General features: G+C 44.5%; 58 protein-coding genes, 4 tRNA genes and 4 pseudogenes (2 of these 66 cut by a window edge). 21 read left to right on the forward strand and 45 right to left on the reverse strand.

Annotated features, from left to right (window positions below):
- The 10 genes from yycH to dnaB all read right to left on the reverse strand — a co-directional run.
- On the reverse strand, positions 1-707 hold the 5' portion of the coding sequence (gene yycH / locus ACWJJ5_RS04595) for a two-component system activity regulator YycH (protein ID WP_004393107.1). The gene continues 652 nt to the left of window position 1, outside the view; the window shows 707 of its 1,359 coding nt (coding positions 1-707); it begins with the start codon at positions 705-707; the stop codon falls past the left edge of the window.
- Positions 697-2,532 carry a cell wall metabolism sensor histidine kinase WalK gene (walK, locus tag ACWJJ5_RS04600; protein ID WP_004393106.1) on the reverse strand — a complete coding sequence of 612 codons (1,836 nt, stop codon included), beginning with the start codon at positions 2,530-2,532 and terminating at the stop codon, positions 697-699. The genes yycH and walK overlap by 11 nt, the downstream gene beginning before the upstream one ends.
- 6 nt (positions 2,533-2,538) lie before the next feature.
- The gene (gene walR, locus ACWJJ5_RS04605; protein WP_004393104.1) at positions 2,539-3,246 is read right to left on the reverse strand and encodes a cell wall metabolism DNA-binding response regulator WalR; all 708 of its coding nucleotides are present in this window, start codon (positions 3,244-3,246) and stop codon (positions 2,539-2,541) included.
- Between the two features lie 335 nt (positions 3,247-3,581).
- A tRNA-Phe gene (locus tag ACWJJ5_RS04610) sits at positions 3,582-3,654 on the reverse strand.
- Between the two features lie 36 nt (positions 3,655-3,690).
- Positions 3,691-3,767: transfer RNA gene (locus ACWJJ5_RS04615), tRNA-Asp, on the reverse strand.
- Positions 3,768-3,851: 84 nt separating this feature from the next.
- Positions 3,852-3,923: transfer RNA gene (locus tag ACWJJ5_RS04620), tRNA-Glu, on the reverse strand.
- 8 nt (positions 3,924-3,931) lie between these two features.
- Positions 3,932-4,007: transfer RNA gene (locus ACWJJ5_RS04625), tRNA-Lys, on the reverse strand.
- A 201-nt stretch (positions 4,008-4,208) separates the two neighbouring features.
- Positions 4,209-5,501 (reverse strand): adenylosuccinate synthase, encoded by a 1,293-nt coding sequence (purA, locus tag ACWJJ5_RS04630; RefSeq protein WP_004393102.1) that lies wholly within the window; start codon positions 5,499-5,501, stop codon positions 4,209-4,211.
- 238 nt (positions 5,502-5,739) lie between these two features.
- A complete protein-coding gene (locus tag ACWJJ5_RS04635; RefSeq protein ID WP_070082656.1) occupies positions 5,740-6,153 on the reverse strand; it encodes a VOC family protein in 414 nt (137 codons plus the stop codon).
- Between the two features lie 117 nt (positions 6,154-6,270).
- Complete coding sequence (gene dnaB / locus ACWJJ5_RS04640) at positions 6,271-7,635, reverse strand: replicative DNA helicase (RefSeq protein WP_004393100.1); 1,365 nt, start codon at positions 7,633-7,635, stop codon at positions 6,271-6,273.
- Between the two features lie 169 nt (positions 7,636-7,804).
- Here dnaB and ACWJJ5_RS04645 point away from each other — a divergent pair, with 169 nt between their 5' ends.
- A complete protein-coding gene (locus ACWJJ5_RS04645; RefSeq protein WP_454022238.1) occupies positions 7,805-8,002 on the forward strand; it encodes a DUF2188 domain-containing protein in 198 nt (65 codons plus the stop codon).
- A 31-nt stretch (positions 8,003-8,033) separates the two neighbouring features.
- Here the strand turns inward: ACWJJ5_RS04645 and ACWJJ5_RS04650 are convergent, their stop codons facing one another.
- Entirely contained in the window at positions 8,034-8,243 is a 210-nt protein-coding gene (locus ACWJJ5_RS04650) for a hypothetical protein (protein ID WP_015418617.1), read from the reverse strand.
- A 118-nt stretch (positions 8,244-8,361) separates the two neighbouring features.
- On the opposite strand from ACWJJ5_RS04650, the gene ACWJJ5_RS04655 reads away from it, so the two are divergent.
- Together ACWJJ5_RS04655 and ACWJJ5_RS04660 are read left to right on the forward strand one after the other, a co-directional pair.
- Positions 8,362-8,505 (forward strand): YycC family protein, encoded by a 144-nt coding sequence (locus tag ACWJJ5_RS04655; RefSeq protein WP_014306172.1) that lies wholly within the window; start codon positions 8,362-8,364, stop codon positions 8,503-8,505.
- 82 nt (positions 8,506-8,587) lie between these two features.
- Positions 8,588-8,836 (forward strand): annotated as a pseudogene (locus ACWJJ5_RS04660) (hypothetical protein); the annotation flags it as partial.
- Positions 8,837-8,891: 55 nt separating this feature from the next.
- Here ACWJJ5_RS04660 and ACWJJ5_RS04665 read toward each other — a convergent pair.
- The 10 genes from ACWJJ5_RS04665 to ACWJJ5_RS04710 form a co-directional block, all read right to left on the reverse strand.
- Complete coding sequence (locus tag ACWJJ5_RS04665; protein ID WP_156735329.1) at positions 8,892-10,184, reverse strand: glycosyltransferase family 4 protein; 1,293 nt, start codon at positions 10,182-10,184, stop codon at positions 8,892-8,894.
- A 22-nt stretch (positions 10,185-10,206) separates the two neighbouring features.
- On the reverse strand, positions 10,207-11,262 hold the full coding sequence (locus tag ACWJJ5_RS04670; protein WP_454022239.1) for a phosphotransferase: 1,056 nt from the start codon (positions 11,260-11,262) through the stop codon (positions 10,207-10,209).
- Positions 11,255-12,442 carry a carboxylate--amine ligase gene (locus tag ACWJJ5_RS04675; protein ID WP_454022240.1) on the reverse strand — a complete coding sequence of 396 codons (1,188 nt, stop codon included), beginning with the start codon at positions 12,440-12,442 and terminating at the stop codon, positions 11,255-11,257. The genes ACWJJ5_RS04670 and ACWJJ5_RS04675 overlap by 8 nt, the downstream gene beginning before the upstream one ends.
- Positions 12,432-13,766: a glycosyltransferase family 4 protein gene (locus ACWJJ5_RS04680; protein WP_102422131.1), complete on the reverse strand. Its 1,335-nt coding sequence runs from the start codon at positions 13,764-13,766 to the stop codon at positions 12,432-12,434. Before ACWJJ5_RS04680 ends, ACWJJ5_RS04675 begins: the two co-directional genes overlap by 11 nt.
- On the reverse strand, positions 13,763-14,419 hold the full coding sequence (locus tag ACWJJ5_RS04685; protein WP_174737718.1) for a PIG-L deacetylase family protein: 657 nt from the start codon (positions 14,417-14,419) through the stop codon (positions 13,763-13,765). Before ACWJJ5_RS04685 ends, ACWJJ5_RS04680 begins: the two co-directional genes overlap by 4 nt.
- A gap of 87 nt (positions 14,420-14,506) precedes the next feature.
- Positions 14,507-15,070, reverse strand: a complete 564-nt coding sequence (locus tag ACWJJ5_RS04690) for a protein kinase family protein (protein ID WP_070082746.1) — start codon at positions 15,068-15,070, stop codon at positions 14,507-14,509.
- 142 nt (positions 15,071-15,212) lie between these two features.
- Positions 15,213-15,662 (reverse strand): 50S ribosomal protein L9, encoded by a 450-nt coding sequence (gene rplI, locus ACWJJ5_RS04695; protein WP_004393063.1) that lies wholly within the window; start codon positions 15,660-15,662, stop codon positions 15,213-15,215.
- Positions 15,659-17,638 (reverse strand): DHH family phosphoesterase, encoded by a 1,980-nt coding sequence (locus ACWJJ5_RS04700; RefSeq protein ID WP_014306180.1) that lies wholly within the window; start codon positions 17,636-17,638, stop codon positions 15,659-15,661. The genes rplI and ACWJJ5_RS04700 overlap by 4 nt, the downstream gene beginning before the upstream one ends.
- A 30-nt stretch (positions 17,639-17,668) precedes the next feature.
- Positions 17,669-18,604 (reverse strand): YybS family protein, encoded by a 936-nt coding sequence (locus ACWJJ5_RS04705; protein WP_146275958.1) that lies wholly within the window; start codon positions 18,602-18,604, stop codon positions 17,669-17,671.
- 243 nt (positions 18,605-18,847) lie between these two features.
- Positions 18,848-19,000: a hypothetical protein gene (locus ACWJJ5_RS04710; protein WP_004393059.1), complete on the reverse strand. Its 153-nt coding sequence runs from the start codon at positions 18,998-19,000 to the stop codon at positions 18,848-18,850.
- Positions 19,001-19,133: 133 nt separating this feature from the next.
- Between ACWJJ5_RS04710 and ACWJJ5_RS04715 the strand changes: the two genes are divergently transcribed.
- On the forward strand, positions 19,134-19,619 hold the full coding sequence (locus tag ACWJJ5_RS04715) for a spore coat protein (protein ID WP_017418488.1): 486 nt from the start codon (positions 19,134-19,136) through the stop codon (positions 19,617-19,619).
- Between the two features lie 36 nt (positions 19,620-19,655).
- Here the strand turns inward: ACWJJ5_RS04715 and ACWJJ5_RS04720 are convergent, their stop codons facing one another.
- Positions 19,656-20,027: a winged helix-turn-helix transcriptional regulator gene (locus ACWJJ5_RS04720; RefSeq protein ID WP_004393054.1), complete on the reverse strand. Its 372-nt coding sequence runs from the start codon at positions 20,025-20,027 to the stop codon at positions 19,656-19,658.
- A gap of 206 nt (positions 20,028-20,233) precedes the next feature.
- On the opposite strand from ACWJJ5_RS04720, the gene ACWJJ5_RS04725 reads away from it, so the two are divergent.
- The 7 genes from ACWJJ5_RS04725 to ACWJJ5_RS04755 all read left to right on the forward strand — a co-directional run bounded on the left by ACWJJ5_RS04725 (position 20,234) and on the right by ACWJJ5_RS04755 (position 28,924).
- Positions 20,234-21,163 (forward strand): manganese-dependent inorganic pyrophosphatase, encoded by a 930-nt coding sequence (locus tag ACWJJ5_RS04725; RefSeq protein ID WP_004393053.1) that lies wholly within the window; start codon positions 20,234-20,236, stop codon positions 21,161-21,163.
- Between the two features lie 692 nt (positions 21,164-21,855).
- Complete coding sequence (locus ACWJJ5_RS04730) at positions 21,856-22,287, forward strand: hypothetical protein (protein ID WP_025854049.1); 432 nt, start codon at positions 21,856-21,858, stop codon at positions 22,285-22,287.
- 107 nt (positions 22,288-22,394) lie between these two features.
- A complete protein-coding gene (locus ACWJJ5_RS04735; RefSeq protein ID WP_128574537.1) occupies positions 22,395-23,642 on the forward strand; it encodes a DUF5068 domain-containing protein in 1,248 nt (415 codons plus the stop codon).
- Positions 23,643-23,877: 235 nt separating this feature from the next.
- The gene (locus ACWJJ5_RS04740; RefSeq protein WP_281063059.1) at positions 23,878-24,795 is read left to right on the forward strand and encodes an EamA family transporter; all 918 of its coding nucleotides are present in this window, start codon (positions 23,878-23,880) and stop codon (positions 24,793-24,795) included.
- A gap of 347 nt (positions 24,796-25,142) precedes the next feature.
- Positions 25,143-26,564 carry a glycoside hydrolase family 68 protein gene (locus ACWJJ5_RS04745; RefSeq protein WP_014306184.1) on the forward strand — a complete coding sequence of 474 codons (1,422 nt, stop codon included), beginning with the start codon at positions 25,143-25,145 and terminating at the stop codon, positions 26,562-26,564.
- A gap of 61 nt (positions 26,565-26,625) precedes the next feature.
- The gene (locus ACWJJ5_RS04750) at positions 26,626-28,182 is read left to right on the forward strand and encodes a glycoside hydrolase family 32 protein (protein WP_204530134.1); all 1,557 of its coding nucleotides are present in this window, start codon (positions 26,626-26,628) and stop codon (positions 28,180-28,182) included.
- Between the two features lie 79 nt (positions 28,183-28,261).
- Positions 28,262-28,924, forward strand: coding sequence for a GntR family transcriptional regulator (locus ACWJJ5_RS04755; RefSeq protein ID WP_044052745.1), 663 nt, complete (start codon positions 28,262-28,264; stop codon positions 28,922-28,924).
- Positions 28,925-29,001: 77 nt separating this feature from the next.
- Here ACWJJ5_RS04755 and ACWJJ5_RS04760 read toward each other — a convergent pair whose 3' ends face one another.
- From ACWJJ5_RS04760 to ACWJJ5_RS04790, 7 genes are all read right to left on the reverse strand, one after another.
- Positions 29,002-29,511 carry a DinB family protein gene (locus ACWJJ5_RS04760; RefSeq protein ID WP_070082663.1) on the reverse strand — a complete coding sequence of 170 codons (510 nt, stop codon included), beginning with the start codon at positions 29,509-29,511 and terminating at the stop codon, positions 29,002-29,004.
- Between the two features lie 50 nt (positions 29,512-29,561).
- Entirely contained in the window at positions 29,562-30,779 is a 1,218-nt protein-coding gene (locus ACWJJ5_RS04765) for an MFS transporter (RefSeq protein ID WP_454022241.1), read from the reverse strand.
- Between the two features lie 347 nt (positions 30,780-31,126).
- Positions 31,127-31,495, reverse strand: a complete 369-nt coding sequence (locus tag ACWJJ5_RS04770) for a DUF1304 domain-containing protein (RefSeq protein WP_004393040.1) — start codon at positions 31,493-31,495, stop codon at positions 31,127-31,129.
- 30 nt (positions 31,496-31,525) lie between these two features.
- Positions 31,526-32,164 (reverse strand): nitroreductase family protein, encoded by a 639-nt coding sequence (locus tag ACWJJ5_RS04775; protein ID WP_004393039.1) that lies wholly within the window; start codon positions 32,162-32,164, stop codon positions 31,526-31,528.
- Positions 32,165-32,177: 13 nt separating this feature from the next.
- Positions 32,178-32,612 carry a MarR family winged helix-turn-helix transcriptional regulator gene (locus ACWJJ5_RS04780; RefSeq protein WP_004393037.1) on the reverse strand — a complete coding sequence of 145 codons (435 nt, stop codon included), beginning with the start codon at positions 32,610-32,612 and terminating at the stop codon, positions 32,178-32,180.
- Between the two features lie 138 nt (positions 32,613-32,750).
- Positions 32,751-33,629 carry a YitT family protein gene (locus ACWJJ5_RS04785; RefSeq protein ID WP_014306188.1) on the reverse strand — a complete coding sequence of 293 codons (879 nt, stop codon included), beginning with the start codon at positions 33,627-33,629 and terminating at the stop codon, positions 32,751-32,753.
- 182 nt (positions 33,630-33,811) lie between these two features.
- Positions 33,812-34,264 (reverse strand): MarR family winged helix-turn-helix transcriptional regulator, encoded by a 453-nt coding sequence (locus ACWJJ5_RS04790; RefSeq protein ID WP_014306189.1) that lies wholly within the window; start codon positions 34,262-34,264, stop codon positions 33,812-33,814.
- A gap of 120 nt (positions 34,265-34,384) precedes the next feature.
- Between ACWJJ5_RS04790 and ACWJJ5_RS04795 the strand changes: the two genes are divergently transcribed.
- Positions 34,385-34,819 carry a GNAT family N-acetyltransferase gene (locus tag ACWJJ5_RS04795; RefSeq protein ID WP_070082665.1) on the forward strand — a complete coding sequence of 145 codons (435 nt, stop codon included), beginning with the start codon at positions 34,385-34,387 and terminating at the stop codon, positions 34,817-34,819.
- Between the two features lie 199 nt (positions 34,820-35,018).
- On the opposite strand, the gene pdxR is transcribed toward ACWJJ5_RS04795, so the two are convergent.
- A complete protein-coding gene (pdxR, locus tag ACWJJ5_RS04800) occupies positions 35,019-36,473 on the reverse strand; it encodes a MocR-like pyridoxine biosynthesis transcription factor PdxR (protein ID WP_454022242.1) in 1,455 nt (484 codons plus the stop codon).
- A 135-nt stretch (positions 36,474-36,608) separates the two neighbouring features.
- On the opposite strand from pdxR, the pseudogene ACWJJ5_RS04805 reads away from it, so the two are divergent.
- The 6 genes and pseudogenes from ACWJJ5_RS04805 (at position 36,609) to ACWJJ5_RS04830 (ending at position 41,796) form a co-directional block, all read left to right on the forward strand.
- Positions 36,609-37,521: pseudogene (locus ACWJJ5_RS04805) on the forward strand (DMT family transporter).
- Positions 37,522-37,669: 148 nt separating this feature from the next.
- Positions 37,670-37,837, forward strand: a pseudogene (locus tag ACWJJ5_RS04810) (DUF255 domain-containing protein); the annotation flags it as partial.
- Positions 37,838-37,998: 161 nt separating this feature from the next.
- Positions 37,999-38,811, forward strand: a complete 813-nt coding sequence (locus ACWJJ5_RS04815; RefSeq protein ID WP_048367898.1) for a MerR family transcriptional regulator — start codon at positions 37,999-38,001, stop codon at positions 38,809-38,811.
- Between the two features lie 68 nt (positions 38,812-38,879).
- Positions 38,880-39,569: a DUF554 domain-containing protein gene (locus tag ACWJJ5_RS04820; RefSeq protein ID WP_049627734.1), complete on the forward strand. Its 690-nt coding sequence runs from the start codon at positions 38,880-38,882 to the stop codon at positions 39,567-39,569.
- A 146-nt stretch (positions 39,570-39,715) separates the two neighbouring features.
- Positions 39,716-39,871 (forward strand): annotated as a pseudogene (locus ACWJJ5_RS04825) (DUF255 domain-containing protein); the annotation flags it as partial.
- A gap of 35 nt (positions 39,872-39,906) precedes the next feature.
- Positions 39,907-41,796, forward strand: coding sequence for a thioredoxin domain-containing protein (locus tag ACWJJ5_RS04830; protein ID WP_070082668.1), 1,890 nt, complete (start codon positions 39,907-39,909; stop codon positions 41,794-41,796).
- On the opposite strand, the gene ACWJJ5_RS04835 is transcribed toward ACWJJ5_RS04830, so the two are convergent.
- Complete coding sequence (locus tag ACWJJ5_RS04835) at positions 41,793-42,689, reverse strand: CPBP family intramembrane glutamic endopeptidase (RefSeq protein ID WP_102422139.1); 897 nt, start codon at positions 42,687-42,689, stop codon at positions 41,793-41,795. The genes ACWJJ5_RS04830 and ACWJJ5_RS04835 overlap by 4 nt on opposite strands.
- Positions 42,690-42,903: 214 nt before the next feature.
- Between ACWJJ5_RS04835 and ACWJJ5_RS04840 the strand changes: the two genes are divergently transcribed.
- Positions 42,904-44,235, forward strand: a complete 1,332-nt coding sequence (locus ACWJJ5_RS04840; protein ID WP_004393001.1) for an MFS transporter — start codon at positions 42,904-42,906, stop codon at positions 44,233-44,235.
- A 31-nt stretch (positions 44,236-44,266) separates the two neighbouring features.
- On the opposite strand, the gene ACWJJ5_RS04845 is transcribed toward ACWJJ5_RS04840, so the two are convergent.
- From ACWJJ5_RS04845 to ACWJJ5_RS04900, 12 genes are all read right to left on the reverse strand, one after another.
- Positions 44,267-44,647, reverse strand: a complete 381-nt coding sequence (locus ACWJJ5_RS04845) for a VOC family protein (protein WP_004392999.1) — start codon at positions 44,645-44,647, stop codon at positions 44,267-44,269.
- A gap of 55 nt (positions 44,648-44,702) precedes the next feature.
- Positions 44,703-45,641, reverse strand: a complete 939-nt coding sequence (locus tag ACWJJ5_RS04850; RefSeq protein ID WP_077723119.1) for a LacI family DNA-binding transcriptional regulator — start codon at positions 45,639-45,641, stop codon at positions 44,703-44,705.
- 62 nt (positions 45,642-45,703) lie between these two features.
- Positions 45,704-46,462, reverse strand: a complete 759-nt coding sequence (gene xth / locus ACWJJ5_RS04855) for an exodeoxyribonuclease III (protein WP_048367905.1) — start codon at positions 46,460-46,462, stop codon at positions 45,704-45,706.
- 26 nt (positions 46,463-46,488) lie between these two features.
- Entirely contained in the window at positions 46,489-47,016 is a 528-nt protein-coding gene (locus tag ACWJJ5_RS04860) for a methylated-DNA--[protein]-cysteine S-methyltransferase (RefSeq protein WP_173612868.1), read from the reverse strand.
- Positions 47,013-47,594 carry a bifunctional transcriptional activator/DNA repair enzyme AdaA gene (locus ACWJJ5_RS04865; protein ID WP_173612867.1) on the reverse strand — a complete coding sequence of 194 codons (582 nt, stop codon included), beginning with the start codon at positions 47,592-47,594 and terminating at the stop codon, positions 47,013-47,015. Before ACWJJ5_RS04865 ends, ACWJJ5_RS04860 begins: the two co-directional genes overlap by 4 nt.
- Positions 47,595-47,781: 187 nt before the next feature.
- Positions 47,782-48,021, reverse strand: coding sequence for a 30S ribosomal protein S18 (rpsR, locus tag ACWJJ5_RS04870; RefSeq protein ID WP_004392983.1), 240 nt, complete (start codon positions 48,019-48,021; stop codon positions 47,782-47,784).
- 43 nt (positions 48,022-48,064) lie between these two features.
- Positions 48,065-48,583 carry a single-stranded DNA-binding protein SsbA gene (ssbA, locus tag ACWJJ5_RS04875; RefSeq protein WP_173612866.1) on the reverse strand — a complete coding sequence of 173 codons (519 nt, stop codon included), beginning with the start codon at positions 48,581-48,583 and terminating at the stop codon, positions 48,065-48,067.
- A 39-nt stretch (positions 48,584-48,622) separates the two neighbouring features.
- A complete protein-coding gene (rpsF, locus tag ACWJJ5_RS04880) occupies positions 48,623-48,910 on the reverse strand; it encodes a 30S ribosomal protein S6 (RefSeq protein ID WP_004392977.1) in 288 nt (95 codons plus the stop codon).
- Positions 48,911-49,021: 111 nt separating this feature from the next.
- On the reverse strand, positions 49,022-50,122 hold the full coding sequence (ychF, locus tag ACWJJ5_RS04885) for a redox-regulated ATPase YchF (RefSeq protein ID WP_173612865.1): 1,101 nt from the start codon (positions 50,120-50,122) through the stop codon (positions 49,022-49,024).
- 126 nt (positions 50,123-50,248) lie between these two features.
- Positions 50,249-52,252, reverse strand: a complete 2,004-nt coding sequence (locus ACWJJ5_RS04890; RefSeq protein WP_454022243.1) for a molybdopterin-dependent oxidoreductase — start codon at positions 52,250-52,252, stop codon at positions 50,249-50,251.
- 46 nt (positions 52,253-52,298) lie between these two features.
- Entirely contained in the window at positions 52,299-52,505 is a 207-nt protein-coding gene (locus tag ACWJJ5_RS04895) for a DUF951 domain-containing protein (RefSeq protein ID WP_004392973.1), read from the reverse strand.
- Between the two features lie 85 nt (positions 52,506-52,590).
- Positions 52,591-53,616: a YkvI family membrane protein gene (locus ACWJJ5_RS04900; protein ID WP_088005468.1), complete on the reverse strand. Its 1,026-nt coding sequence runs from the start codon at positions 53,614-53,616 to the stop codon at positions 52,591-52,593.
- Positions 53,617-53,783: 167 nt separating this feature from the next.
- On the opposite strand from ACWJJ5_RS04900, the gene ACWJJ5_RS04905 reads away from it, so the two are divergent.
- Together ACWJJ5_RS04905 and yyaC are read left to right on the forward strand one after the other, a co-directional pair.
- Positions 53,784-54,221 carry an N-acetyltransferase family protein gene (locus tag ACWJJ5_RS04905; protein ID WP_454022244.1) on the forward strand — a complete coding sequence of 146 codons (438 nt, stop codon included), beginning with the start codon at positions 53,784-53,786 and terminating at the stop codon, positions 54,219-54,221.
- Between the two features lie 205 nt (positions 54,222-54,426).
- Positions 54,427-55,041 (forward strand): spore protease YyaC, encoded by a 615-nt coding sequence (gene yyaC, locus ACWJJ5_RS04910; RefSeq protein ID WP_326360707.1) that lies wholly within the window; start codon positions 54,427-54,429, stop codon positions 55,039-55,041.
- Positions 55,042-55,069: 28 nt separating this feature from the next.
- On the opposite strand, the gene ACWJJ5_RS04915 is transcribed toward yyaC, so the two are convergent.
- Positions 55,070-55,921, reverse strand: coding sequence for a ParB/RepB/Spo0J family partition protein (locus ACWJJ5_RS04915; protein ID WP_070082675.1), 852 nt, complete (start codon positions 55,919-55,921; stop codon positions 55,070-55,072).
- Positions 55,914-56,640 carry the 3' portion of a sporulation initiation inhibitor protein Soj gene (gene soj, locus ACWJJ5_RS04920; protein ID WP_007409899.1) on the reverse strand. 35 nt of this gene lie beyond the right edge of the window, so only the last 727 of its 762 coding nucleotides appear in the window; the start codon falls outside the window, past its right edge — the gene reads right to left on this strand; the stop codon is at positions 55,914-55,916. Before soj ends, ACWJJ5_RS04915 begins: the two co-directional genes overlap by 8 nt.

Raw genomic sequence — 56,640 nt, forward strand, 5'->3', positions numbered from 1 at the left:
TTAATGGTTTCAGTGATAAATTCTTTTTCCTTCATATTAAACCGCGCATTCGGCATGAGAAATTCTTTGCTTTTTCCGACCGAATAGAGGTGGTATAACGGCATACTCGACTTTTTGCTGTACAGCTCATTCATCAGATTGCGGTAATTCGCCGATTCCACAGTCACTTCCAAAATCAGCTGCTTGCTGTATGAGACCATGTAAATCTTCTTATTCGTCTTATTCTCATTAAACGGAATGACAATATGGTCAAATGAGCTGTATTCCATTGACGGATTCGACCATTTAAACATCGATTGGAAGAAATCAATCGGAATGGTGTCATTGAATTGCAGATCGAGCTTTGCCGAATTGCCGTTTCTGCCGTAAAGCCAATTTTTAAAACCGAGCTTGTCGTATTGATCGGAAATATCCTTCATCCCTTTTACTTCCCATTGCGGCAAATCCGCCCACAGGTCATTAAAGAGCGTCTCATCATCCACTTTATAATGAGAGCCGTTTGTATGAATAAACATATCCCGGGGTTTTACCGTTTGCGACACTTTTTGGCTCGTTTTATCAATTTTATGCTTTTCCCGGACAGTCGATTTGGTTGAGGCCGTGCCTTCTGAAAAATTGGGCTGGAATGTCCAAATTCCCCATGTTAAAACAAGACTAATGACGACCAGCACTGACAGTATGACTGTTTTTATATTTTCACGCCTCATCCCAATCATCCTCTTGCTCTTCTTTATATGGAAGAGTAAATGTAATCTTCGTTCCTTTGCCTTCTACACTGTCGGCCCAAATGTCTCCGCCGTGCGCCTGAACCATCTCTTTTGCAATCGCAAGGCCGAGCCCGGTGCCGCCGAGTTTTCTCGTGCGCGCTTTATCCACTCTGTAGAAACGGTCAAAGACTTTTTCCACATCTTTTTTCGGAATGCCGATACCTTCATCTTTTACGCTGATATAAAGCAGCTCTTCTTTCTCGTTCACATCGACTGAGAAAGTGACATGCCCGCCTTCCGGTGAGTATTTCAGTGCGTTAGAAATGATATTATCGAGAACCTGCGTCACTTTATCCTGATCAATCTCCACGTACAGATTTCTGTCCGGAAGCTCGCGGATAAATTCAACATGCTGTTCTTTCGTCATTTCGAAACGATCGATAATCAGTGACATAAAGCGGATCATATGAATCCACTCCCGATTAAACTGATAATCTTTGCTGTCGAATTTAGAAAGCTGAAGCAGGTCGTTCACCAATCTGATCATGCGCTCAGTCTCATTTTGGGTCACCATTAAGAAACGCGGAGCGATATCTTTGTTTTCCCACGCGCCTTCCGCAAGCGCCTCTAAATAGCTTCGCATGGTCGTCAGCGGTGTCCGCAGCTCATGAGACACGTTGGCAACGAACTCTCTGCGTTCCCGATCGAGTTTTTCCTGTTCGGTGACATCATAAAGAACCGCGATTAAACCGTCGATTTTTCCGTGCTCTCTCTGAATAACGGAAAAATTCACCCGCAGTACAGTCGTTTCATCGTCACGTTCGATCTCCAGCAGCATTGAATCCTGCTGTTCTACTAAATCCTCAAATGTAAAGTTCTCTTTTATGCCCAATAAAGACGTAATCGGCATCTCTAAAGCCGTTTCACGTGAAACATTAAGCAGCTCAAGCGCAGGGCTGTTTAAAAGAATAATAGCCCCGTTGCGATTCGTAGCGATGACACCGTCCGTCATATACGCGATAACGGAAGAAAGCTTTCTTCTCTCCCCTTCTGTCATGGCTTGGGCATCTTCAAGCTCTCTCGTCAGATGGTTGAACGTCGTTGCGAGCTGACCGATTTCATCATGCCCGTATTTCCGCACCTTTCTGGAGAAATTCCCTTTTGCCAGTTCCATCGCCTGCTTACGCATATCCGACAGCGGATGGGTGATGGTGCGGGCGAGAAAAATACCGAGAAGGGCCGTCAGAACAAGGGCTAAGCCTGTTCCTGAAGCAAGAATCGAGTTGACGGTTTTCATCTGGTTAAAGGTATCTTCCATACTGGCCACGACATAAATCGCGCCGACAACTTCCTGATTCTCTGTGACGACAGGTTTTGCTGAAATCAGCACTCTGTTTTTGCTTTTAGGATCATAATATTTTTTTGAATAGGCCTGTTTTGTTGAGAAAATCCGTTTAAAAATCGGGTCAGTCGTCTGTTTCCCCGCTATTTCCTCGCCATAAGGCCTCGAAGAACCGACGACCTCATAGCTTTTATCAACAAATGTAATCTCCCGTATTTCATTGTTTTTCGTAAAATCATTCAAAATCCGTTTGACGTCATCTTTAATGACGGTGCTGTCATTATCTCCTTTATATTCCTGCTCAATATAATAGGAAAGATTGTCAATCCGCTGATTTAACGATAATTCATAGGACTTGAGAAGAGAATTCTCCACCTGTTTCACAAAGTACACGCCGATAATCTGCATGGCGATGATAATGAGAAGCACATAGATCAGCGTGATCTTAAACTGAATCGACCGAAAAAAACCAACCTTATTCATCGCCGGTTAGTCCTGTTCAGGATTTCTCAAGTAATAACCGACACCCCGTCTTGTGACGATCCAGTTCGGATGGCTCGGATTATCCTCGATTTTCTCACGGAGACGGCGCACTGTTACATCCACCGTTCTCACGTCACCGAAATAGTCATAGCCCCACACAGTCTGCAGCAGATGCTCACGCGTCATAACCTGTCCGATATGTTTGGCTAAGTAATGAAGCAATTCAAACTCACGATGAGTCAGCTCGATCGTTTCTTCTCTTTTTGATACGACATAAGCGTCAGGGAAGATGACGAGAGAACCGATATGAATGTCATTAGAAGCTGATTCTTCCTCAGCCGGCGCAACTGTAAGCTGGCGGCGCAGGTTCGCTTTGACGCGGGCCAGAAGCTCACGCGTGCTGAAAGGCTTCGTGACATAGTCATCCGCTCCGATTTCAAGCCCGATGACCTTGTCAATCTCCGAGTCTTTTGCCGTCAGCATAATAATCGGCATATCATATTTTTTCCGGACTTCCCGGCACACTTCAACTCCGTCTTTATTCGGAAGCATAATATCTAAAAGAATTAAATCAGGCTGAAGCTCCTCCACCATTTCCACGGCTTCGTTTCCGTCGTACGCACAATGCACGTCATAGCCTTCTTTTCTTAAATTAAACTCTAATATATCTGCAATCGGTTTTTCATCATCGACTACAAGGATTTTCTTATCCATCATCTTGATTTTCCTCCTGCCAGAATGACTTCATTTCATCTATTGATGTTTCATGATGATCACAATTCGGATCATGAAAAACGTTCCCCGTCTATTATAACGGTTTCAGGTCAAAAGATAAAAAAATTAAAGAGAACAGCGCAAAAACGTATTGAACTGCCATCCTTTTGTCATGTTTTTTATTTTCTTTTAAAAAATAATATTTTTTTGAAACCTCACGAAAATAAACGCCGTCTATTGTTTGACGTCTTCTTCTGGGCCGGCTGAAAAGCCGGCTCTCCCTTTTTTATAACAAAGAAAAAACGCACCTACTATTGCAGATGCGTTTGGGTAAGTGGCTCGGGACGGAATCGAACCGCCGACACACGGATTTTCAGTCCGTTGCTCTACCAACTGAGCTACCGAGCCAGATGTTTCTTTTCTATACTATAAAGTAAAGTAAAATGGCGGTCCGGACGGGACTCGAACCCGCGACCTCCTGCGTGACAGGCAGGCATTCTAACCAACTGAACTACCGGACCTTACAGTAATTTGTCCGGAGAACCGTATCGTGGCGGCCCTCCGAGGACAAATAAGGAGTTAGCAATAACGCTAAAGTAAATCAATGACCCGTACGGGATTCGAACCCGTGTTACCGCCGTGAAAGGGCGGTGTCTTAACCGCTTGACCAACGGGCCATAAAAAGTGGTGAGCCATGAAGGACTCGAACCTTCGACCCTCTGATTAAAAGTCAGATGCTCTACCAACTGAGCTAATGGCTCTTGATGTGTCGGATTATGTATCATAGAGCATTCAGACAAAAGCTTTCTTGCAGTACTCTATTGAAGCTGTTCCGTAACAACGAGATTTATAATATCATAGAACATTCGAAAGTGGCAACTACTTTTTTGAAAAAAATCTATTATTTTTTTCCTACATAAAAAACAAGCCTCCGTGACCGGAGGCTTGTTTGCTGCAAATTCTTAGTTAGCGCGGTATACGCTGCGGATGACGTTCGTTTGTGAACGGTCGGGACCGACAGAGAAAATAGAAAGCGGAATACCTGTCAGCTGAGATACGCGTTCCAAATAATGGCGCGCATTTTCAGGAAGATCGCTCAATGTTTTTGCGCCTGTGATATCTTCCGTCCAGCCAGGCATTTCTTCATATACCGGTTCACACTCTGCGAGAGCTTTCAGGCTTGCCGGGAATTCTTCAATCACTTCACCTTTGTAGCGGTAAGCGACACAGATTTTCAATGTTTCAATGCCAGTCAGCACATCGATTGAGTTCAGAGAAAGATCTGTGATTCCGCTGACGCGGCGGGCATGGCGGACAACAACGCTGTCAAACCAGCCGACACGGCGCGGACGGCCTGTCGTTGTGCCGTATTCGCGTCCGACTTCACGGATTTGATCTCCGATTTCATCTTTCAGCTCAGTCGGGAAAGGACCGTCACCGACACGGGTTGTGTACGCTTTAGATACGCCGACGACGTGCTGGATTTTTGTCGGGCCTACGCCTGAACCGATCGTCACCCCTCCGGCGACCGGGTTGGATGAAGTGACAAACGGGTATGTCCCTTGGTCGATATCAAGCATAACTCCTTGAGCGCCTTCAAATAAAACGCGGCGGCCTTCATCCAGCGCGTCATTTAAGACGACGGATGTATCGCATACATACTTTTTAATCTGCTGGCCGTATTCATAATACTCATCCAGAATATCTTCAATTTTGAAGCCTTCCGTTTCATACATTTTTTCAAGAAGACGATTCTTCTCTTCAAGGTTCCGCTCAAGCTTTTCTGCAAACACGTCGCGATCTAACAGGTCTGCGATCCGAATGCCGATCCGCGCCGCTTTGTCCATATAAGCAGGTCCGATGCCTTTTTTCGTTGTGCCGATCTTGTTGGCCCCTTTGCGTTCTTCCTCTACTTCATCCAGTTTCAGATGGTATGGAAGAATGACGTGGGCTCTGTTGCTGATTCTCAAGTTATCCGTGCTCACATTGCGTTCATGAAGATACGCAAGCTCCGTTACGAGCGCTTTCGGATCAACAACCATTCCGTTCCCGATGACACACGCTTTTTCTTTATAAAAAATTCCTGATGGGATTAAATGAAGCTTGTACGTGACGCCATCAAACTTGATGGTATGTCCTGCATTGTTTCCGCCTTGATAACGTGCGATCACTTCTGCATTTTCTGATAGGAAATCTGTAATTTTACCTTTTCCTTCATCGCCCCACTGCGTACCTACTACGACTACTGAAGACATATATCCGTGCACCTCCGTTAACCTTTCAAAACGATATCTCATTCAAACAAATTAAGTGTATCAGTGCAGAAACAGAAAGTCAATCGTAAATCCGAACGTTTAAATCTTATTATTCTATATTTGTTCGCCTTAAACCTGATTAAAAGCGTTTTCTCTTTCATTTGCTATCTATTACTCCCGAAACTTTCATACTTTAACATGAAAAAGAACCCGTATCCCAGGTTCTTCAGACAGTCATTTATATTCCGCTTGTATTCATCAGGACGATCCGCCAGCCGTCAGGATCTTCGATGGTCACGCCTTTTTCTTCCCAGTACGGATTTTCGGATTCTTTCTCCTCATATCCCATCTGCTTTAATTTCGTGCTGATGCGAATGACCTCCTGCTGATCAGGGATGTAAAAGACAAGCAGGCTGTCGCCGTGCGGAACGGGCGCCGGCTGAGACGAGCCGGTTTCTTCGGTGAATTCTAAGTGATATTGCGTATGCGGCAGGCCGAACATGACGCCGCTGTAGCCCTCATGTCCGGAAAAACTGCCGATTCTCTTCAATCCGAGGCCTTCTTCATAAAACCTGATGATTTCTTTGAGCTGTCCGGTCGGCCGGGCAATCCGGATTTGCGCCGCTTGGAATTGCGGAAATTCAATTGTCATCATCATCCCTCCCTTAATGCCATTATATAAAAGCGCTTTCTTTTTTTCGTCTGCCGAACGGACGGCATTCTCTCATTCTTTCGGATGAAAAAAAGCCTCAAGACATTGCTTGAGGCTTTACGCACCTGCCGGAACACCGCCGTCATCAAAGCGCCTTTCCAGGTTTACGAACTTATTGTATTCTTTCACAAAAGCCAGTGAGACGGTGCCCACCGGGCCGTTACGCTGTTTGGCGATAATGATTTCGATGATGTTTTTGTTTTCGGATTCTTTATCATAGTAATCATCACGATACAGGAAGGCGACGATGTCGGCATCCTGCTCAATACTTCCCGACTCACGGATATCTGACATCATCGGACGTTTATCCTGCCGCTGCTCAACACCCCGGGAGAGCTGAGACAGAGCGATGACCGGGACTTCAAGCTCCCGCGCCAGCGCTTTTAGCGCCCGTGAAATTTCCGATACCTCTTGCTGACGGTTGTCGCTCGAACGGCCGCTTCCCTGAATGAGCTGCAGGTAGTCAATTAAAATCATGCCCAATCCGTTCTCCTGCTTCAGTCTGCGGCATTTTGAACGGATTTCGCTGACGCGGATGCCGGGGGTGTCATCTATAAAGATACCGCTGTTTGACAGGCTTCCCATCGCCATCGTCAGCTTGCCCCAATCTTCTTCCGTCAGATTACCCGTTCTGAGATTTTGGGCGTTAATATTCCCTTCAGCGCAGAGCATACGCATGACAAGCTGCTCGGCACCCATCTCAAGACTGAATATCGCGACGCTCTCATCCGTTTTGGTGGCCACGTTTTGCGCAATATTTAAGGCAAACGCCGTTTTCCCCACAGACGGACGGGCTGCGACAATGATCAGATCATTCCGCTGAAAACCCGCCGTCATCCGGTCAAGCTCGATGAAACCGGTCGGAATCCCGGTTATATCGCCTTTCCGGTTGTGAAGCTGCTCAATGTTGTCGTATGTTTGCACAAGCACGTCTTTAATATTTTGGAAGGCGCCCGAATTTTTTCGCTGCGCGACCTCCATAATCGTTTTTTCCGCATCGCTTAATAAATCTTCAACTTCATCCTCGCGCGTATACCCGTCTTGAGCGATCGAGGTCGCCGTTCTGATTAAACGGCGGAGAATGGATTTTTCCTCAACGATTTTCGCGTAATATTCTATATTAGCCGCTGTCGGAACGGAATTCGCGATATCCGTCAGGTAAGAAACGCCGCCCACCTCTTCTAACAAATCGGTATTCGCAAGCTCTGACGTTACCGTGACCAAATCAACCGGTTCACCGCGGTCTCCGAGCACGAGCATGGCATTGTAAATTTTTTGATGTGACATTCTGTAGAAATCATCCGGAATCAACACTTCAGAAGCCAGTGTCAACGCAGACGGCTGTAAAAAAACAGCACCTAACACGGCCTGCTCAGCTTCTATGTTTTGCGGCGGCAGCCGATCATTCAGAAGGTCTGTCATGCTAAGCACCGTCCTCTCCTTAAAAAATATCCAAACTCCATTTTACCATTTCTCATGAAAAAGAATAGAAAAATATCACTTTACCTGTATTTGGAGGAGAGGGTTATGTGTTTTGCCGTTCCGAATGCCGGGAAACAAATAAATAAATCGAAACCAGGAGGTAAGAAGGATGAAAACATATGCTGTAACACCCAGTGTTGATGCGGACGGATGGTTTGTGAAGGTGGAAAATGTGGCGCCGACGGCTCTTTATACATCAAAGGACACGGCGATCGAGAAAGCGGAGCAGACGGCGAAAGAGAACAGCCCGTCTAAGCTTGTCATTTATGATCAGCATAAAAACATTGAAGAAGAACGGTCCTTTTAAGAAAAGCCTTCGCCCGAGCGAGGGCTTTTCCTTATTCGATGAAACGGATGTGCAGCACCGTCTGCGCCATGAGATCGGCCGTTTTTTGATACAGCTCCCATTCTTCACAGGCGGCGAATACTTTCATCATGTCCTGCAATGTCTGTTTCAGTATGATAAATTCGTCAATTGTCCGCAGTTCTGCGGCTTTTTTCTGATAATCAGCCAGCTTCAGCTGTAATAACATCAATGGCGATTGCATAAAAAACCTCCCCCATTCTGTTATAAAGCCCCGCTTTTCAAACCTCCATTCCTTTGTCATATCCTCTTACGATAGATTTCTGATTTTAGTACAATAAAGAAACGGAAGGAGTGATCACATGAAACCGCTGCAAATTTCCGCCGAAACGGCGCAAAAGCTCGCAGAATCACTGAATATGCCGCTTGAGAGAATCATGCACATGCCTCAGCACATTCTGCTTGCCAAATTAGCTGAAATCCAAAAAGAGAACGATCACAAATAAAGGCCGCTCTCTCATATATATGTGCGGGAGGCGGAAGCGATGGCTTTCCGTCTCTTTTTTCCGTGAAGAAAATTTCGGTAAAACCGTCTCACAGCTGAAACAACTTGTTGACGAAGGAAAAGTGAACTATTTCTTATAATCCGGAAACAATTCAGGCAACACAAAGCTTGTCTCATGAATTAAAAAGAACGGCACAAAAATCTCAGCTGACCGATACAGCACCGGAAAAACACGCTCAGCCCGGCGAGGAATGACAGGCGGCCCGGGCGGACAAAGCCAGCAGACTCTGTGTGAGATGAAAAAACAGCTCGGAAAGAGGCTGGATAGTTAAACGCCGGCCTCTTTATTCTGCTCTTGAAGCACCTGCCATGCGGCGCCGGTATCATTCAGAAAAATGATTGATAAATCCTTTCTATTTTTGAAACCATCAGTTCCTGACGCAGATACCGGCCGGCATAGGAGCGCGCTTCTTTTCCAAGCCGTTCCCTGAGAGACTGATCCGTAATCAGCATTACGAGGGCATCAGCAAGTTCGCGGCTGTTGCCGGGCTGACAGATAAGCCCTGTGTCCTCATGCCGGATCATCTCAGGGATTCCTCCGCAGTCAGTTGCAACAATGGCTTGACCTGAGAACATCGCTTCGATGATCGCTATGGGGAAATTATCATTCAATGTCGGCAGGACAAATATAGATGATTCAGCCAAAAGCGCCGGCACATCATGTCGTTTTCCGAGGAAAAACACATTTGAGAGGCCCAGTTTCCGTCTCTTCTCTTCCAGAAACTCTCTCATGTTTCCGTCTCCGATGATCCATATATCCACTCCGGATAAATGGTGCCGGATGCGGGCGAGAGCGTCCAGCAGCACATCATGTCCTTTTCGCTCGGTCAGACGGGAAACGCACGCAATCACGAGCTTTTCAGCACGTTTTGGCTCGGGTGCATCCCGGATGTCAATGCCGGTATGAACAGTCGTCAGCTGAGCCTCCTTCGCTCCGTACTCCAGCAAGGGCTCGTGAAAGGAGTCGCTGATTGTAATGATTTTATCCGAAGCCCGAATACCCTGCCTTTCTATTTCACTGAAATATGCCTCTTCTATTGAACCCTTTTGGATTTTATGAAACTTCATCCGGCTTTTCGTAAAATGTCCGTGCGGCGTGAAAAAAAGCGGACGCCGATACGTTTGATTAAGGTATCCCAGCAAAAATACCGCAAATAAATCCTGCGCGTGAAACAGGTCATATTGTTCTAAGTCCTTCTCCTTCAAAAATCTTTGAAAGACATGTAAATAGCTGAGATTCTTCACAAACTTTTCGTTTGCGGCGCCGTATCTGCCAACAAGAAACGCTCTGATCTCGTCAGCGGCCCGCGGGATATCTTCCTGAAAAAAAGCTGGCGGCATTTGGAGCGGCGAGATGACATCCGCCTGATGACCGATGCGCTCAAAACCCGTCTTAATTGACGTGATATAACTCGCCAGTCCTCCGACATTCGGGTAACGGAGAAAGGTTGCGTACAGAATACGCAATGGCTTTTTTCGTTTGGGGGAGCTTTTTCCTTCCGCACAGAACGAATACAGCATCTCCGGCTCACTTTGATGTTCGATCCCGTAAAATTGATCCATGACGCGCAATAAGGCTAGAGGCACCAGACCGTTCGGCTTGCCGATCTCTTCTTTCAAATCCGCTCCCCCTCTCTTAAACTTATAATCCTAATTCCCGTCCCCATTTTGACACTTTGTCAACATGATACGGCAGCAGTTCTCCTCCCCGATTGTCGAAGATTCTCCGCAATTGGGTATGAAGCCCTTTCTCAAGTGTTCTCTGCAAATAAGCCATTTTATAAAGCGTCATAGGAGGGGTCTGAAAATGAATGCCCCGCTTTTTCATTTCTTTCGTATACACTTTTACGCAATACGTCCGAATATCTTCTGCGTGCCGGCTCCAATCTTTTCTGAAGCCGAGCAGAATTTCAACCAGCACCGTCATATCAAACCAAACCGGCGCGTACTTTGCGGATTCCCAATCGATGAATTGAATATCCCACGGTTCATGTCCGGACGCATCGTGGGTGCAGATATTCTGCATATGAAGATCACCGTGTGTGATGGCTGAGCCGTTTTGGATCAATTCTGGGAAAAAATCCGGCTCCGCCTGCTCCAGCAAGTTTGTGATTTGCCGATAATGAGGCTTCACGATATCCTTTGTGCGCTCATCTTTAAGAGCTCTATCCAATAATTCCGCTGTCTTTTTGATCTGCTTTTTACGCCCTTTTCTCATGGTTTCCGATTCGTATACCGGCAGCCACGACCGCCATTTACCGTCAGAAATAGTCTTGTTTTCAAAGGTGCGGCTGTGCAGTTCTGCGACAGACGGAATAATATACTTGAAATGCTTCGGATGAAATGTAAGCTGTCCTCTGATCTGGCTGACAAACTCCATAAATATCCACGTTTCATGGTCACTTTCTTCTATAAGATAGATGTCCGGCAGCAAATCCCCTAAAACAGAACGGGCTTTCCCGTATATATTAATCTCGACCTTGTTTTTTTCACGGGAAGATTTATACACCTTCAATATCAGCGGAACAGTGCCGGATTTTTTCTTTACAAACAGTTTATAAATGGCGCTTCTGTCTGTTGATTTCAGGCATGTGATGTCAACCGGATTCACCGCAGCCCTTTCACCGAACGAATACGACAGTTTTTCGTCAATTCTCAGTTTTTGAAATGCGTCATACAAAAGATCCTTTTCATACATGCCGATCTTCCTTCCGCTTCCGTTTCCAGCTGTTTTTGAGATGAGACCAAGTGTTTCTGATAAATGGCATCGGGTCATTCCAAGCAAAAAGAGCGTACTCTTTTTTTCCTTTAAATCCTTTCCAAAAATCCCGGAACGTCATTTCTCCTCTTTTTCGTTTCTTCAAAAACGTTAAGAAGTAACGCACCTCATAAATCCAATTGATTCCGTCTTTTTGTTCGAGCTGGGGCTTCACCTGTTGTCCGGTCAAATACAGATAGTACATGTAAACGAAATGAATGCCTGCCGGTTCTGTCAGGCTATGGCTGAGCCAAAAGCGCGGATTAATTTCGATAAACTTGTAAACATTGTCCCGGGGATCCTTTTTAAATTCCGCCATGCCTACTCCCTTCAGCTGAATCGCTTCAAAAAACGGCAGGGTCTTCTCGATTAAATCAGGAAGCCGTTTGCTGACGACATGGGCCCCCGCGCCAAAGTCAGCAGGGAATTGATGGTTCTTTTGCAGAGAGAATAAGCCCATTAATTTCATTTGGTCATCATAAAAAGTGGCGACTTTATAAAAACACTGGTTGTCTCCGGGGATGATCTCCTGCACGAGCAGTTCTCCATTTTCTCTGTAGGAGCTGAACTCCTTGCGCAATTGTGCGGCATCCTTCATTACAATTGCCTTTTTGTTTACTTTTTTTCTGTATTCATGGCCGGCCACCGGTTTTAAAATACACGGGAAGTCAATATTGGCGATGGCCTCTTCCAGCTCATCCCGGTTGTTCGGAAAAAAGGTTTTCGGGCAGGGGATGTTATGCTTCACCGCTAATTCATATGCTTTGCTTTTATCTAAGACCGTTTCTAACAGAGAGCGGCTCGGGAGCAAAAATAAAAAAAAACCGGCTAATGTCTCGCGGAATTTAGATATAAATCCCGCATAATCATCAGATCCTGCGTACAGAACCGGCTTTGCTGGGAATCGCTTCCCGAAATCAGTCAGGAATGTCAGCAGTTCTTCCTCTTGTGTTAAAGGGCTGGGACATATCCCGCAATCTGCCAATCTTGACTTTCCGATACGATAAGGTCCCTCCGTGTCAAACGCGTAAACATCGATTCCTCTTCGGGCCAGGCTGCGAATGATCCCAATCCCGTTTGCACTGAAATCAAGTACAACGGCTGCATGTTCATGTTTCATGATCTCCCTCCGAGCTGTTGGTATTTTGATAAATCGATTCGATATTTTTTATCATCGTCTCACTGCTTAAATATTTCTCCGCGTAGGCCTTTGCGTTTGAAGCAGCCTTCTCCCGCGCAGATTTGTTAGAGATAAAAAACGCTAAAGCCCGGGCAAGAACCTTTGCATTTCCCGGCTCGACAATAAGTCCCGTTTTGTTATGGCGGATCAGATCCGGAATACCCCCGCAATCGGTCGCGATGATAGCCGAGCCGCTGAACATCGCTTCAATAATCGAGATGGGCAGACTATCATTAATGGTCGGCAGTACAAATATGTCCGTCATATTCAAAATAGCGGGAACATCATCTCTTTTTCCTAAAAAGGAGACCATAGATAGATTCAGTTTTCGAGCCTGTTCCTCTAAGGCGCTCCTCATCTCTCCGTCGCCCGCGATCAGCACTTGAACATGTTCAAGCACATCAGACGGAATTCGTGAAAGTGCGTCAAGCAAATGATTATGTCCTTTTCTCGGGCCTAATCTTGCAATACACGAGATGATGATCTTATTTTTCGGCAGCGGGATTTTTCTTTTCCCGCCTGTTTTTGCATCGTAATCGATTCCTGTGATCACCGTTGTCATGTCTTCCTGTTCGGCTCCGAGCTTCATGAGCGGGCTGCGGAACGTATCGCTGATAATAATCAGGCGATCTGCGTATTCAATGGCTTTCATCTCTAGTTTTTTATAATAAAACTCTTCTATCGATCCTTTTTTAAAGATGTGAAATTTAAGTCTGTTGAAAGTAAACATGCCATGCGGTGTGAAAAATAAAGGTTTCTTATAGATTTGATTGAATCTGCCTAATATATTGGCTGTAAATAAATCTTGAGCATGAAACACATCATATCTTTCCAAATGAATCTTTTGAAGCATTTGCTCGTATATAAACATCAGCCTATTATTTTTCAAAATATGATTGTTATAATCCCCATATCTGTCCTTAAAGAAATCTTTTAACTTCGGAACAACAGCCGCCCGCAGTTCTTTTACCTGTGCGGACGGAAACAGATTAGGGGAGATGACATCGACCTTATGACCCCTCTTTTTCAGGCCTTCACTAAGCGTTTTAATATAGTTTGATAAACCGCCCGTGTGCGGGTAGTCCCAAAACGTGGCAATCAAAATGGATAACTTCTTTTTTTTCCTGTATAACCGCGGAATATGATGTTCATGTTTCAACTGTGTCTTTACTGCCGCCTTTTTTTGAGGGCGCGTTTTGACCCCGTAGTAGCGGTCAAGCGTCTGAACCATATACGGATACGGGACGGAAAATGTCTTGATCATTTCCAGATCCTCCGCACGACTTCAAAAGCTTCGGCGTATTCCACACCCGCCGTCATCCCTCTGACTCTTCCTAAATGTTTAACGCCTTCATATGAACGGGGATGAGGGTAATCCCTCATTTCTACGTCATAGTGGTGAAGCGCCGCGAGTTTGGCATCCATTGTGTCTGTGATGTTAACGAAGTAATTAGGTTTGAAGAGTTTATCAGCCGTATTCCTCTCCCACTCGCTTGAAGATAGCGTTTCGAACGTAAGCAGTTCGATAGGCTTTTGATTCGGAAGCGGTCTGGCGGCTGTTAAAACTGCTTGGAATGTTCTCTGGTGGTCCATATTGATATCGCCGTAATGATGTGTAAAGATTTTATCAGGCTGATAGACGCGAATGAGCTGCTCTAATTCTTTGACAAGCTTATGAAGCGGGATACATTCCAGCTCTAAATTCGTATGCTCCAAAAAGATGACTTTCTCAATTCCAAGCTCTTGATTCGCGCGTTCGCCTAATTGTTTAATATGATGAGCTTCTTCTTTTCTTCCTAATGCCGTAATAATGGAAATCACTTTATATCCTTCATTGATCAGCCGTTTTATGGTGCCCGCTGACCCCAATAGTTCATCATCGGGATGAGCGCCGATAACCATAATGTATTCTGCCATTTTTTCCACACTCCACCAAACAAATGTTACAAATATCATATGACGACCCTAAAAAAAGGAAACTTACATATGCGGATTTTCAGAAACTTACATGTGCGGCTGCCATTCCAGGTAACGTGTCGGATTTAATTTTTTTATAGTGTTCAAAAACTCATCCGCCAAGCCATATTTGTCCAGTCCTTTTAATAGTTTTACGGGAAACCGGGTAATGGCGGAAAAAGCTCTTTTATGGTCGATGACTTTAAGATTTCCGTGTTCGTTAATCAGAATGTGCCTGATTTCGGCATCCCATCTGGTAAAACCGATTCTTTTTAATTCATCCAGCATATTTAAAATATCAGCAGTCAGTTTGACGGACAGGGATTTTTCTTTTCTGATATGGCGGGCAAGAGAGGTGCCTTGGACATATTCCATCACAATATAACGATCTCCGTATTCATACAGTCTTGGAATCACCGGGGAACCTTGTCCGGTCTTTAAAGCCGCCAATTCCTTCTTGCATGTCCCTTTTTCAAAGAAGTATTTTATGCATTTGTTGTGTGTTAAGCGGTAGACTTCCCCGTCTTTTCCGTCTCCGATCAGCGGATAGTGCTCCAGCGCCTTTTTATTCTCCGGATTATTAAAATATGTTTCAGAAAAAAATCGTTTCATACCGACACATCCTTCGTTATGATGTAATATAATATGCAATCTGGTAGCGATCGGAAATGAAACAATCTCATCATTTTCTTGCGCTGCGCCGTCTGCTGACATAAAAAAAAACCCGCCGGATCGGCGGGTTTTTCATTGTGTATTACGCTTCTTCTTTTACGTGAACCTTCAGCACAGCCTGAACTTCAGGGTGCAGCTTTACAGGAACGTTTGTATATCCCAGTGTGCGGATACCGTCTTGGAGCTCCAGTTTCCGTTTATCCACTTTAATCTTATGCGTTTTTTGCAGCGCTTCTGCAATCTGCTTGCTTGTGACAGATCCGAACAGACGGCCGCCTTCACCGGATTTGGCACTCAGCTCAACAGTCAGCTGTTCAAGCGTTTCTTTCAAATCTTTCGCTCTTTCAAGCTCGGCAATCGCTTCTTTTTTCTCTTTTTCTTTCTGTCCTTTCAATGCGCTGATGTTTGTCGCATTTGCTTCGACAGCGAGGCCTTTTTTAATGAGAAAGTTATGTGCATAACCGTCTGCTACGTTTTTCATTTCGCCTTTTTTTCCTTTACCTTTTACATCTTGTAAGAAAATAACCTTCATCTCTGAACGCCTCCCTCAAAATATTCATCAATGGCTTCCTTCAGCCGGACGAGCGCTTCTGAGACAGAAATGCCCGATAGCTGGGTTGCCGCATTGGTTAAATGCCCTCCGCCATCCAGCGCCTCCATAATAATCTGCACATTGACCTCGCCCAGCGATCTCGCACTGATGCACACCGTATGCTCATCCCGTCTGGCTACCGCAAATGAAGCTTCCACTTCACTCATCGATAGAAGGGAATCAGCCGCCTGCGCAATCAGCACCTGGTCAAAGTACTCCTCTTCATTCTCAGGAAGAGAAGCAATCGCGATATGTTCTTTATAAAGAGCCGTATGCTGGATCAGTTTCGCCCGCTTGATGTAAGAACCGACGGATTCTTTGAGAACTTTCTGCACCAGAACCGTATCTGCGCCTTTCGCTCTCAAATAAGAAGCGGCGTCGAACGTCCGCGAGCCCGTGCGAAGGGAAAAACTCTTCGTATCCACTATTATACCAGCTAACAGGGCCGTCGCTTCAATCATATTGATTTTGAGCCGCTTCGGCTGGTATTCAAGCAGCTCCGTCACGAGTTCTGCGGTGGATGAAGCGTATGGCTCCATATAAACGAGCAGCGGGTCTTTAATAAATTCCTCGCCTCTGCGGTGGTGGTCAATCACAACGATGTGCTCGATTTTGTTCATGAGACGCTCTTCCATCACAAGGGACGGTTTATGTGTATCAACGACGACAAGCAGCGTGTCGTCATTTGAAATTTCCATCGCCTCTTCCGGCGTGATGAACCGCGACCACAGCTCTTCATATTTTTTAATTTCTTCAATCAGGCGCTGAACGCTTGATCCGATCTGGTTCGGATCAATGACGATGTAGCCTTCTTTGCCGTTGGCCTGCGCCACCTTCAATATTCCGATTGCGGCTCCGACTGCGTCCATATCAGGAAATTTGTGCCCCATGATAATGACATTGCTGCTTTCTGAGACAATCTCCTTGAGCGCGTGAGAAATCACCCGGGCGCGCACCCTTGTGCGTTTCTCCATCGGATTTGTTTTGCCGCCGTAAAATTTCACCTTGCCGTTCGGCATTTTGATCGCCACTTGGTCGCCTCCGCGGCCGAGAGCCAAATCGAGGCTGGACTGCGCCAGATCTCCTAGCTCCTTCAAGGAAGAAACCGATGCGCCGATCCCGATGCTGAGGGTCAAAGATACAGTATGAACGGATGTTTTTTCTCGAATTTCATCCAAAATCGAAAATTTCGCGTTTTCAAGCTCCGTTAAAATGTGTTCATTTAACACCGCGATAAACCGCTCAGAGGACGTCCGTTTCAGGAAAATGCCGTACTCCTGCGCCCACGCATTTAATAATGAGGTGACCTGGCTGTTCATCGTGCTTCTCGTTTGGTCATCCAGCCCCTGTGTGACGTCATCATAGTTATCTAAAAAGATATATGCCAGCACGGTTCTCTCATTTTCGTACTGCTTTTCAATCTGAATCTGTTCTGTCACATCAAAGAAATAGAGCAGGCGCTCATCTCTTTTAATCACTACTTTAAACTTCCGCTCATTCAAGGTGATCGTTTCCGAATCGACCTCCTGCTTGATCAGCGGCACGACGGCCTCGCATGTGTCATACAGCGAGCGCCCGACGAGTGTGCTTTCATTAAAACAGGAAGACAAAAACGGATTCGCCCACTCAATGTAATATTGATCATTAAACAGCATAATCCCGATAGGCATTTCCATTAATGCCTCTTCGCCTACTTTTTTCAATCTATACGATAACGTGGAGATATAATCGTCAATTTCTTTTCTGATCAGAGAATCCGCACGCTTAATGAAAAACAGGATCACGGCGAGCAGCACAACGCCGATGGCTCCTATCAGCCAGTTAAAGTAAATGCTGATGAGGATTATGATGATTGACAATGCAATCAATGCATAGATGGGATACCGAAACAACGGTTTTTCATAAAAACTAGGCATTTCTATCAACTCCCCACCTGTAAGTCACACTCAATTTCGCGTCACCTTATTTCTTATGTTAAAGCCTATGTCAATGATGCCTAAGAGGAGATACACGGACAAGATGAGCGGAAAAAGCACACCCAGCACAATTGCTAAAACAGGAACGGCTTTCGGCATCTCCATTTCGCGGCAATAGAAAAAAATAAACGCTAATCCTTGAATACAAATCAGCAAGCTGAGAATAAATCCCCCATTCAATGAAACCGAATACAGCATATGCCCTTTTTCTAAAGGCAGAAACCCTAATATCGTCACAATAAAATACAGAATGACAACGCTTTGCGGGAGTTTGAGCTCTCTAAAAGGCTTCATCTTCGGAAGATCAGGGGAAAATCGCCGTAAAAGCGGCCTTGCCATAGCATAACTGAGGAAAGAAAAAACGATGCCGGTCAATACGAGCACTGTCGGAAAAAGATATTGAACCGTGCTCAGCTGACTTTCCATCAGCTTGATCTGCTTCCCGAACTGATCTCCGTAACCGAGCTGCTTTGACATGGTTTCTGCTAAAGACAGCGACTCCCGAAGCTGGGACATGGTGGTATCGATCACATTCATATTAAGAAACACGATGCTGACCACAAAAAAAACGACGCCGCACAGCACATACGCCATAGCGCCGGCAGTAACCGCATAGCCGGGCTGTTTCTTTTTAAAATAATATCCCATGGCGATTCCCGTACAGGCAGCCGTAAAAGCGCCTGTAAGCCCGGTAAACGAACTTACAATAAAGCTGACAGGAAGGCTGGCAAGCCCCATCCATACCCCGGGCTTCAGACCGTGCCGAATGGTGTAAAGAATGATCGGCAGCGGCAAAGCAAAGAGAAGAATTGCCCCCAGTAAAGGGAGGTACACGACCAAAAGGGAAATGATTGCAAAAATACTGATCAAAATGGCGCCTTCTATTAGAGCCCTTGTATTTTTCACTTACTCACCTCAAACCTTGTATTATTCGAACATACGAATAGAAAAGAGCAGCTTAGACGACTGCTCTTTTGACGCCGCAATGTCTCTTTCAAGACCTGAATTTTCCATAAACTCTCCAAAATACACGTATATATTTTAACATAAGTCGAAATCGCAAGTAAAATGAGCGCGGACACCCGCAATGTTCCATGTGAAACATGAAAACAGACAAACGGACATCCCAGTGAAAGAATGCCCGTTGTATCAGTGATCCTGATCATCCATGAAACCAGAAGTATCTCTGTTTTTCTTTTTGGTTTTTCGTACATATAACAAGACGATAACGATAAGTAAGAGAGTGGTCGCCTGTAAAACCCCGCTGCTGAAAAGGAAGAAGTTCTTTATCATGTCCCACATATAGTTTCACCTCTATTTCGTATTTCCTTTACATTGAGTTTCCCTTTCTGGAAACTTCAAAACATCAGGAACAACATCGGGACCGGGGCATATGCTGAAAGTGAAAATGAAGGATAAAGGAGATTCTTACACCATGACCGAGCGGAGAACATTAGCATGGCATGAAACGTTAGAACTGCATGAGTTAGTGGCTTTCCAGGCAAACGGACTTGTGAAATTAAAAAGAACAGAGCGAGACGTAAGCGATGCCAGATTAAAACAGCTTTACAGATTTTCCATCCATTCGCTGGAACAAAATCTGCGTGAACTGCTTCCTTTCTTCCCTGAAGCTCCCGCTTTTCGTGAGGATGAAACAGAAGAGCGCGCTGATTCCTCCTTTTACAGCGGCGGCCTGCTGATCATGGCCAAAACGTCTGTCCGCAATTACGCCGGAGCCATTACAGAGACGGCCACACCTCAATTAAGGCACGTTTTCGTCAAGCACTTAAACGCGGCCATCAAGTGGCATCAAATGGTCTTTGAGTATATGGAAGAACGCGGTCAATATCCGGCTTACAATCTGAGCGAATTGCTGAAGAATGACGTGCGCAACGCCAGAAAGGCCATCGCGATGAAATAAAAAAAAGCAGCAAGGAATTTAATCCTTTGCTGCTTCTTATTTTTGAGCGGACTGATCTTGAGGCGACGTTTTTTCCCGGTATGTCTCGAGAAACTCCCGGTTGGCATCTCCCCATTTCTTCATTTGCAAAACGATCGGTTCCAGCGACCTGCCGAATTCGGTAAGAGAATACTCCACCTTTGGAGGCACCTGCTGATATACCTCGCGATGCACGATGCCGTCCGCCTCAAGCTCGCGAAGCTGAAGCGTCAGCATACGCTGTGTAATGCTGGGGCAAATGCGCCGAAACTCATTAAACCGCTTTTTTCCGCCGATCATATGATAAAACAAAATACCCTTCCACTTTCCGCCGATAACGGAAAGCGTCAGTTCAACCGGACAACCTTCTTTATTCGGATATATGTTCATTTTTCATCCTCCATAGTACCTTTTTTGATACTATATGCTGATTAGCATCTGACTTACCCAGTATTTTACTCGCAATCCTCCTCACCGCTCAACAAAAATGCTTCTTTTTCACATCAATTTTTAAGGTTTTGAAGATTACACCCTCCGCAAGACGTGTTAAACTATAAAAAGATTGTTTACACTACAAAAAAGGACAAGGAGTTATTATGGAAAAAATTCTTATTTTCGGACATCAAAACCCAGACACAGATACCATTTGCTCTGCCATTGCCTACGCTGATCTAAAAAATAAACTCGGCTTCAATGCTGAGCCCGTCCGCCTTGGACAAGTCAACGGCGAAACACAATACGCGCTTGATTATTTCAAGCAGGAAAGCCCGCGTTTGGTGGAAACTGCCGCAAACGAAGTAAACGGCGTCATCCTTGTTGACCACAATGAACGCCAGCAAAGCATCAAGGATATCGAAGACGTTCAGGTTCTTGAAGTGATCGACCACCACCGTATCGCCAACTTCGAAACAGCGGAACCTCTTTACTATCGTGCTGAGCCGGTCGGCTGTACGGCTACGATCTTAAACAAAATGTACAAAGAAAATAACGTGAAAATCGAGAAAGAAATTGCGGGCCTCATGCTCTCAGCAATTATTTCCGACTCTCTGTTATTTAAATCTCCGACTTGCACGGAGCAGGATATCGCAGCGGCAAAAGAGCTTGCTGAAATTGCCGGCGTAGATGCGGAAGAGTACGGCTTAAACATGCTGAAAGCAGGCGCCGACTTAAGCAAAAAAACTGTGGAAGAACTGATTTCTCTTGATGCGAAAGAGTTCACGCTCGGCAGCAAAAAAGTCGAAATCGCCCAAGTCAACACAGTTGATATTGAAGATGTCAAAAAGCGGCAGCCGGAATTAGAAGCGGCTCTTTCAAAAGTCATTGCTGAGAAGAACCTTGACCTGTTCCTTCTCGTGATTACGGATATTTTAGAAAACGATTCCCTTGCGCTCGCCATCGGTGATCAAGCGTCAAAAGTTGAAAAAGCATTCAACGTGACGTTAGAAAACAACACGGCTCTTTTAAAAGGAGTCGTATCCAGAAAGAAACAAGTCGTTCCTGTTTTAACAGACGCGATTGCAGAATAACCAAAACACCCCGGCAACCAGCCGGGGTGTTTTTTTACGGTCTTTTTTTGTAAGCGCTCACCCATCACATTTTGATATGTAGTATATCAAGAGTGAGGCGTTTGTTTTTCTAAGAATTGCCCCCTAGCCATATCATTAGGGGGTTTTCATTTAAAGCAATAAATAGCGCTATGGAGCAGAAGGGAACTTAGAAAAGTGCCGCTGTTCTGAATGCTGTGGAGTGACCGGATCTCATAGACAACAGCCTTTTTTTAAGGATAGAGTCTAAGATAATGGTTTGGAAGGACTACCTCTAAACGTGCTCAGATTCGTTTCTGAGCGGTTTAAAAAGCAAACATGATTAAATAACAGAACGGTAATTCGACAGCAAATACAAGAGAAAAAGCCTTTTTCCAGCTTTATCTAGGGGAATTCTATAATTGATCCGCAATAACGCAGCATTTTTTCCTTAACACCTTGATTAGACCAATATAACCACATACCAGAGATGAAGGTTCAAATTTAACGACTGTTAACCTATGGCGAAATGCAAAAACAGACTTAAAGAAACGAGTCTTTTGTCATTTTCCGTCCGAAAATACGTAAATATCTCCAAATTTTAGTATTTTAGTCGGATGTAAAATCTTCTGATTACTATTATTATATTTAAAGTGATGATTAATGAACCATATTGACATAGGAGGTATTACTTAATGAAGAAGAAGTTAATTATGATATTAGCCGCTTTGGTTATTGCATTGACAAGCTTTACAGCCGTTGACCTTGCGAATAACAAAGCACAAGCTAAAGACTGGAAAAAAACAGGTGGACTTTGGACTGAATACTGGCATTCAGGTTCTTTTAAAAATTACACATATACTCCAGTATTCCATCCATATTATAAAGGCAAAGTGTCTGGTTTCTTAACAGCTAATGGATCAGGAAGTGGAAAAATCCAAGCTGTTCTTCAACAGAAGACAAGTAAAGGTTGGAAAAATGTAAAAACATTTTACGCTAAGAAAAAAGGGAAAACGAGTATGTATTATAACAAGGCATCAAAAAGCTACTCTGCGAGTTATAGATTCAAACTTACCAACACGGGCACTAAGAAAACTGTAAATTATAAATTTATGTCCATGTATTAAGATCATTTTGATGACCGGATAAGATTTTTTAACCTTGATTATTATAGTTTGAGCTACTGATCCGAACAGTAGCTTTTTATTTTGATTGTCATAGGAGGATTATAAAATTGAAGAAAAAAATGGGGGTAATTTCTGTTCTTTCAACTGCATTATTACTATCTGCTTGCGGTAATCATGATGACGGTTCAACAAAGAAAGCTGAGAAAAAAGTCGAAACAACATCACAATCTGAATCAAAGAGTAAAGAAAATAATGCCTCTTTTACAGATAAAACATCTTCGGAGAGTTCAAGCGGCGATACTGCAAAAAATGGTGTTTTGAATTCTTATATTGCAGATTCAACTAAAGGGCAAGCAGATGTCATTTTCAATAACGCAGATCCGAAAATCGATCTGAACTTCGATGGATTTAAATTCAAGGTATCTCAGTATCAAGTGGTTCATGTGAAGAATGCTGAAAACGAGCCGTACAGTTTTGACGGAGATAAAGAAGGATATGTAATAACACTTAAAGCCACTGTAGAAAACCAGACAGGCGGCAAGGCTTATTTCAACAATCCGGCAGTTCAGGGGAAAGATGAATACAATACGAAACAACCGGACGTCAGTTTAGTTGATGAAACAGACAGGGTAAAGCCTAAAAAAGATGGTACGCCAAGTAATCCAGCATACTACGATAAAGGGGAATCTAAAACTGGATTCATTCAATATGAATTATCGAAAGAAAAATATGAAATTCTTGTTAAAGAAAAATCAAAACTGGTAGTCTCTAATGCTTCTAAAGATTCTATGATGAGAGAACACTTGGGAGAAAAACAAATCGTTGATTTACCTTTATCAGGTGCTTCCGCTAAAAAACAAAAAAGTGATAACAAGTTCTTTGATGATCAGATTGTTACCAAAAACATTGCTGAAAAAACGTTACTGGAACAGAAAAATGAAATTAACGAGAAACAGTCTCAGAATAATATTGAGCTTACATTGACAGGCGTACAATTTACAAAATTAGATCCAACTGATTCATTCAAAAACTCTTTCAGAGGTTTCGGCAATGAAGACATTGTTGCAGTTACAGTCAAGATGACAGTCAAAAACGGATCAAGTGATTCATTACCAATCAATCAATTTAGTGCATTTTTAGATACTGATGCTATGCATTATTTGAACCAAGGTTCGTTAGAGAGCGATTCTGGGGATGTTAAGAGCGGGCAAAGAGGCGATAAATATTTAGTATTCTTGCTTAAGAAGTCAGAATTTGAAAAGAATAAAAACTTCAAACTGAAGATTAGACATATCGAGGGTAATAGTGGGGATGCATTGAAAGATCACGAACTATCCTTCAATATAAAACGCTGAAACAAAAAAGCAACCGAAATGGTTGCTTGAGGCTGTCGAGAAAATCTCGACAGCCTGACACCCCGGCAACCAGCCGGGGTGTTTTTTTTACAGCTCGTTCATCAGACAGCCGTTTCGTAAGCGCTTACTTTAAAATTATTTTGACTCCTGTTAATATACAATATATAATATATCACATATAAGGCGTTCGTTTTCCTAATTATTGTAAGTTGCTGTCACAACATCAGAATCGGGGGTGTCTATCCTGGAAAAACACGCTGCTCTTTCTTATTCACGAACAACAGGCATTTGGCTTGTGCTTACAGGAGCTATCTTATGGGGGGTCTCGGGAACAGTTGCCCAGTATCTGTTCCAGCACCGCCATTTTAATACAGAATGGCTGACTTCGGTGCGCCTTCTGGTGTCAGGGGCGCTTCTGCTCGGAATCGCGTACCGCAAAGAAAAAGGACGGATATGGGCTGTTTGGAAAGACAGACGGGACAGAATTCCCCTTCTTTTATTCGGGATTTTCGGAATGTTAGGCGTTCAATACACCTACTTCGCGGCAATTGAGTACGGCAACGCGGCAACTGCTACCGTTCTTCAGTATTTAGGGCCGGCGATCATTACATGCTTTTTAGCGATTCGCGCAAAGAGAATTCCTTCGGGAAAAGAACTGCTCGCCGTCTTATTGGCGGTTGCCGGCACATTCATTTTGGTCACGCACGGGAATGCCGGAAGCCTGTCCATATCCGGTCTGGCCGTCTTTTGGGGAATCAGTTCGGCGTTTGCACTGGCGTTTTACACCCTTCAGCCGCATCGTCTGCTGAAGAAATGGGGATCCGCCATTGTTGTCGGATGGGGCATGCTGATCGGCGGAGCCGCCCTCAGCTTGATCCGCCCGCCCTGGACATTTGAAGGCGAGTGGTCCTTTCCTGCATATGCCGCGATTGTGTTTATCATCATTTTCGGAACGCTCATCGCTTTTTATTGCTACTTGGAAAGCCTGAAATATCTGAGTGCCTCTGAAACCAGCCTGCTTGCCTGTGCAGAGCCGCTGTCGGCAGCTTTTTTAGCTGTTATCTGGCTGCATGTTCCCTTCGGAATATCAGAATGGCTGGGTACTTTGCTGATTTTAGCCACCATCGCTTTATTATCTATCAAGAAAAAATAACCTCTCTTTTTTAGAGAGGTTTTTTCCTAGGCCCAGAGCACCCCTTAGTCTCAATTACCCATATATTAAAAGGCCTTTTTTCATTTTACTATCATCCAAAAGAGGAAAATAGACCAGTTGTCAATAGAATCAGAGTCTAATAGAATGATGTCGACAAGTAAATCATGCAGGATTGTTACTGATAAAGCAGGCAAGACCTAAAATGTGTTAAGGGCAAAGTGTATTCTTTGGCGTCACCCCATACATATTTTAGGTCTTTTTTTCTGTAACAAACCTGCCATCCATGAATGCAGGAGGATCGAATCGGCAGATCGCAAAAAAAGGTACATACAAAAGGAGACATGAACATGAACATCAAAAAATTTGCAAAACGAGCCACAGTTCTAACTTTTACGACTGCACTTCTGGCAGGGGGAGCGACTCAAGCCTTCGCGAAAGAAAATACCCAAAAACCTTACAAAGAAACGTACGGCGTCTCTCATATCACACGCCATGATATGCTGCAGATCCCTAAACAGCAGCAAAGTGAAAAATACCAAGTTCCTCAATTCGACCCATCAACAATTAAAAATATCGAGTCCGCGAAAGGACTGGATGTGTGGGACAGCTGGCCGCTCCAAAACGCTGACGGAACAGTAGCTGAATACAATGGCTATCACGTCGTGTTTGCTCTTGCCGGAAGCCCGAAAGACGCTGATGACACATCCATCTACATGTTTTACCAAAAAGTCGGCGACAACTCGATCGACAGCTGGAAAAACGCCGGCCGTGTCTTTAAAGACAGCGATAAGTTCGACGCCAATGATGAAATCCTGAAAGAACAGACACAAGAATGGTCCGGTTCTGCAACCTTTACATCTGACGGAAAAATCCGTTTATTCTACACTGACTTTTCCGGTAAACATTACGGCAAACAAAGCCTGACAACGGCGCAGGTAAATGTGTCAAAATCTGATGACACGCTCAAGATCAACGGAGTCGAAGATCATAAAACGATTTTTGACGGCGACGGAAAAACATATCAAAACGTTCAGCAGTTTATCGATGAAGGGAACTATACATCCGGCGACAACCATACGCTGAGAGACCCTCACTACGTTGAAGACAAAGGCCATAAATACCTTGTATTCGAAGCCAACACGGGAACAGAAAACGGATACCAAGGCGAAGAATCTTTATTTAACAAAGCGTACTACGGCGGCAGCACAAACTTCTTCCGTAAAGAAAGTCAGAAGCTTCAGCAAAGCGCTAAAAAACGCGATGCTGAATTAGCGAACGGCGCCCTCGGTATGGTAGAGTTAAACGATGATTACACATTGAAAAAAGTCATGAAGCCGCTGATCACTTCAAACACGGTAACTGATGAAATCGAGCGCGCGAATGTTTTCAAAATGAACGGCAAATGGTACCTGTTCACTGATTCACGCGGTTCAAAAATGACGATCGACGGTATTAACTCAAACGATATTTACATGCTTGGTTATGTATCAAACTCTTTAACAGGTCCTTACAAGCCGCTGAACAAAACTGGTCTTGTCCTGCAAATGGGTCTTGATCCTAACGATGTAACGTTCACTTACTCTCACTTCGCAGTGCCGCAAGCCAAAGGCAACAATGTCGTGATCACAAGCTACATGACAAACAGAGGCTTCTTTGAGGATAAAAAGGCGACATTTGCGCCAAGCTTCTTAATGAACATCAAAGGCAAGAAAACATCCGTTGTTAAAAACAGCATCCTTGAACAAGGACAGCTTACGGTTAACAACTAATAACAACAAAAAGAAAATGCCGATACTTCATTGGCATTTTCTTTTATTTCTCAACAAGATGGTGAACTCAATCATGGCTCGAAAATGGCCCGTTGTAATATTGATCTTTTTGGGTGCGTTCCTGTTTGTCGGCTTACTGCCGAACAAAACCCACAATTCCTCTGACACAAACACGGAGCATAAGAAGGATTACCGGGCGGCGTATCATTTTACGACCCCGGACAAATGGAAAAACGACCCTCAAAAGCCCATTTTTTTCGAGGGGAAATATCATTACTACTATCTTTATAATCGGGATTACCCGAACGGCAACGGCACAGAATGGCGGCACGCCGTATCAGAGGACTTGGTGCACTGGACGGACGAAGGCACGGCTATTCCGAAATACACCAACGAAAACGGCGATATATGGTCCGGTTCTGTCGTCATTGATAAACACAACACGGCGGGCTTCGGCAAAAACGCGCTGGTCGCCGTCACAACGCAGCCGACTGCCAAAACAAAAGCCCAGGAACAATATTTATGGTACAGCACGGATAAGGGAAAAACGTTTACTTCCTATAGTGATCAGCCCGTTATGAAAAACCCGGGAACTAAGGATTTCCGGGACCCGAAAGTGATCTGGGATGAACAGGATGACAAATGGGTGATGGCCATGGCCGAAGGAGAAAAAATCGGTTTTTATGAATCACCCGATTTAAAAAATTGGAAATACACGGGCGGCTTTATCACTCAGCAGATCGGCCTCGTCGAATGCCCCGACCTTTATATGATGCGTGCAGATGACGGAACAGCCAAATGGGTTCTGGGCGCAAGCGCAAACGGCAAACCCGCAGGCAAACCGAATACGTACGCGTATTGGACCGGAAACTTTGACGGGAAGGAATTTACCGCCGATCAAGAAGAACCGCAATGGCTCGATTACGGCTTTGACTGGTACGGCGGCGTCACATTTGAAGACGGTAATAGCGAAGATCCGCTGACAAAACGCTATGCGCTGGCATGGATGAACAATTGGGATTATCCGAATGAAACACCGACACTAAAAAACGGCTTTAACGGCACGGATTCTATCGTCCGTGAAATCCGTCTTCAGCAGCAGGACGGCGGCACATACAGCCTTGTGTCAGAGCCGGTTGAAGCATTGAACCAATTAACCTCTTCAACTGACAGCATAGAACACAAACAGGTGAACGGTTCAGAGACACTGCCGATCAAAGGTGACACATATCAGCTTGATATGGATATCGCTTGGTCAGATATCAAAAATGCAGGCGTCAGACTCAGAGAATCAGCAGACCAAAGCCGGCATATTGATGTCGGTATTTCAGCAGAAGACGGCTGTGCCTATGTGAACAGATCGTTTACAGACCAGCCTGATAAAACCGGCGCATACGTCGAAAGCAAAGCCCCATTTGACGGAAACAAAGGGCGCGTTCATCTGAAAATTCTCGTAGATAAAACCAGTATTGAAGTATTTGCAGACGACGGAAAAACCGTTTTGACAAATGAAGTGTTCCCAAAACACGAAGATCAGGGAATCACGCTCTTTTCTGAAGGCGGCTCCGCTGACTTTCAGCATATTGAGATGAAGCATCTCGGTTCGATTCATCCTTAGACGTCCCTCTTCATTTCTAACCGGCGCCCGGACTGTGGTAAAATGCAAATATGTATACTACGATTCATGAGGTGTTCCATTGGATAATCAAAACAAAGAACCTGTGCTGAAAAGAACCATCATGCGGGACGAAGTGTATCGCACACTCAGAAACTGGATCATAACGGGCAAGCTCAAACCGGAAACAAAGTTAAAGGACAAGGATTTGTCGGAAACATTGGGAATCAGCCGCACCCCGATACGGGAAGCCTTATTGCGGCTGGAAGATGACGGCTTGGTGATAACAAAAGCGAACAGATGGACGCTTGTCGCTCCGATTGAGTTAAAAGAAGCGGAAAACTTGTATTCCATCGTCTGGACGCTTGAGAAACTCGCATTGCAGCAAGCCCTCCCGCGTATGGACGATGCCGTGATTCAAGAATTGAAACAGCTGAATGAAAATCTTCTTCAAACGATGAAAGACGGCGATAAAATGGCCGTTCTGGAAGCGGATAATGCATTTCACCATCGCATCATTCTGCTTGCGGACAACGCTGAACTTCACAAATTGCTAGTAAGCCTGAAAGTCAAAATTCAGAGACTGGAAATCCGCTATTTCAGTGAAAGCGGCGCTTTAAACAGATCATATAATGAACACTCTGATATCATTCACGCATTAGAACAGCAAGATGCCGCCGCTGCTTTTACAGCGCTTGAAGCGAATTGGAAAAACAGTTTAGAACGGCTGCAAAACATGGCATAGCAAACGAAAAAGCCAAATCACTCATATGATTTGGCTTTTTTACGGATATCACAAGACAGCCGCGTTGGCTGTCTTGTTTACTTTTTGTTTATATATAAATAAATACCGTAATCCGTCGGCACAGAAGCATACCCCATCTGTCTGAGCATGGCTGTTATATTCCCGCGATGATACGTTCCGTGGTTCACAACATGTAGGATCATATCGGCAGCTGCGGTTTTCATGATGTCACCTGACGGATGCTCTATTTCAAGGGGGAGGCTGATATTTTCCTCCTTCTGCAAAAATAGTTGATACCGGTCTGATAATTCCAAAAATAGATCTTCCAGCTCTTCTATCTCTTTAGACAAGATGTCCCCTTTTTGCTGTTCAGCTGATTTCAGCGTATCCTCCAGACGCTCTCCGGAGAACACATCAAACCACCCCTTATCGGACAGATACACATGAGTCAATACACCGGCTATCGACGGAAAGACACTTTGAATCTCCTTACGGTACACATCCTCCGGAAGCTCTTTAAGCCGGGTGAATATTTGCTGATTTGCCCAAAGATGATAATCATACAATTGCAGTGCCAGATGTCCCACATTACCCTCTCCTCTCTCGATATAGAACGTACGTTCCTAATTATACTACACTACATGCCGCTCTGTACCATTTTCTTCATTCGCAGCTGAGAAAATCCGATAAAAGCCGAAATTAATAAGAGAAGGCCTGCGCCAATATAAATAAACCGCACGCCGAATACATCTGAGATAATCCCCGTTCCGATAATGGAAAACATAAAAATGAACTGAACTAAAGCTGATCTCGCCGCTAATATATTGACCCGTGTCTTTTCGGTCGTGATGTTTTGAAGTAATGTTTCCTGCGTGAGATCTCGTAATACACAAGCCGGCCCCATACACAGCACCAGAAAAAGGGCCGTAACGGCGCTTGTGATCAGCCCGTAAATAAACGTGAACATTCCATATGCCAAGGCTCCCGTCAGCATAAGCGGAATGAGATGATGCTGAAACTTACCGGATAACTTATAGATGATCAGTCCTCCGATCATCGTCCCTGCATAATAGACTCCGTTGACATACCCCCACCAAGCCTCTCCTTTATGAAGGACGTCATGCACATAAGTCAAGGACACAGACCCGATCCATATCATGCCTGCCCACGATTCGATCACATCCATCACAATGAGAACCCTGAGCTGTTTTTGCTGAAATAAATACACCCAGCCGCTTGCCGCATCTGCAAAAAGGGAACGTTTCCTGACTGCTGCCGGCGCACACATGCGTACTTGAAGAAACAGAATAATGCCCAACACCGAAGAAACCAATAACATGACAGTGACGATCATTGTATCGCTCTCTCCCAGGAACGCTATGATGACGCCGCCCAGAGACCACCCCGCAAACTGAACGGTCTGATCCGCCGCAGATAATAAACTGTTCGCTTTCGCCCTTCGATCAGGTGGAATGATTTCCCCAATCAGCGCGCTTTTTATCGGAGCAAACCATCCGTTGCAAAAAGAAATGCCTCCGATCAGACAAAACAGCAGAAAAAAGAATGCGGATGAACCGGTTTGGATGACAAAAAACAAACAGACTAACAGTGTCACCTGCATCAATTGAGAACCGATCAACAAAGACCGAAGCGTAAACCGGCCGGTGACCAGCGGCAAAACGGCGCTGCCCAATACGCGGCATACAATGCTGACGAGCGTCATAAGAGAGGCCATCGCCGTCGAACCGGTTTTTGTAAACAAAAACAAGATGACGGCCATCGTATAAAGTGAAAACCCCAAGTTGATAGCGGTCTGGCTGTATAAAATAGCGTAATACGCTCTCTTCATATTCATCCTCTGCAACCCCACTCCCTGATTATGTAAATCATACCATATTTGCCGATCAGCTTTTTTTTAAAAAAACAGATTGACATGGAGTCCGTCCATCTATTTCAGCAAATAACAATTAAGAAGGAGTGACAGCTGATTTGACGCTTGGTTCAACTGAAAATTGACATAAGGATATATGTGTTGAAACGAGCTGATCACATCCGGAACCATACTCATTCCAAGCGACTGCAATCCATTGCTTGCCCCCGCTGATTTGACATTCCCCAATCTATAGTGATGGATATAAGAAATGATTTTCAAAACAGAATAAAAAAAGAGGGCTTCCTTTCCGGAAGCCCTCACTCCGTCTGCTACGCCAATAAAAGAAAAATAAGCGCTAAAACAGCCGGAAGTCCTTGTTTTACGATAATTGATTTGTTTGAAGTAAAGCCTCCGAAAATGGCCGCGATGACCACACAAATAACGAAAAACATTTGAATCATATGGCCAATCGGATCAGCTCCGAGGATCAGTCCCCAAATGAGGCCGGCAGCCAGAAATCCATTATACAGACCTTGATTTGCAAACATGACCGCCACATTCCGATCACCTTCTAAATGCTTTGGCAATTTGAAAGACCGCTTGGCAGCCTTCGAATTGATAAAAAACATTTCAAGTATCATGATAAATATATGTTCTAAAGCTACAATTCCGACGAAAACAGCCGCAATTATGTCCACTGTCCCTCTCCTCTCAGCTTCACTTCAACCTTATTTCCATTGTGCGATCGTTTCGATAGGAAGACGGTAGGAAGCATATCCTTCGTCTGCCGCTTTTCCGATTGATAACAGCATGACCGGTACATAACGCTCTTTATCCATTCCGAAAACCTCGGCAATCTTTTCTTTATCATAGCCGCCGATCGGGTTTGTATCATAGCCGTGCGCACGTGCCGTAAGCATCAGCTGCATGGAAACAAGACCTCCGTCGATTAGAATCGTTTCACGGTTCACTTGCTCCGGCAGTTTTTCAAAATGCGCCGTCAACGCAGCGATTTGTCTGTCTTTTACTTCCTGCGGCATGTAGCCCAGTTCGACCGCTTTTGAATAAATTTCTTCTAAATAGTCATCACTGTTCATATCTGCGAAAACCGCGATCACCGCAGATGATGTGCTGACCTGTGTTTGGTTAAAGCTGGCAAGCGGCGCGAGTTTTTCTTTTCCTTCAGGGCTGTCAATGACGAGAAAACGCCATGGCTGCGCGTTGACTGAAGACGGCGCTGTCGTTGCTTCTTCCAATATTTGAGTCATTTCTTCTTTGCTGATTTTTACAGCCGGATCGTAATTCCGAATGGAACGGCGGCCTTTCATAATGTCCATAAAATCGTTTGTTTTCAGTTCTGTTTTCATGTGTAAAACACTCCTATGCTTTCATATTTTCTATATTATTCTGCATCTGTGACAATACGTTTTTTAACATACTGCGTTCTTCCTCGCTGACACCGGCAAGCATTTCCTTTATGAAACGCTCTTTCTCCTTTTTGGAAGCCTCAATTCTCTCCCGCCCCTGATCAGTAAGCCGGACAAGTATAATTCGGTTGTCCTCGGGCTTCCGCCTTCTTGTGACCATTTCTTTGGCTTCAAGCTGTTTCAAGTGTCTTGTCACGGCTGCGCCGTCAATATTCACCTTTTTCTGAAGATCGCTTTGGCTGATCTCATCGACGTAAAAAAGCACGGCGAGAAGCTCAAGGCGGGATTGGCTGATTCCGGTGCACGCTTCAAACTTCGTGCCGATCACTTTGTGCAGTGATTGGAGCTGATACAAAATCTCGCCTTCCTCTGAACAACATGCTGTCAAAACCCATCCCTACTTTCTTTTGCGCAATTAATTGACTAGTCAATGTTTGATATATCAATAATATACATCCGTTATTCTTTTTTTGCAAGTGTTTTCTCCTTTTTTAAAAAAAGCTGCCGGTGAACGGCAGCTCGCTTCTTAATGATTATGGATTTTTCTGAAATTACTGCCTTTTACTTCAGCGACATCATATACCGTCACAAAGGCTTGATTATCAATGTCATTAATAATTTCCTTCAGTTTGGTTTCTTCCAAACGGTTGATGACACATGTGATTTCTTTGAATTTTTCATGAGAAAAACCGCCGTATGCTTCTTTATACGTAGCGCTCCGGCCCAATTCTTCACGAATGGTCTCTACCATTAATGCAGGCTCGTTGGTGATAATCTGAAATGTTTTAGAACCGCTTAAGCCTTCCTCAACCACATGGATCACCTTGGATGCGATGTAGTAAGCAATGACGGAAAGCAATGCGCCTTGCAGCCCGAATACAAAAGAAACAAAAATAAACACAAAAATGTTTAAAAATAAAATGAGATCACTCGTGCCAAACGGCAGTTTCCGTGACAGCAGCACAGCCAGCATATCAATACCATCTAAGGCGCCGCCGTTGCGCAATGCCAATCCCATTCCCAAGCCGAGAATAATCCCGCCGACAACGGTGATTAACAGGGTATCTCCCTCAATGATAGCCGGCGTGTGGTGGAAAAAACTCGTGCCCGCGGCAAGTGAGACAATACCGATAATTGATAGAAACGCAAAACCTTTCCCGATTTGCTTATATCCTAACCAGACAAACGGTATATTGATCACCGCAATCAAGATCCCAAGAGGCAAATGAAAGAGCTGTGAACCGACAATGCTGAGTCCGGTTACACCGCCGTCAGATACACTATTCGGAATCAGTACGGTTTCCAGTCCATACGCGGCAATAATTCCGCCGATGATGACCATGATGGCCCGTACGATTGATTTCGCTCTGAATTTCTTACGTCTTTGTTTTTCGATTGTACTCATATCATTCCCCGCTTCAATTATTTTGTCTTATTTAAATATACCATAATTGATACTTTTCGTTAAAAATAAGCCTATCGGCTAGTTGAAGCAGGAACCGAGGAAGGAGATTTCACAGATAACGTATCCATTTATGACTTTAATCATTCACAACGCAATTATTCAGTAAAAGGGATTATCATCCATTAATAGTCTCTTTTGTTTCCCTTCTTCACATATTCCCAATCATGCTCTATATTTTTTCTCACCCGCTGAAGAAGGCTGAAAATGGTTTCTTTTTCCTCAGACGTAAAGCCGGACAGGGCTACTTCCGCAGAGTGCTCTCCTTCTCTTTGCAATAACGGATAAACCTTTCTCCCTTTTTCGGTCGGGAACAGTTTTTTTATTTTTTTATTTTGATCATCAGGACGCTTTTCAACAAATCCTTGTATTTCCAGTTTCTTGATCGCTCTCGCCGCTGTTGTTCGGTCAACTTTAATCATTTCCGCCAGTTTTTCCTGTATCACTCCCGGGTTTTCACATATACGCACAAGATAGAGATACTGCCCCTTTGTTAAGTCTAATTCCTTAAATTCAATATTGCTGATGGAATCCAATGCCCGTGCGATCATGCCGATTTCCCGCAAAATATCAGTCATATCTTTTCAAACCTTTCATGTTTTTGTTGCATTTGCAATATAATTGTTTTATCGTTACTTCTATAAGACCACAAGCAAGCCGTGCAGTCCAGATTAATATGTGAAAAGGATTGATTGATCATGAGGATCATAAGAATAACAACGGAAATTGATTTGCAAGCAGCGCTTGAGATTAGAAAAGCAGTATTCATTGAGGAACAGCAAGTACCTGAATCCGATGAATTTGATCAGTTCGATACGCTTGAGGAACAGTGCGGGCATGTCTTGGTTTATCATGAAAATCAGCCTGCCGGCACAGGACGGGTCCGCATCGTAAACCATACAGGCAAGCTCGAACGAATCTGCATCCTGAAACCTTACCGTAAATACGGGTTGGGCAAAGTAATCATAAGCGAATTAGAAAACATGGTAAAAGAAAAAGGCATCACCCAATGTAAACTGCATGGACAAACACATGCGGAAGGCTTTTATCACAAACTGGGCTATCAGACAGATTCACCGGAATTTATGGAAGACGGCATCCCGCATGTCTTAATGACAAAAGAGCTGGCTTAACCGAATAACAAACGGCCGGACTTCTTCCTTTTTAATCTTTAGTATATTAAGGATGCACGATTGGCCGAAGTTAAAGGAGATTAGAATATTCTGACCTCCTTTAACTTTCTTATCTACCTCTGCCTTGTCACTCACTGCATCCCGATTCGCCAAGTTTAAAACGAACCATGCAGTTTGAATTCCGATATGCCGCTGTCTTTTAAATTTGTCTGCTTGCCAATTCCTTAATCATCAAACCCAATTCATAAATTCCCTTTTGAAGGTCTTCAAGAGATGCATAAGCATATGATAAGCGAATATAATTCCCTTTTTCTTGAGCATAGATACTGCCGAGATTGAGAAGTATCCCTTTTGATAAGGCTTTGGTATAAAGTAATTTCATGGATATGGAAGGCAATATTTTTACCCAGACAAAGAATCCTCCCTTTGGGATATTCCATGTCGCCACATCTTTCAAATGAGTTTCTAAAACACTCAAGGCCAATTCTCTTCTCACCTTTAATTGACTTCTCACCTGTTCTAGATGCTGCTGGTATTCACCGGATGTAAACCACTCAGCCGCTACTCTCTGGGATAACGAACTGGAGCCGTAATCTGTTTGCATTTTTATGTCGGATAAACGTTCAATCACTGGTTCCGGCCCGACGATCCATCCAATCCTCAAGCCCGGACTTAATGTTTTCGATAAGCTGCCTATGTAAAGCACATGCCCATTTTTATCAATTGTTTTAATAGGATCTGGAGGAATCTCATCGATCCATAACTCACGATAAATGTCATCTTCAATAATGGGAAGCTGTGCATTCTCACTTGCCGCAAGGATTTCTTCTCGTCTCTTTTTTGACATTAAAATACCTGTCGGGTTATGAAAACAAGGATTTGTATATAAGATAGCCCTCCCCCGCTCCCCCCTTGCCATGCGGATATGTTCCGGCAAAAGTCCATCATGATCCATAGGAACTCCAGTCAGCTTCATCCCGGCTGATTGAAAGACGTGTAATGAATAAAGATAGGAAGGCTGATCAAGATAAACGGTCGATCCCCTTTGTAAAAGCCCCATTGATATAAGCTGTAAGGCTTGCAGCGCTCCAGAAACAATAAGAATGGAAGAAGGAGAAGCTTGAATGCCGATTGTTCTTAAATAGCCGCTTAATGCCTCTCTCAAAGGTAAATATCCTTTTGGTTCCTCATATCCGAATGCCTCTATGTTTTGAGATACCTTTCCCATGATCTCTTTCATAACAGCTAAAGGAAAAATCTCATGTGAAAGTTCTCCTTTACTGAGCTGTATAAGATCAGAATTTGATTCTGATTTATTGATCTCTTGAACGATTTTTTGGCTTGGCTGCTGAATTCCGGAGGTTACATACTGATCCCAATCGGGGGCGGAATTCTTAGCCAAAAGTGTCCATGTATTGTTCGTAACAACTGTCCCTTTGCCCATTCTGCCTTCGATTAATCCATCCGCCATCAATTCCTCTAAAGCTGTAATGACTGTGCTCCTGTTCACCTCAAGTTGTTTGGCAAGCGTGCGCTGGCTTGGAATCTTACTTCCGATCGGCCATTCTCCATTTCCTATTTTCTCTTTTATAAATTGAATGATTTGTATGTACTTAGGAAGCTTTCTCATCTTTTTTTCTTCTGGAGCGCTCATAAAAAGGATCCTCCTTAAAAACTAAAGTGGTTGGGTCAAAATCTATTTAACTGGTTGAAGTCATCTCCTCAAATCTTTATTAATATAGAAAAACATTAAATAACTGGTTGGTTTTTGTAAAGAGGAGTGAGAAAGATGAGAAAGAAAACAGTTCGAATCGGCATATCTTACAGTCTGATGATTGGGTTGTGGGCATCAGCTTTCCCGGGAATTCGCGCGGGTCTTGAGAGTTACACGCCGGAACACCTTGCTTTGTTTCGCTTGTTGATTGGGTCAATGGCATTGTTGGTTTTTGCTGTTTTGACTCATATGCGTTTGCCTGACATGAAGGATATCCCTGCTATTTTATTGTTAGGATTTTTAGGTTTTGCGCTATATCACATTTTGCTGAATATCGGAGAAAAAACAGTTAGTGCAGGAGTTGCGAGCTTACTCGTGACCATGACACCTATTTTTTCTGCAATGTTATCTCGTCTGTTTTTTGGTGAACATTTTGGGCTTTATAAATGGATTGGCTCTATCATAAGTTTATTGGGTGTGTCGATCATTTCTTTCGGGGCAGGAAACTATACAAATTCAGTGAACGGCATTTTGTTAATCCTGCTGGCAGCTTTTTCGGAGAGTATTTATTTCGTTTTTCAAGCCCGCTATATAAAAAAATATGGATTTATCCCATTCGTTACATTCACTATTTGGGGCGGGACAATACCTATGCTTGTATTTCTGCCTGGCTTAGGGGAAGAGGTTTTGAACGCTTCAATGAACTCAACATTGTCTATCGTTTACTTAGGCTTATTACCAACGGTTGTGCCTTACTTTGCACTTGCGTATGTCACTTCACTCGTCGGTGCTTCAGAAGCAGCCATTTCACTTTACCTAACACCCGCTATAACCTTGGTCATTTCTTGGGTGTGGTTAAGGTGAGGTACCTGCGTTTATTTCTCTTCTGGGCGGCGCAGTTACAGTCGTTGGGGTGTGTTTCACTTATCTAACAGTAAATAAAATGATAAAGATTTTAAATCCTTATTTCTTATCTAAAAAGCAATAAGGTAGATGAAGTTTAACCCTGAAAATAGAGTCGTAAGCCATTCTCCTTTTTAATGACTTGGGTGTGGTTCACAAAGTTGAGTGTATGAATTATTTTAGAGGATTGTGGTATGTTAAACATACAAATATGAATAGAAAGAGGTGAGCCCATGCCAAACAATAGTAAACCCAACAGTTTAATCACGGAGAAGTCTCCTTATTTACTCCAACACGCCCACAACCCCGTAAACTGGCACCCTTGGGGAGAAGAGGCCTTCGAAAAAGCGAAACGCTTAAACAAGCCGGTTCTTGTCAGCATCGGCTATTCGACTTGCCACTGACGCCACGCAGATTACCATATAATCCTCTCCAATTCCCTCCATTAAAATTTTTCTATCCAGAGGGGATGCTTTATCTTTAAATTGCTGAATATTATAATGTTGATAAAACCATTTTTTACAGGTTTATTAAGACAAATGAAATCAGAAGGATTATGATCATGAAGAATTTTTTCTCTATCGGAGAGGTATCCAGGTTATTTCACGTCAAAATATCCACTCTCAGATATTATGATGAGATCGGTCTTTTGAAACCTGCATACAAAGACAAGCAAAATAACTACAGATACTATTCTACAGAGCAGTTTGAGAGACTGGATACAATCAAATATTTGCGGGCTTTAGGCTTGCCAATAAACAAACTCCTAGATTTTTATAATTCCCACAATGCAGATACCTTAATTCAATTACTGAAAAACCAAAAAACCGAAATCGATCGTAAAAAAAGGGAATTAGAGCTTATTGAAAAAAAGATCACCCGCCGTTTAAACAAAATAGAAGATGCCGTTAATAAACCGTTAGACAAAATTACAAAAATCAAACTTCCGGAGTTGCGTGTCGCTTATTTACAGCATGAGTATATTCTAGGTCATGATATTGAACACTCTCTAACAGAATTGAGAAATGATCTTACTATTAAAGAAGACATATTTTTAGGAAAGATTGGATTATCGATTTCAGTGTCAAACCTAAAAGCGCATAAGTTTGATCGTTACTCCAGTATTTTTATGATCTTAGAAGACGAGCATGATTTGCCCCCATCAGTAATCACCTTACCATCAAATGAATATTTACAAATCAGGTTTAAGGGGTCGCATAAAGAGGCCAAACAATATTATAAAAAGTTACTGACATATATGAAAAAGCATCATCTGGAGTTAGCGGCCGACTCCATTGAGATAACGTTAATTGATTATGGTGTTACTAATAATCCGGATCATTATGTGACCGAAATCATGCTGCCCATTAAATAATCCCTTGACTCTCTAGTTACTGGAGAGTTTATTTTTTTAAAAGCACACTTTATTGGGGGAGAAAGCACATGATTGGAACAATTTTTAACACATTTATGATCTTCGCAGGATGTTTACTCGGAGGGCTATTCAAGAAAGGAATGAAAGGTGAATATCAAGATATTCTTATGCAAGCGATGGGGTTTGTTGCAGTTGGATTAGGAATAAACGCCATTACACAGCATTTATCGGATAGTAAATACCCTATTCTTTTTATTGTAAGTTTAGCTGTTGGCGGACTACTTGGACAGTTTGTAAATTTGGAACTTAGATTCAACCATCTAGTCAGCAAGTTCTCTAAAAATAACTTAGCTGAAGGCTTATCAACTGCAATCTTATTGTTTTGCATGGGATCATTGTCGATATTAGGGCCCATTGAATCCGCGATCCATGATGATTCCACTTATCTTCTTACAAACGGTATGTTGGATGGCATCACTTCTATTGTTCTCGCATCAGCGTTTGGCTTTGGAATAGCCTTATCTGCTGTTGTGTTATTTGCCTGGCAAGGCTCACTCTATTTATTTGCAAAAGTAATGGAGAGTGCATTAAGTGCAGACATGATTAATGAAATAACAATTGTGGGCGGAATACTGATACTAAGCTCGGGGTTAAGCATTTTGGGAATTAAAAAATGTAAAACCTTAAATCTTCTGCCGTCACTTATCATTCCGCCTGTTGTTATCTTTGTTATGAAAGCTTTTGGATTAGGCGCATAGCTCTATATCAGTTGTCAGGCACCTTGTCCATTCTGTCAACTACAGACTAGTTTTCTTTAGACAGAAACAAATAAAGAATAGACTGCACATCTTTATGGTACAGTAAAGATATATCAACGGTAATACGAACGAAAGAAGGTGATCCCATGCCAAATAAAAAAGTACCCAATAGATTAATCGACGAGAAGTCACCGTACTTACTCCAACATGCTTATAATCCCGTGGATTGGTATCCTTGGTGCGATGAAGCATTTGAAAAAGCGAAACGAGAGAATAAACCTGTTCTCTTATCTATTGGGTACGGGTAGCTTAGCGAACTTGTCATTGGTGTCACGTAATGGCTCACGAGTCCTTTGAGGACGAAGAGATCGCCGGTATGTTAAACGATAAATTCATAGCCATCAAGGTTGATCGTGAGGAGCGCCCTGATGTGGATTCCGTGTATATGAGAATCTGCCAGCTGATGACGGGGCAGGGCGGGTGGCCGCTGAACGTGTTCGTCACACCAGATCAGAAGCCGTTTTATGCGGGGACGTATTTTCCGAAGACGAGCAAATTTAACCGTCCAGGCTTTATCGATGTGCTTGAACATCTGTCCGAAACGTTTGCGAATGACCGGCAGCATGTCGAGGATATCGCTGAAAACGCCGCCGCTCATCTTGAAGTCAAGGTTCACCCGGCTGAGGGCATGCTTGGCGAACAGGCGGTTCATGACACGTATCGCCAGCTGGCCGGCGGGTTTGACACGGTGTACGGCGGGTTCGGCCAGGCTCCGAAATTTCCGATGCCGCATATGCTCATGTTTCTGCTCCGCTACTACAGCTATACGGGCAAGGAACAGGCTTTGGCCGGCGTAACCAAGACACTCGACGGCATGGCGAACGGCGGAATTTTTGATCACATCGGGTTCGGATTTGCCCGCTACTCGACTGATAATGAATGGCTCGTGCCGCATTTTGAGAAAATGCTGTATGACAACGCCCTTCTCCTGACCGCCTATACGGAAGCCTATCAAGTCACAGGTAATGAGCGCTACAAACAGATTGCGATGCAGATCGTAACGTTTATTCAGCGGGAAATGATGCATGAAGACGGCAGCTTTTTCTCAGCTTTAGACGCTGATACCGAAGGCCGTGAGGGGAAATATTACATATGGTCCAAAAAAGAAATCATGAATCTTCTCGGTGATAAACTCGGCCCGCTTTATTGCAAGGTGTATAACATCACAGATCAAGGCAATTTTGAAGGCGAAAACATCCCGCACCTCATTTTCACGCGGCGTGAGGCCATCCTCGAAGAGACCGGCCTCACCGGACATGAGCTGGGCGAACGTCTTGAAGAGGCAAGAACAAAATTGCTGGAAGCGCGTGAAAACAGAAGCTATCCGCATACAGATGACAAAGTGCTGACCTCATGGAACGCGCTCATGATTGCCGGGCTGGCAAAAGCCGCAAAGGTCTTTCACGAGCCTGACTATCTCAGCATGGCGGAAACAGCGATCCGCTTTCTCGAACGGCACCTCATGCCGGACGGGCGCGTCATGGTCCGCTATCGCGAGGGCGAAGTGAAAAACAAAGGGTTTATCGATGATTACGCTTTTCTCATCTGGGCTTATCTTGAACTGTATGAAGCGGGTTTTCATCCGTCTTATCTGCAGAAAGCGAAAACGTTATGTACAAGCATGCTGGAGCTGTTCTGGGATGAACGGCACGGGGGTTTCTTCTTTACGGGGAATGATGCTGAGACCCTTCTTGTCAGGGAAAAAGAGGTTTATGACGGGGCCGTGCCTTCCGGAAACAGCGCGGCTGCCGTACAGCTGCTTCGTCTCGGCCGCCTGACGGGTGATGTATCACTGATTGAAAAAGCCGAAGTGATGTTTTCCGTGTTCAAACGGGAAATAGAGGCCTATCCGAGCAGCAACGCTTTCTTCATGCAAAGCGTACTGGCACACACAATGCCCCAAAAAGAAATCGTTGTGTTCGGAAGGAAAGATGACCCGGACAGAAAACGTTTCATTGAGGCGCTTCAGGAGCATTTCACTCCCGCCTATACGATTCTCGCCGCAGAACATCCGGATGAGCTTGCTGGCATTTCTGACTTTGCCGCGGGTTATCAAATGATCGACGGAAAGACAACAGTCTACATTTGTGAGAATTTCGCCTGCCGGAGGCCGACGACGGATATTGATGAAGCGATGAACACCTTACAAATCAGCAGCAGAGCCTAGGCGGCCTGCTGCTTTTCTTTTTTCACAAAACGGAACGCGAGCCATGCGAAGATGATATTGATCACCAGAGTCGATATGCAATCGTATATTTCATAGCCCCCGGCTGCTGTTGTAAATACCGACGGAATGCCGCCGTACACCGAATGATCCTCTGTGAGAAAGATAAATAAAAACATATTATTGGCAGCGTGACCGCCAAGGGACATCTCCAGACTGCCCGTTTTAACCGTGATAAAGGTCCAGATCATGCCGATGGTGACATATCCGATTCCCGCCCATAGAGCCCCATTATCCATCTCCGGATTTCCGAAATGAAGTGCGCCGAATAATCCGCCGATAATGACCGTCAGAACCACCGCGTTTGCCGTCAATTTTCCGGCGAACTGTAGCAGAAAACCGCGAAAGAGAAATTCCTCCGCAGAGGTTTGAATCGGAACCAACAAGACGGCTGCCGCTAACAGCAGCAGAAAACGTGAAGCATGGAATTCCTGAAGCGTGAAACGATCCGGATGAATTAGAAAATCAATCAGCCCCGCGACAAACATCAGCACAACATATGTGCCGAATCCAAAGAAAATTCTCTTCCAGTTCAGCGACTGATTCGGTGTAATGATGGATAAAAAACGCCGCTTCATAATGAAACGAACCGCTATCCAAATGCCCGGAATCGCTATGAAATAGACGATATGCTGTAAATAAATATCCGCCAGCGGGTCACTTAATGCCGCCTCATCCCAATTTATCGTCAGTGAAGGATTGAAAGCGGACGTGAGAAACATATAAAACACGGTCAGTATGCTTCCGAAAAAGAACAAACCCACAATGAGCAACAGAGAAAGAAGATATCTCGATACACTATTTCTTCCCTCTGCGGGCCGTACAAATGTATTCATATTTATGCATCAACTTCCTTTCCTTCAACATTTTACAATATAAACAGAAACAGATATAGGAAATGTTATATATTTTAAGAAGAAAGCGCTATGCCGTTTCCTTTGGCTCTGGTTATTTACACTCTGTTTTTGCCAAAAAAAGACCTTTATAATGTATTCGTCAGATAAATTTACAGTATTTTCTGATTACAACTGCTAAATCAGGGGGTTTTTTATGAAACATCAGACATTCTCAAATGTAGCGAACCGATTAGACCGTCTCCCCATTTCGCGTGTGCACTATCAAGTATTAACCGCTCTCGGAATCATCTATTTTTTCGATCTCGCTGATCTGTTTACGCTCAGCAACGTGGCTCCGGCGCTGATTGAGCATTGGGGCGTGAAGCTGTCCGTCATTGCCGACATCACGGCCGCATCCTTCCTGGGCATGTTTTTAGGCGCCTCCATCGGCGGAAGGCTGTCCGATCGGATCGGCAGGAAAAAAGCGCTGAATTGTTTTGTCCTTGTCTTTTCGATCTCATCTTTTCTGAATGCGCTGGCATGGGACATTCCGTCCTTAATGATTTTCCGCTTCTTGACCGGGCTCGGCGTCGCGGCCGCCATGATTGTGACGAACAGCTATTTGGCGGAATTTTTTCCATCATCCGTACGGGGAAAATACATCTCCTTTTGCGCCATGATCGGACTGATCGGCGTTCCCGTCACAAACGTTGTTTCCGCTTTTGTCATTCCTTTAGGCTCATGGGGGTGGCGGCTCGTATTCGTATGGGGGGCGGCCGGTCTCATTTATTTCTTTTTTATCCGCCGGCTTGAGGAATCGCCGCGATGGCACGAAAATCGGGGCGCATATGATCAGGCAAACGCCATTATGAACCGTCTTGAAGCACGTATAGAGAAAGAAAAAGGCCCGCTTCCCGCGCCAAAAGAGGCGGCAGAAGTACATACAGTGAAGCACGCAGGCTACTTAGGGCTGTTTCAGGGCAGGAATTTAAAGATCACCATCATCCTGTCAGCGGTATGGATTCTTGAAACCTTTGGCTTTTACGGCTTTGCTTCATGGGTGCCCAGCCTGCTGAAAAGCAACGGTATCACCATGGAAAAAACGCTGTGGTACAATGTGCTTCACTCTGTCGGCGCACCGCTTGGCGCATTGCTCGGTTCCATGATATCCGAGACGTTCCAAAGAAAATGGATTCTGGCCGCAAGCGCTTTTCTGACTGCCATTGCCGGACTGTTATACGGCATGACGTTTATTCCCGTCATGATTATTGTGTTTGGATTTGTCGTCAACGTCACGGAACGGGTATTCACCTCAAACTTATACGCATATACATCGGAGCCGTATCCTACGGAATATCGCTCGGCCGGGAGCGGGCTGGCATACGGGCTCGGCCGTTTTTCCAATATATTCGGCTCCCTGCTCGTCGGATTTATTGCCGTTAAGCTCGGCTACATCAGCGTCTTTTTGTTCATCGGCGGCTGCTGGCTTCTATGTTCCGTTTTGTTAATTCTCTTCGGTCCGAAAACTAATGCTCAGCAAATTTAATCAATAAAACAGTGCGGGTTCCCCCGCACTGTTACACTGTGATTTCTATCAAATTGCCTTCCCCATCCTCTATCACGCTCTCATAATATCCGTCACCCGTCACGCGCGGGCCGCTTACAACCTGAAATCCGTCGTTTTTAAACGTCTCCGTCAATTCATTCACCCGCTCCTTGCTGCCTGTAGAAAATGCGAGATGCGCCCATCCGGTCATATTCTGTGACGGAGCTTCATCAATGCCGCCTTTTTTCATAAGTTCCAGCCTGCATCCGGAGTCAAACGAAAGAAAATACGATTTGAAATCTTTTTTCTCATTATGATAAAGGTCATTGGCCTTGGCGCCGAAGTATTTCTCATAAAATTCTTTCATCCGTTCTAAATCTTTCACCCATATGGCCGCATGTTCAATTCGCATATGTCCGCCTCCTTTTTTTCTCAATCTAGTTATAAAGCATGAAACCCATTTCAGCTCAAGACTTTTCCCGCTGAAATTGATGCATAATTTGTTTTTTAGCCGTTTCTCCGTGCAAAAATAGCAAAAATGCTTCCCTTCCGACCCGTTCCAAATGAAGTTCCAGAGATGGGATATTCAATGCCCGGCTGACGCTCAGATTTCCCTCGCCGATGATCTCCGCGTCCCATTTCTGTTCTTTCGCAAACTGGTACAAGCCGGCAGCCACGTCATCACTGTGCGCATAGATGGCCGTCGGCGCCTTGTCGAAACCCCAGAAGTGTTCACCTGCCCGCTTTCCGTCGTCCATATCATGGCATCCGACCAGAATGCGGGTTTCATCAAGAGAGCCGAAAACGGCCTTATATGCTGTTACCTTGTCGGCCGTACTCGGGCTTTTTTCCGCTTCCCGCACACATGTAAAAGCAACGTCTTGATGTCCGCGGTTTTTCAAATACAAAAAGCTTTCTCTGTAAGCTGCCTGCCTGTCATTATAAGCGCAGGGAATCTCTTGATGCTGCGTATATTCACAAGCGACAATGGGACCGTATTCCAGGTAAGGCACGGCTGTTTCCCATTCATTCGCGCGGGACGTGACAATCAGTCCGTCAATCTTTTTCATTTTCAGCAGTTCGAAATAGGTCATCTCTATAGCGGGGTCATAGTTGGTGGGGAGAAGGGTTGTCACGTAATCATGGGCAAACGCTTCCTTCGTGATACCGTTTACAATTTTGTCAAAGCAGGGATGGTCACTGTACGGCAATATCACGCCGATCGTATTGGTCTTTCCGCGAATCAGATCAATGGCAGTTCGATTAGGGGTATAATCCAGCTCCTTCATCACTTGATTCACAAGACGCCTTTTCTCCTCAGATACGTACGGGTGTCGGTTTAATACGCGTGATACGGTGGCCACCGACACATTCGCCAGTTTCGCAATCTCTTTTATATTTGCCATGTGCTCCTCCATTTTCGGTGATAAAAAAGCAGCAAGAGTGGATTTCTCTTACTGCTATCTCATCATAAATCCACTGTCATTTCAACAGGGCAATGGTCAGAACCCATGATATCGGCACAAATGGCCGCTTGGCTGATCCGCGTCTTCAGTCTGTCTGAAACAATGACGTAATCAAGCCGCCAGCCGATGTTTTTCTCACGTGCGTTCGTCCTGTAAGACCACCAGGAATAGGCGCCTTCCCGATCAGGATATAAATAGCGGAATGAGTCGGTAAATCCGGTGTTCAGCAGGGCACTGAACGCTTCCCGCTCCTGATCCGAGAAACCGGCGTTCTTCCGGTTGGCTTTCGGATTTTTCAAGTCTATCTCCCTGTGTGCGACATTCAGATCGCCGCATAATATCACGGGCTTCTTCCGGTCAAGCTTCTGCAGATACTCCTTAAAATCGGCTTCCCATTGAAGACGGTAATCAATTCGCTCTAATCCGCGTTTGGCATTCGGCGTATAACAGTTGACGACGAACAGGTTCTCAAATTCAAGTGTGATCACCCGTCCTTCTTGATCATGATCATCAATTCCCAATCCATAAAACACGTGCAGCGGCTTTTCTTTCGAAAAAACAGCCGTGCCTGAGTAGCCTTTTTTCACCGCATAGTTCCAATAGCCATGATACCCTTCAAGCTGTAATGATACTTGTCCGTCCTGTACTTTCGTTTCTTGCAGACATAAAATATCGGCTTCCGTTTCCTGAACGTAAGTATTGATATCTATCTTTTTCATCACAGCACGTAAGCCGTTTACATTCCAAGAAATCAGTTTCATGTGTTCCCTCCTGTCCGGCTCAGCCGTCATTCCAGTGTTTCAATGTTTCCGCCCTCTAATGCCAGCAGCTGCTTTTTCATTTCTAAACCGCCTCTGAATCCGGTCAGTTTTCCGTTTTTTCCGATGACGCGATGGCACGGAACCGTAATCAATACCGGATTTTTCCCGATTGCGGCGCCCACGGCTCTTACGGCTGCCGGTTTCTGAATCATTTCTGCTATATCCGAATAGGAGTATGTCTCGCCGTACGGTATGTCCATAAGCGCTTTCCATACAGCAAGCTGAAATTCTGTCCCGTAAAGATCCACCGGCACTGAAAAAGCTGATCTGCCATTTTCGATGTACTCGGACAGCTCTGCCGTGTAAGACGCCAGCTTCTCATCATCACGTGCCAATCGGTATTGCGGCAGTGATTTTTTTGCCCACTGCTCAAGCTCTTCAAAGCTTCCATGATTTGAACCTATAAAGCATAGCCCCTTAGATGTGGCGGCTGTATACAGGCTCCAATCATTCCGTGTGAAAAGTGTCCAATAGACCATTGTCTCTTTACTCATATTGAACCTCCCTTTCCCATTCCGGCAGTTTTTCGGTATTCTGTGGGCGAATTTCCGGTTCTCTTTTTAAAAAGAGTGGCGAAATGCGCTGTGTTTGGAATTCCGACCGTCAGAGCGATCTCCATGACTGTCATATCAGTATGCTTTAAAAGGTGTTCCGCCTTCGACAATCTTCTTTTCTGTATATACTCAATCGGGGATATTCCCCTGATTTTTTTAAATGTCCGCTGTAAATGATAGGGGCTGCCGTGACACATTTCGGCCAGTACACTCAGAGTCAGAGATTCGTGATAATGGCGGTCAATGTACTCAATGATTTGAGCAATCCATTCTTCATCAGGAAGACGAAGACCGTTCGGCCGGCACCTTTTACAGGGACGAAAATGTTTATCAAGCGCTGCATCAGCCGTATCAAACACCAGCACGTTTTCTTTATTCGGAACTCTCGATTTACAAGAAGGCCGGCAGAAAATCCCCGTCGTTTTTACTGCATAATAAAATGCCCCGTCATAAGAAGCATCATTGCGTATGATTGCGCCCCACTTTTCATCAGTCAGGATATTTCTGTCTGTCTCCATCTCACCACCCCCTGTTCTTCAGTATAAACAAATTCATTGCATAAGTACGCGTATTTGAATAGAGGAGCAAGATAACAAAGGAGTAAGAAGCACTTCCATGTTTCATGTGAAACATTTCGGCAGGATGGAGGAGGACTGATATAAAAAAAGAGCAGGAGCCCGCAGGCTCTTGCTCTTTTCTTTCGGCTTACTCGCCAGTTACGTATGGAAGTAAAGCCATTTGACGTGCGCGTTTGATCGCGATAGTCAATTTACGTTGGTATTTCGCATTTGTTCCAGTTACACGGCGAGGTAAGATTTTACCACGCTCAGAAACAAACTTTCTAAGAAGATCTACATCTTTGTAATCGATGTGCGTAATGCCGTTAGAAGTGAAGTAACAAACCTTACGGCGTTTCGCACGACCGCCTCTGCGTCCTCCTGCCATTGTCATTTCCCACCTTTCTCGTTATGAATATAGCGATAATCTATTAGAACGGAAGATCATCATCCGAGATGTCAATCGGCTTGCCGTCGTTGGCAAATGGATCATCATTAAAGCTGTTCCCTTGATTTCGTCTCTGGTTGTTCTGATTTCCGCTGAACGGATTATCATTTTGGCCTCCGCCAAAGTATTGGCCTCCGCCGCTGTTTCCTTCGTTGTATCCGCCTGATCCAGAACCGCCGCTGTTTTTAGGCTCAAGAAATTGAACACTTTCAGCTTGGACTTCTGTCACGAAGACACGCTGTCCCTGCTGATTTTCATAATTTCTTGTCTGGAGTCGGCCGTCTACGCCGGCAAGGCTTCCTTTTTTAAGAAAGTTTGCAACGTTTTCGGCTTGTCTTCTCCAAGTGACACAATTAATGAAATCGGCTTCACGTTCTCCGGACTGGTTCGTGAATGTACGATTCACAGCAAGAGTAAACGTGGCGACAGCCGCACCGCTTGGCGTATAACGAAGCTCTGGGTCTTTTGTCAGTCTTCCGACTAATACAACTCGGTTAAGCATATGAAAGACCACCTTTTAACATTATATATTTCAAATTGCTTATTCTTCTTCTTTAACAACGATGTGGCGAATGATATCGTCACTGATCTTAGCTAAACGGTCGAATTCAGCAACCGCTGCAGCTTCAGACTGAACGTTTAAGATTTGGTAGAAACCGTCACGGAAATCGTTGATTTCGTAAGCAAGACGACGTTTACCCCAATCTTTTGTTCCAGTGATCTCCGCTCCGTTAGAAGTCAATACGTTGTTGAAACGCTCGATAACTGCCTTCTTTGACTCTTCGTCAATGTTCGGACGGATAATGTACATAACTTCGTACTTTTTCATCTGTTTGCACCTCCTTTTGGTCTAAGCGGCCCTATAATGGGCAAGGAGCAATAATTCTATTACTCACAAGTTTATATTATACCAAAGCTCTTGTCCCTTTACAACTGTGTCCTATACATTAAATCGGAAATGAATGACATCTCCGTCTTGGACTACATATTCCTTACCTTCCAGACGCACTTTTCCGGCTTCTTTCGCTCCGGACATTCCGCCGCCTGCCAAAAGGTCTTCATAAGCAACCGTTTCAGCGCGGATAAAGCCGCGTTCAAAGTCAGTGTGGATGATACCCGCACACTCAGGAGCTTTCATGCCTTTTCTGAATGTCCATGCGCGCACTTCCTGTTCGCCCGCCGTAAAGTATGTCGCAAGGCCGAGAAGAGAGTATGACGCTTTAATCAGCTGATCAAGACCTGATTCTTCGATGCCGAGCTCCTCAAGGAACATTTGCTTTTCTTCGCCTTCCAATTCAGCAATTTCAGACTCAATTTTCGCGCAGACGACGATGACTTCGGCATTTTCACCCGCGGCGTACTCACGGATTTTCGCAACGTATTCATTGTCTGAAGGACCAGCCACTTCATCTTCGCTTACATTCGCCACATAAAGCACGGGTTTTGACGTAAGCAGATGAAGCTGCTTCACAAGCTTTTGCTGTTCTTCCGTAAATTCAACGGAACGGGCTGGCTTTTCTTGTTCGAAAGCTTCTTTCAATTTAGACAGAATGTCAAATTCAAAAACCGCTTCTTTGTCTTTTTGCTTCGCAAGCTTGCTTACACGCGTGATGCGTTTTTCGACTGTCTCCATGTCGGCAAGAATCAATTCAAGATTGATCGTTTCAATATCGTCAATCGGATCGACTTTCCCTGACACGTGCGTAATATTGTCATCAGCGAATGCACGTACAACGTGGCAGATCGCATCAACCTGACGGATATGAGAAAGAAACTTATTTCCGAGTCCTTCACCTTTAGATGCGCCTTTTACGATCCCCGCGATATCAGTGAATTCAAACGCAGTCGGCACCGTTTTTTTCGGATTCACCAATTCAGTCAGCTTTTGCAGACGTTCATCCGGCACTTCCACGATTCCCACGTTCGGATCAATTGTACAGAACGGGTAGTTGGCTGATTCGGCACCAGCCTGGGTAATTGCATTAAATAACGTCGATTTTCCGACATTCGGCAAACCGACAATTCCAGCAGTTAAAGCCATTCTTTCATCTCCTCTATATCAAACCATCATCGTATAAACGTATTGTAAACCTAGAGCAATTATAAGGAGGTTCATAGGAAAAGACAAGCTGAGAAAAAAGCATTTCCCGCCCTCTCTCTCCTTAGATTATCCTTTTTTAACCGCTACCAGACAGTCAAAAAGCGTACTTCCCATTCCATTATCGGAATTTGAATCCTTTGTGAGCATGTTGACGGAGCCTCCGAATGCCGCCCAAATGCCTTCATCTATATTCACCGTCTTCGGGTGAGCCTGCTTCATGATTTTCACCCTGCCGCGCAGACGGCCGCGGTCATTGTAAACCTCTGCCGTATCTCCGTCTTGAAGAGAAAGCTCTTCCGCGATATCCGGCGACAGGTCCACCTGAATCTGCTGAAGCTTTTCAATAAACGGCACGTGCTGTGAATGATTGGAGCGCTGCGGGTGAATGGACAGCAGCGTATACGGATATTTCCCGGCCAGTCCGGCGTCTTGATAAACAGACTCCTCCGGCACCTCCAATTGAGGGTGGCCGCTGTATCCTTTCTCTTCTGCCAGTGACGAGACGAATTCAAATTTTCCGCTCGGGGTTAAAAATTGAAAATCACTCCATGGAACCTGTTTAACCGGAAGCGGCATATGTCCTTTTTCCTTTAATTGCTCAAGGGTGATTCCTTCTTTCTCCAAAGAAGAGAGCCCCATTTTTAAGAAATCTTCCGTACTGTAATCAAACAGCTCCCCGAATCCGAGACGCTTTGCGAGTTCCGTCCAGATCCAGCGGTCTGATTTTGCCTCTCCCTGCGGTTCCGCAAGCTTCTTGCCATATTGAACATAGTGATGATACATGCTGGAATAATAAATATCTTCCTCTTCGAAAACAACGGCCGTCGGCAGCACATAGTCACAGAGCTTCGCCGTATCGGTCATGACCGAATCAATGGCCACTGTGACCGGTGTTTTTTCAAACGCTTCCTTCACTTTTTTTGTATTCGGCACCTGTGTCAGCGGATTGCCGCACGTCACGATGATCATCTCAATCGGCGGGTCGGCTGCATTCAGCGCCTCTTCAGCTTGAGTCATCATCGAAAACGTTCTCGAACTTTTCTTCAAATCAGGACGAGTGAGCTCGGCCTTTGCAAAGCTTTCACCGACTTGCACATTTCCGAAGTTTGCGCCGCCGCCTTTGATACCGACATTTCCGCTCGCCGCAGCTAAAGCGTCAATCCACCGTATCGTCCCGCCCCCGTTTTTATATCTCTGCATCCCAAGACCCATAAAAGTGGAGGCGGGACCGTCAGCATATAAATCGGCAAGATATTCAAGCACTTCTAAAGACGTTTCTGTTTTCTCAATGATCTCCTCAAAAGAAATCGTCTGCAGAAGCTTGTCTATTTCCTCAAAACCGACCGAATGCTTTTGAATAAAATCAGAATCGGTTCTGCCGGTTTGGCATAATATTTTTAAAACACCCGCCGCAAGCCAGCCATCCATGCCGGGTTTGACGGATATATACCGGTCGGCAAGCTTTGCAGTCGGGTTAAAAATAGGGTCAATGACCGTCAGTGTCGCTCCTTTTTTCTTCACCTGCTGCAGATGATGATAGAGGTGCATATTCGTCCGGGACACGTTTCTGCCCCATACGATCACATGCTTGCTGTGATAAATATCAAGCGGTCCATGCCCGTAAGAACGCCCGAAATCCCAGCGCTGCGCTTCAATGCCGGAACCCCAGCAAATGCTGCCCGCAATCTCGGTTACACCGCCGTATCCATTGAAAAAACGCTGGTCGAGCGCCTTCAAAAGACCGTTATTGGCGTAGTCATGACTGTGCAGCACTGCGGCAGTGCCCAGCGTCTCCTTAATCACCGCCATTTTTTCAGCAATTTCATCTAACGCCTGCTCCCAGGAAATCCGGACAAATTCGCCGTCTTTCTTTTTTAAAGGGAAACGAAGCCGTTCCGGCGCATTCGTTTTCGTCTCCAGCATTCTGCCCCGGCCGCAAATTTTCCCTTCCGTAATGGGATGATTCGGGTCTCCGTCTACTTTCGTCACCTTTCCATCCTCAACTGTCACCAAAAAGCCGCAGCTATCCCAGCAATTCAGCGGGCACGCTGACTGATGCACTTTGCTCATCGGGCCTCTTCCTCTCCTCTATATGAAAAAGCATGAGCGCCAGCCCTTATGATGTAGGCTCCTCATGCTTGACGAGTACTTTTTTCAGCTTTCTCTCAAAATCTCTTCTCGGAATCATGACACTGTGGGAACAACCCGTGCATTTGATCCGAATATCCATTCCCATCCGAATGATTTTCCACCTGTTTTCACCGCAAGGATGCGGCTTCTTCATTTCAACAATATCATTCAGGCCAAAGTCTTTATCCGCCAAGACCCTTCACCTCTCTCCATAGACTGCTTTATTTATTGTACAAAAAAAGACAGGATAAGAGCAACGGCCGCACTCAAAATGAGCATTATACTTTTTTCCATCTCCCTAAAATAGGGTAAAGAAGAAGACATACCAGCAAATAAAGACTTAAAAGCCCGTAAATGGGATATAAAATGGCGATCAAATCTGAAAAACCGATTGTCGTAAAAGGCACCATCACAGCTAAAAGAAGAGATACGAGCGTCCATCTCGGCAATTTCACAAATGCAAGCATGCGGCTGGACAGCCCGAAAAGACCGGTCACCGTTGTCGTATAGATGGCTAAAAAAAGCACGGCGGCCATACAAAGAAATAACGGATAAGGAGCGCCTTCAAGGACGGCGAAAAGAGGAATCTCATATTGTGTAAGACTGCCTGAAAGCTGTACAAGCGTTTCATTGTAAACAAATGAAATCATACCGAAAATCAGCCCGCTTGCAACGCTTGCGATTTTGGCTTCTCCCAGTCCCTTCATATCTTTCCCGATTGAAGAAAGAACAGCGACAACAGAAAGAATGTTTAAGGACGTGAAGGTAATGCTTGCCGGCCAATTATACTGGCGGGTCAAATCTATCGTCCACGTGTAATGATGGGTTGTCTGAAAAAAGACCAATGCATATAACAGCCCCGCTACAAGAATCGGTATCAAAATACTATTCAGAGATAATATTCCTTTTATATCCCAAAAGAATAAACCGACGGTCACAATGCAAAGAAGAAAAATACCGATCCAAAACGGCAGCTTGTACATTTGCAGCGTCACACCGCCGCCGGCAATCATAACCATCGTCATTGAAAACAAATAAAACATAATAAGCACATCATAGACTTTAGCAAGAGCCGGCCCCATCAGATGCTCAAGCACCGGTAAAAAGTGCGTTGATTGAACCCGATAGCTGATCTTCAACACAATATAAGCCGAAATCGTAAACATGACTGTAAACAATACAATAGCCAGTCCGCTTTCGACACCGAAAAACTGCCATATTTCCTGCCCGCTTGCATACCCGGCCCCAATCTGGCTGCTTAATATGAGCAGCATCCACTTCATCCCGGCTCTCCACACCCTCATCACCTCATAAAATTTCTGATCATCTCCGCATATTGCTACTATATTGAGTGACAGCGGCAAACATTCATACAAATGGGACAAATATGGTATGATAACGACGATTGACTATTCAGAAAATTTATTTGTGTTAGGCGCTCAAATCATGGACATCAGGCGTTTAACCGCAAGTGATACCCGATATCAGGCTCAAAGCTTTAAAAGATCACCCGGACGCATTCGCCGTCAGCTATGATGAGGAGAAAGAATGGCCGTCCGAAAAATGCAAAGCAAGGCTTGAAGACGGCAATGCCATCGTGCTTGGCGCCTTTGAACAAGACAGACTGATAGGAATCCTCAAGATCTCCAAGCATTCGCTGTTTAAACTAAGACACATTGCGGTTATTGGTTCTATGTATATTTCCCCCAAACACCGAGGGTCAGGCGCGGGAAAAGCTTTAATGACGGAAGCCATCAGCCCAGCAAAAAAGATGAAAGACACAGAACAGCTCCATCTCTCTGTGACTTCAACAAATGAACCCGCAAAAAAACTCTGCGCCTCAGTTAGGATTTATCCTCTTCTCTACAGAAAAAAGAGCGCTGAAATTAGATCATCAGCAATATGTTGATGTAGATCAAATGGTCTTATTTCTTTCATGAACTTAGAGAATAACTGCTCTGGGTTCTTTTTTCTATCCCGCTCTTTTCAAACAACCGGCATGCTGATCATGACATAAGCATAAAAAAAGGCAGCGCTGGATATACTGTAAACAACCATACATCACCAAAAACAACAATGTAATACTCGTATGACATGACAAGGAAGTGAACCTTATGAATCGAAAAGGCGGGCTTTTTTCTCAAGAACGGGCAAAACAATATGTATCCCATACGGATTCTTCTGCTGCGAATCAAATACAAGCGATCCTTACTTCATCTTTACGTAAAGCAGCCGGCAGACCGTTAGTCACCGTGTGTATCGGTACAGATCGGTCGACCGGAGATTCATTAGGTCCGCTCGTAGGAACAAAGTTAGAAAAAATGAATTTAGGCAGATTGCACGTTTACGGCACGCTGTCAGATCCTGTTCACGCCGTCAATATGAAAGACAAGCTGAAAGATATTCAATATCTACATAAAAATCCGTTTATTATAGCGGTTGATGCTTGTTTAGGCCGCGTCAAAAGCGTAGGCTCATTTCAAATCGGCGATGGGCCGCTGAAGCCCGGAGCAGGTGTTCAAAAAGACCTTCCTGAAATCGGTGACGTCCATATCAATGGAATCGTCAATGTCAGCGGGTTTATGGAGTATTTTGTCCTGCAGAATACGAGGCTTCATCTTGTTATGAGCATGGCAAATGTTTTAGCAGAGGGGTTACAGCTGACAGATAAATCAGAAGGCCGGCAGGAACGGCTCAGTCCGTTTCATAAGCTGACAAGACGTATATAAAAAACCATCTTTTAAATAAAGATGGTTTTTACGCTTCTCTCTCGGACAATAGTTCCAGGATACGTTCAAGATCTTCATTTGAGAAAAACTCAATCTCAATCTTCCCTTTTTTCTTTTGTCTCTTAATATTGACTGTTGTTCCGAAGTAATTTTGCAAATACGATTCCCGCTCTTTTAACACAACATCTTGAACAGGTTCTTTTTTCTTTGTTTCACGTGGAACATTGTTGTTTAACTGCTGAATCAGCTGCTCAAGCTGACGGACGTTCAGCTGTTCTTCAACCACTTTCTGCACAAGCGGTTCAAGCTTATTTTTATTTTTCAAACCAAGCAAGGTTCTGCCGTGTCCCATGGATAACGTACCTTCTGCAATGAGGTTCTGGATGCTTTCCGGCAGCGTCAGCAGTCTTAAATGGTTGGCAATATGAGGCCTGCTTTTCCCGAGCCGTTTAGCGAGCTGTTCCTGGGTTAAATCCAAATGCTTCAGCAGTGAGTCATATGCCAGAGCTTCTTCAAGCGGTGATAAGTCTTCACGCTGAAGGTTTTCCAAAAGAGCGATTTCCCGCATCAGCGATTCAGATAAATCCCGCACGATAGCCGGTACTGTCTCTTTACCGGCAAGTTTTGCGGCGCGGTAACGGCGTTCGCCTGCTACAATATCATAGCCCTTCAATGATTTTCTCACGATAATGGGCTGAAGAATGCCATGCTGAATGATGGACTCCTTCAGTTCAGCTAATGACTCATCGTCAAATTGTTTTCTTGGCTGATAAGGATTGGGGCGTAAATCACTGATTTTAATCTCTTCCACTGTCTCTTCAGACAAATCAACCTGATTAAACAACGCGTTAATCCCTTTTCCGAGCCCGCCTTTAGCCATTCGCTGCCACTTCCTTTGCTAAATCTAAATATACTTCCGCACCTCTCGAACGCGGATCGTATAATATGATCGGCTTGCCGTGACTCGGCGCCTCACTTAAACGGACATTGCGAGGAATAATGGTTTGATACACTTTATCTCTAAAGTATTTCTTTACCTCTTCTATCACTTGAATGCCGAGATTCGTTCTGGCATCAAGCATCGTCAGAAGCACTCCTTCTATCATTAAGTCGGTATTTAAATGTTTTTGCACAAGCCGAACTGTATTTAATAATTGACTCAATCCTTCAAGAGCGTAGTATTCGCACTGAACCGGGATAACGACTGAATCTGAAGCGGTAAGCGCATTAATCGTTAATAACCCGAGAGACGGAGGACAATCAATAATCATGTAATCGTAATTTTGTTTCACAGATTCTAATGCTCTTTTCAGCCTGACCTCCCGTGAGATCGTCGGAACCAATTCGATTTCCGCTCCCGCAAGCTGGATCGTGGCCGGAATGACATCTAAGTTCTCTACTGAAGTCGGTTTAATAATATCTGTAACATCTGCATCATCTACTAAAATGTCGTACACACAATGATCCACATCGGCTTTTTCAATCCCTAATCCGCTCGTTGCATTGCCCTGCGGATCAATATCAACAAGAAGAACCCTTTTACCTATGTAAGCCAAGCAAGCCCCCAGATTGACAGAAGTCGTCGTCTTCCCGACTCCG

It is taken from the genome of Bacillus sp. JK74 (genome assembly GCF_053663395.1).

Excerpts from the sequence above, each read along its gene's own strand:
- ACWJJ5_RS04710 (WP_004393059.1), bottom strand. The coding sequence starts at position 19,000 with ATGTGGGACATGATAAAGAACTTCTTCCTTTTCAGCAGCGGGGTTTTA.
- ACWJJ5_RS04685 (WP_174737718.1), bottom strand. The coding sequence starts at position 14,419 with ATGGCAGAATACATTATGGTTATCGGCGCTCATCCCGATGATGAACTA.
- ACWJJ5_RS04745 (WP_014306184.1), top strand. The coding sequence starts at position 25,143 with ATGAACATCAAAAAATTTGCAAAACGAGCCACAGTTCTAACTTTTACG.
- ACWJJ5_RS04700 (WP_014306180.1), bottom strand. The coding sequence starts at position 17,638 with ATGCCTAGTTTTTATGAAAAACCGTTGTTTCGGTATCCCATCTATGCA.
- rpsR (WP_004392983.1), bottom strand. The coding sequence starts at position 48,021 with ATGGCAGGAGGACGCAGAGGCGGTCGTGCGAAACGCCGTAAGGTTTGT.
- ychF (WP_173612865.1), bottom strand. The coding sequence starts at position 50,122 with ATGGCTTTAACTGCTGGAATTGTCGGTTTGCCGAATGTCGGAAAATCG.
- ACWJJ5_RS04860 (WP_173612868.1), bottom strand. The coding sequence starts at position 47,016 with ATGAGTAAAGAGACAATGGTCTATTGGACACTTTTCACACGGAATGAT.
- ACWJJ5_RS04850 (WP_077723119.1), bottom strand. The coding sequence starts at position 45,641 with ATGGCAAATATAAAAGAGATTGCGAAACTGGCGAATGTGTCGGTGGCC.
- ACWJJ5_RS04865 (WP_173612867.1), bottom strand. The coding sequence starts at position 47,594 with ATGGAGACAGACAGAAATATCCTGACTGATGAAAAGTGGGGCGCAATC.
- ACWJJ5_RS04680 (WP_102422131.1), bottom strand. The coding sequence starts at position 13,766 with ATGATCAAGACATTTTCCGTCCCGTATCCGTATATGGTTCAGACGCTT.
- xth (WP_048367905.1), bottom strand. The coding sequence starts at position 46,462 with ATGAAACTGATTTCTTGGAATGTAAACGGCTTACGTGCTGTGATGAAA.
- ACWJJ5_RS04675 (WP_454022240.1), bottom strand. The coding sequence starts at position 12,442 with ATGAAACATGAACATGCAGCCGTTGTACTTGATTTCAGTGCAAACGGG.
- ACWJJ5_RS04670 (WP_454022239.1), bottom strand. The coding sequence starts at position 11,262 with ATGTATGAAAAGGATCTTTTGTATGACGCATTTCAAAAACTGAGAATT.
- ACWJJ5_RS04915 (WP_070082675.1), bottom strand. The coding sequence starts at position 55,921 with ATGGCTAAAGGCGGGCTCGGAAAAGGGATTAACGCGTTGTTTAATCAG.
- ACWJJ5_RS04900 (WP_088005468.1), bottom strand. The coding sequence starts at position 53,616 with ATGAGGGTGTGGAGAGCCGGGATGAAGTGGATGCTGCTCATATTAAGC.
- ACWJJ5_RS04840 (WP_004393001.1), top strand. The coding sequence starts at position 42,904 with ATGAAACATCAGACATTCTCAAATGTAGCGAACCGATTAGACCGTCTC.
- ACWJJ5_RS04795 (WP_070082665.1), top strand. The coding sequence starts at position 34,385 with ATGAGGATCATAAGAATAACAACGGAAATTGATTTGCAAGCAGCGCTT.
- ACWJJ5_RS04765 (WP_454022241.1), bottom strand. The coding sequence starts at position 30,779 with ATGAATATGAAGAGAGCGTATTACGCTATTTTATACAGCCAGACCGCT.
- ACWJJ5_RS04650 (WP_015418617.1), bottom strand. The coding sequence starts at position 8,243 with ATGCAATCGCCATTGATGTTATTACAGCTGAAGCTGGCTGATTATCAG.
- ACWJJ5_RS04820 (WP_049627734.1), top strand. The coding sequence starts at position 38,880 with ATGATTGGAACAATTTTTAACACATTTATGATCTTCGCAGGATGTTTA.
- yyaC (WP_326360707.1), top strand. The coding sequence starts at position 54,427 with ATGAATCGAAAAGGCGGGCTTTTTTCTCAAGAACGGGCAAAACAATAT.
- rpsF (WP_004392977.1), bottom strand. The coding sequence starts at position 48,910 with ATGAAAAAGTACGAAGTTATGTACATTATCCGTCCGAACATTGACGAA.
- ACWJJ5_RS04790 (WP_014306189.1), bottom strand. The coding sequence starts at position 34,264 with ATGACTGATATTTTGCGGGAAATCGGCATGATCGCACGGGCATTGGAT.
- ACWJJ5_RS04845 (WP_004392999.1), bottom strand. The coding sequence starts at position 44,647 with ATGCGAATTGAACATGCGGCCATATGGGTGAAAGATTTAGAACGGATG.
- purA (WP_004393102.1), bottom strand. The coding sequence starts at position 5,501 with ATGTCTTCAGTAGTCGTAGTAGGTACGCAGTGGGGCGATGAAGGAAAA.
- ACWJJ5_RS04830 (WP_070082668.1), top strand. The coding sequence starts at position 39,907 with ATGGCTCACGAGTCCTTTGAGGACGAAGAGATCGCCGGTATGTTAAAC.
- ACWJJ5_RS04635 (WP_070082656.1), bottom strand. The coding sequence starts at position 6,153 with ATGACAATTGAATTTCCGCAATTCCAAGCGGCGCAAATCCGGATTGCC.
- rplI (WP_004393063.1), bottom strand. The coding sequence starts at position 15,662 with ATGAAGGTTATTTTCTTACAAGATGTAAAAGGTAAAGGAAAAAAAGGC.
- ACWJJ5_RS04690 (WP_070082746.1), bottom strand. The coding sequence starts at position 15,070 with ATGAAACGATTTTTTTCTGAAACATATTTTAATAATCCGGAGAATAAA.
- ACWJJ5_RS04785 (WP_014306188.1), bottom strand. The coding sequence starts at position 33,629 with ATGAGTACAATCGAAAAACAAAGACGTAAGAAATTCAGAGCGAAATCA.
- ACWJJ5_RS04775 (WP_004393039.1), bottom strand. The coding sequence starts at position 32,164 with ATGAAAACAGAACTGAAAACAAACGATTTTATGGACATTATGAAAGGC.
- ssbA (WP_173612866.1), bottom strand. The coding sequence starts at position 48,583 with ATGCTTAACCGAGTTGTATTAGTCGGAAGACTGACAAAAGACCCAGAG.
- dnaB (WP_004393100.1), bottom strand. The coding sequence starts at position 7,635 with ATGACAGACCTTCTGAATGATCGGCTGCCGCCGCAAAACATAGAAGCT.
- walK (WP_004393106.1), bottom strand. The coding sequence starts at position 2,532 with ATGAATAAGGTTGGTTTTTTTCGGTCGATTCAGTTTAAGATCACGCTG.
- walR (WP_004393104.1), bottom strand. The coding sequence starts at position 3,246 with ATGGATAAGAAAATCCTTGTAGTCGATGATGAAAAACCGATTGCAGAT.
- ACWJJ5_RS04730 (WP_025854049.1), top strand. The coding sequence starts at position 21,856 with ATGAAGAAGAAGTTAATTATGATATTAGCCGCTTTGGTTATTGCATTG.
- ACWJJ5_RS04655 (WP_014306172.1), top strand. The coding sequence starts at position 8,362 with ATGAAACCGCTGCAAATTTCCGCCGAAACGGCGCAAAAGCTCGCAGAA.
- ACWJJ5_RS04720 (WP_004393054.1), bottom strand. The coding sequence starts at position 20,027 with ATGAACATATATCCGAATAAAGAAGGTTGTCCGGTTGAACTGACGCTT.
- ACWJJ5_RS04835 (WP_102422139.1), bottom strand. The coding sequence starts at position 42,689 with ATGAATACATTTGTACGGCCCGCAGAGGGAAGAAATAGTGTATCGAGA.
- ACWJJ5_RS04645 (WP_454022238.1), top strand. The coding sequence starts at position 7,805 with ATGAAAACATATGCTGTAACACCCAGTGTTGATGCGGACGGATGGTTT.
- ACWJJ5_RS04715 (WP_017418488.1), top strand. The coding sequence starts at position 19,134 with ATGACCGAGCGGAGAACATTAGCATGGCATGAAACGTTAGAACTGCAT.
- ACWJJ5_RS04890 (WP_454022243.1), bottom strand. The coding sequence starts at position 52,252 with ATGAGCAAAGTGCATCAGTCAGCGTGCCCGCTGAATTGCTGGGATAGC.
- pdxR (WP_454022242.1), bottom strand. The coding sequence starts at position 36,473 with ATGAGCGCTCCAGAAGAAAAAAAGATGAGAAAGCTTCCTAAGTACATA.
- ACWJJ5_RS04815 (WP_048367898.1), top strand. The coding sequence starts at position 37,999 with ATGAAGAATTTTTTCTCTATCGGAGAGGTATCCAGGTTATTTCACGTC.
- ACWJJ5_RS04725 (WP_004393053.1), top strand. The coding sequence starts at position 20,234 with ATGGAAAAAATTCTTATTTTCGGACATCAAAACCCAGACACAGATACC.